This window comes from Lacrimispora sp., assembly GCF_031982545.1.
Lineage (GTDB): Bacteria > Bacillota > Clostridia > Lachnospirales > Lachnospiraceae > Lacrimispora.
Window position 1 is genome coordinate 1 of the sequence record NZ_DALYXB010000003.1, and the last position, 57,671, is coordinate 57,671.

The 57,671-nt window shown below is 43.0% G+C and carries 43 protein-coding genes and 1 tRNA gene; 9 read left to right on the plus strand and 35 right to left on the minus strand.

Going from position 1 to position 57,671, the window contains the following annotated elements; genetic code table 11:
• The 6 genes from ABS301_RS05985 to ABS301_RS06010 all read right to left on the minus strand — a co-directional run.
• Positions 1 to 1,457: hypothetical protein (locus ABS301_RS05985; protein ID WP_349671352.1), on the minus strand; the 1,457-nt coding region annotated here is incomplete at its 3' end.
• An 890-nt stretch (positions 1,458 to 2,347) separates the two neighbouring features.
• Positions 2,348 to 3,829 (minus strand): L-fucose/L-arabinose isomerase family protein, encoded by a 1,482-nt coding sequence (locus ABS301_RS05990; protein WP_349671353.1) that lies wholly within the window; start codon positions 3,827 to 3,829, stop codon positions 2,348 to 2,350.
• 60 nt (positions 3,830 to 3,889) lie between these two features.
• The gene (locus ABS301_RS05995) at positions 3,890 to 4,516 is read right to left on the minus strand and encodes a DUF4867 family protein (protein ID WP_349671354.1); all 627 of its coding nucleotides are present in this window, start codon (positions 4,514 to 4,516) and stop codon (positions 3,890 to 3,892) included.
• A gap of 20 nt (positions 4,517 to 4,536) precedes the next feature.
• Positions 4,537 to 5,190, minus strand: a complete 654-nt coding sequence (gene fsa / locus ABS301_RS06000) for a fructose-6-phosphate aldolase (RefSeq protein ID WP_349671355.1) — start codon at positions 5,188 to 5,190, stop codon at positions 4,537 to 4,539.
• Positions 5,191 to 5,228: 38 nt separating this feature from the next.
• Positions 5,229 to 6,752, minus strand: a complete 1,524-nt coding sequence (xylB, locus tag ABS301_RS06005; protein ID WP_349671356.1) for a xylulokinase — start codon at positions 6,750 to 6,752, stop codon at positions 5,229 to 5,231.
• A 101-nt stretch (positions 6,753 to 6,853) separates the two neighbouring features.
• Positions 6,854 to 8,710: an ATP-dependent nuclease gene (locus ABS301_RS06010; protein ID WP_349671357.1), complete on the minus strand. Its 1,857-nt coding sequence runs from the start codon at positions 8,708 to 8,710 to the stop codon at positions 6,854 to 6,856.
• Positions 8,711 to 8,838: 128 nt separating this feature from the next.
• Here ABS301_RS06010 and ABS301_RS06015 point away from each other — a divergent pair, with 128 nt between their 5' ends.
• From ABS301_RS06015 to ABS301_RS06025, 3 genes are all read left to right on the plus strand, one after another.
• Entirely contained in the window at positions 8,839 to 10,209 is a 1,371-nt protein-coding gene (locus tag ABS301_RS06015) for a citrate transporter (RefSeq protein WP_349671358.1), read from the plus strand.
• 26 nt (positions 10,210 to 10,235) lie between these two features.
• Positions 10,236 to 12,086, plus strand: a complete 1,851-nt coding sequence (asnB, locus tag ABS301_RS06020) for an asparagine synthase (glutamine-hydrolyzing) (protein WP_349671359.1) — start codon at positions 10,236 to 10,238, stop codon at positions 12,084 to 12,086.
• A 108-nt stretch (positions 12,087 to 12,194) separates the two neighbouring features.
• A complete protein-coding gene (locus ABS301_RS06025; RefSeq protein WP_349671360.1) occupies positions 12,195 to 12,989 on the plus strand; it encodes a MerR family transcriptional regulator in 795 nt (264 codons plus the stop codon).
• Positions 12,990 to 13,012: 23 nt separating this feature from the next.
• On the opposite strand, the gene ABS301_RS06030 is transcribed toward ABS301_RS06025, so the two are convergent.
• The 5 genes from ABS301_RS06030 to ABS301_RS06050 form a co-directional block, all read right to left on the minus strand.
• Positions 13,013 to 14,905, minus strand: coding sequence for a sialate O-acetylesterase (locus ABS301_RS06030; RefSeq protein ID WP_349671361.1), 1,893 nt, complete (start codon positions 14,903 to 14,905; stop codon positions 13,013 to 13,015).
• A 6-nt stretch (positions 14,906 to 14,911) separates the two neighbouring features.
• On the minus strand, positions 14,912 to 15,787 hold the full coding sequence (locus ABS301_RS06035; protein WP_349671362.1) for a carbohydrate ABC transporter permease: 876 nt from the start codon (positions 15,785 to 15,787) through the stop codon (positions 14,912 to 14,914).
• 11 nt (positions 15,788 to 15,798) lie between these two features.
• Positions 15,799 to 16,671, minus strand: a complete 873-nt coding sequence (locus ABS301_RS06040; RefSeq protein WP_349671363.1) for a carbohydrate ABC transporter permease — start codon at positions 16,669 to 16,671, stop codon at positions 15,799 to 15,801.
• Between the two features lie 80 nt (positions 16,672 to 16,751).
• The gene (locus ABS301_RS06045) at positions 16,752 to 18,101 is read right to left on the minus strand and encodes an ABC transporter substrate-binding protein (protein WP_349671364.1); all 1,350 of its coding nucleotides are present in this window, start codon (positions 18,099 to 18,101) and stop codon (positions 16,752 to 16,754) included.
• A 58-nt stretch (positions 18,102 to 18,159) separates the two neighbouring features.
• Entirely contained in the window at positions 18,160 to 20,121 is a 1,962-nt protein-coding gene (locus tag ABS301_RS06050; RefSeq protein ID WP_349671365.1) for a glycoside hydrolase family 20 zincin-like fold domain-containing protein, read from the minus strand.
• A gap of 299 nt (positions 20,122 to 20,420) precedes the next feature.
• On the opposite strand from ABS301_RS06050, the gene ABS301_RS06055 reads away from it, so the two are divergent.
• Positions 20,421 to 21,224, plus strand: coding sequence for an AraC family transcriptional regulator (locus ABS301_RS06055; RefSeq protein ID WP_349671366.1), 804 nt, complete (start codon positions 20,421 to 20,423; stop codon positions 21,222 to 21,224).
• 292 nt (positions 21,225 to 21,516) lie between these two features.
• Here ABS301_RS06055 and ABS301_RS06060 read toward each other — a convergent pair whose 3' ends face one another.
• The 3 genes from ABS301_RS06060 to ABS301_RS06070 form a co-directional block, all read right to left on the minus strand.
• Positions 21,517 to 23,079 (minus strand): hypothetical protein, encoded by a 1,563-nt coding sequence (locus ABS301_RS06060; protein WP_349671367.1) that lies wholly within the window; start codon positions 23,077 to 23,079, stop codon positions 21,517 to 21,519.
• A gap of 194 nt (positions 23,080 to 23,273) precedes the next feature.
• Complete coding sequence (locus ABS301_RS06065) at positions 23,274 to 27,023, minus strand: phosphoribosylformylglycinamidine synthase (RefSeq protein WP_349671368.1); 3,750 nt, start codon at positions 27,021 to 27,023, stop codon at positions 23,274 to 23,276.
• 173 nt (positions 27,024 to 27,196) lie between these two features.
• Positions 27,197 to 28,444: a 6-phosphofructokinase gene (locus tag ABS301_RS06070; protein ID WP_349671369.1), complete on the minus strand. Its 1,248-nt coding sequence runs from the start codon at positions 28,442 to 28,444 to the stop codon at positions 27,197 to 27,199.
• A 275-nt stretch (positions 28,445 to 28,719) separates the two neighbouring features.
• Between ABS301_RS06070 and ABS301_RS06075 the strand changes: the two genes are divergently transcribed.
• Complete coding sequence (locus ABS301_RS06075) at positions 28,720 to 29,037, plus strand: hypothetical protein (RefSeq protein WP_349671370.1); 318 nt, start codon at positions 28,720 to 28,722, stop codon at positions 29,035 to 29,037.
• 47 nt (positions 29,038 to 29,084) lie between these two features.
• On the opposite strand, the gene ABS301_RS06080 is transcribed toward ABS301_RS06075, so the two are convergent.
• Positions 29,085 to 29,702 carry a histidine phosphatase family protein gene (locus ABS301_RS06080; protein ID WP_349671371.1) on the minus strand — a complete coding sequence of 206 codons (618 nt, stop codon included), beginning with the start codon at positions 29,700 to 29,702 and terminating at the stop codon, positions 29,085 to 29,087.
• Between the two features lie 15 nt (positions 29,703 to 29,717).
• On the minus strand, positions 29,718 to 30,317 hold the full coding sequence (locus ABS301_RS06085) for a sigma-70 domain-containing protein (protein WP_349671372.1): 600 nt from the start codon (positions 30,315 to 30,317) through the stop codon (positions 29,718 to 29,720).
• Positions 30,318 to 30,455: 138 nt separating this feature from the next.
• Here ABS301_RS06085 and ABS301_RS06090 point away from each other — a divergent pair, with 138 nt between their 5' ends.
• Positions 30,456 to 31,331: a LysR family transcriptional regulator gene (locus ABS301_RS06090; protein ID WP_349671656.1), complete on the plus strand. Its 876-nt coding sequence runs from the start codon at positions 30,456 to 30,458 to the stop codon at positions 31,329 to 31,331.
• A gap of 50 nt (positions 31,332 to 31,381) precedes the next feature.
• Here the strand turns inward: ABS301_RS06090 and ABS301_RS06095 are convergent, their stop codons facing one another.
• The 3 genes from ABS301_RS06095 to ABS301_RS06105 all read right to left on the minus strand — a co-directional run bounded on the left by ABS301_RS06095 (position 31,382) and on the right by ABS301_RS06105 (position 34,616).
• Positions 31,382 to 31,891: a GNAT family N-acetyltransferase gene (locus ABS301_RS06095; protein ID WP_349671373.1), complete on the minus strand. Its 510-nt coding sequence runs from the start codon at positions 31,889 to 31,891 to the stop codon at positions 31,382 to 31,384.
• Positions 31,875 to 34,271, minus strand: a complete 2,397-nt coding sequence (locus ABS301_RS06100) for an ATP-dependent DNA helicase (protein ID WP_349671374.1) — start codon at positions 34,269 to 34,271, stop codon at positions 31,875 to 31,877. Before ABS301_RS06100 ends, ABS301_RS06095 begins: the two co-directional genes overlap by 17 nt.
• Positions 34,272 to 34,373: 102 nt before the next feature.
• Positions 34,374 to 34,616, minus strand: a complete 243-nt coding sequence (locus tag ABS301_RS06105) for an HPr family phosphocarrier protein (protein ID WP_349671375.1) — start codon at positions 34,614 to 34,616, stop codon at positions 34,374 to 34,376.
• A 439-nt stretch (positions 34,617 to 35,055) separates the two neighbouring features.
• Here ABS301_RS06105 and ABS301_RS06110 point away from each other — a divergent pair.
• A tRNA-Trp gene (locus ABS301_RS06110) sits at positions 35,056 to 35,126 on the plus strand.
• Between the two features lie 38 nt (positions 35,127 to 35,164).
• Here ABS301_RS06110 and ABS301_RS06115 read toward each other — a convergent pair.
• Positions 35,165 to 36,514 carry an MATE family efflux transporter gene (locus ABS301_RS06115; RefSeq protein WP_349671376.1) on the minus strand — a complete coding sequence of 450 codons (1,350 nt, stop codon included), beginning with the start codon at positions 36,512 to 36,514 and terminating at the stop codon, positions 35,165 to 35,167.
• Positions 36,515 to 36,813: 299 nt separating this feature from the next.
• On the opposite strand from ABS301_RS06115, the gene ABS301_RS06120 reads away from it, so the two are divergent.
• Both ABS301_RS06120 and ABS301_RS06125 read left to right on the plus strand, forming a co-directional pair.
• Positions 36,814 to 38,622, plus strand: a complete 1,809-nt coding sequence (locus ABS301_RS06120) for a sensor histidine kinase (RefSeq protein WP_349671377.1) — start codon at positions 36,814 to 36,816, stop codon at positions 38,620 to 38,622.
• A 2-nt stretch (positions 38,623 to 38,624) separates the two neighbouring features.
• Positions 38,625 to 40,187, plus strand: a complete 1,563-nt coding sequence (locus ABS301_RS06125; RefSeq protein WP_349671378.1) for a response regulator — start codon at positions 38,625 to 38,627, stop codon at positions 40,185 to 40,187.
• A 24-nt stretch (positions 40,188 to 40,211) separates the two neighbouring features.
• Here the strand turns inward: ABS301_RS06125 and ABS301_RS06130 are convergent, their stop codons facing one another.
• The 15 genes from ABS301_RS06130 to ABS301_RS06200 form a co-directional block, all read right to left on the minus strand.
• Positions 40,212 to 41,969: an extracellular solute-binding protein gene (locus ABS301_RS06130; RefSeq protein WP_349671379.1), complete on the minus strand. Its 1,758-nt coding sequence runs from the start codon at positions 41,967 to 41,969 to the stop codon at positions 40,212 to 40,214.
• A 14-nt stretch (positions 41,970 to 41,983) separates the two neighbouring features.
• Positions 41,984 to 42,871, minus strand: a complete 888-nt coding sequence (locus ABS301_RS06135) for a carbohydrate ABC transporter permease (RefSeq protein WP_349671380.1) — start codon at positions 42,869 to 42,871, stop codon at positions 41,984 to 41,986.
• Positions 42,872 to 42,886: 15 nt separating this feature from the next.
• Positions 42,887 to 43,819 carry an ABC transporter permease subunit gene (locus tag ABS301_RS06140; RefSeq protein ID WP_349671381.1) on the minus strand — a complete coding sequence of 311 codons (933 nt, stop codon included), beginning with the start codon at positions 43,817 to 43,819 and terminating at the stop codon, positions 42,887 to 42,889.
• A 192-nt stretch (positions 43,820 to 44,011) separates the two neighbouring features.
• Entirely contained in the window at positions 44,012 to 45,133 is a 1,122-nt protein-coding gene (locus ABS301_RS06145; RefSeq protein WP_349671382.1) for a glucuronyl esterase domain-containing protein, read from the minus strand.
• A gap of 17 nt (positions 45,134 to 45,150) precedes the next feature.
• Positions 45,151 to 45,924 (minus strand): response regulator transcription factor, encoded by a 774-nt coding sequence (locus tag ABS301_RS06150; RefSeq protein ID WP_349671383.1) that lies wholly within the window; start codon positions 45,922 to 45,924, stop codon positions 45,151 to 45,153.
• A gap of 19 nt (positions 45,925 to 45,943) precedes the next feature.
• Positions 45,944 to 47,680 carry a sensor histidine kinase gene (locus ABS301_RS06155; protein WP_349671384.1) on the minus strand — a complete coding sequence of 579 codons (1,737 nt, stop codon included), beginning with the start codon at positions 47,678 to 47,680 and terminating at the stop codon, positions 45,944 to 45,946.
• A gap of 78 nt (positions 47,681 to 47,758) precedes the next feature.
• Complete coding sequence (locus tag ABS301_RS06160) at positions 47,759 to 48,583, minus strand: carbohydrate ABC transporter permease (RefSeq protein ID WP_349671385.1); 825 nt, start codon at positions 48,581 to 48,583, stop codon at positions 47,759 to 47,761.
• Positions 48,583 to 49,437 (minus strand): carbohydrate ABC transporter permease, encoded by an 855-nt coding sequence (locus ABS301_RS06165; protein ID WP_349671386.1) that lies wholly within the window; start codon positions 49,435 to 49,437, stop codon positions 48,583 to 48,585. Before ABS301_RS06165 ends, ABS301_RS06160 begins: the two co-directional genes overlap by 1 nt.
• A 97-nt stretch (positions 49,438 to 49,534) precedes the next feature.
• Positions 49,535 to 50,893, minus strand: coding sequence for an ABC transporter substrate-binding protein (locus tag ABS301_RS06170; RefSeq protein WP_349671387.1), 1,359 nt, complete (start codon positions 50,891 to 50,893; stop codon positions 49,535 to 49,537).
• A gap of 197 nt (positions 50,894 to 51,090) precedes the next feature.
• Positions 51,091 to 52,482, minus strand: a complete 1,392-nt coding sequence (radA, locus tag ABS301_RS06175) for a DNA repair protein RadA (RefSeq protein ID WP_349671388.1) — start codon at positions 52,480 to 52,482, stop codon at positions 51,091 to 51,093.
• A 77-nt stretch (positions 52,483 to 52,559) separates the two neighbouring features.
• Positions 52,560 to 52,973, minus strand: coding sequence for an endosialidase (locus ABS301_RS06180; RefSeq protein ID WP_349671389.1), 414 nt, complete (start codon positions 52,971 to 52,973; stop codon positions 52,560 to 52,562).
• Positions 52,974 to 53,069: 96 nt separating this feature from the next.
• Positions 53,070 to 55,523: an ATP-dependent Clp protease ATP-binding subunit gene (locus ABS301_RS06185; RefSeq protein WP_349671390.1), complete on the minus strand. Its 2,454-nt coding sequence runs from the start codon at positions 55,521 to 55,523 to the stop codon at positions 53,070 to 53,072.
• A gap of 16 nt (positions 55,524 to 55,539) precedes the next feature.
• Positions 55,540 to 56,574, minus strand: a complete 1,035-nt coding sequence (locus ABS301_RS06190) for an ATP--guanido phosphotransferase (protein WP_502877953.1) — start codon at positions 56,572 to 56,574, stop codon at positions 55,540 to 55,542.
• Positions 56,567 to 57,127 (minus strand): UvrB/UvrC motif-containing protein, encoded by a 561-nt coding sequence (locus tag ABS301_RS06195; RefSeq protein WP_349671392.1) that lies wholly within the window; start codon positions 57,125 to 57,127, stop codon positions 56,567 to 56,569. Before ABS301_RS06195 ends, ABS301_RS06190 begins: the two co-directional genes overlap by 8 nt.
• A gap of 28 nt (positions 57,128 to 57,155) precedes the next feature.
• On the minus strand, positions 57,156 to 57,536 hold the full coding sequence (locus ABS301_RS06200) for a GntR family transcriptional regulator (protein WP_349671393.1): 381 nt from the start codon (positions 57,534 to 57,536) through the stop codon (positions 57,156 to 57,158).
• Positions 57,537 to 57,671 lie beyond the last annotated feature (135 nt).

Genomic DNA, 57,671 nt, shown 5'->3' on the forward strand with positions numbered 1-57,671 from the left:
GTTGGGCCGGTATCTCCCGTCGGGCCTGTTGGACCAGTATCTCCCGTTGGGCCGGTATCTCCCGTCGGGCCTGTTGGACCTGTTGGGCCGGTATCTCCTGTTGGGCCGGTATCTCCCGTTGGACCGGTGGCTCCTGTAGGACCGGTATCTCCTGTTGGACCGGTATCTCCCGTCGGGCCGGTATCTCCTGTTGGACCGGTATCTCCGGTTGGGCCGGTGGCTCCCGTTGGACCGGTATCTCCTGTCGGGCCGGTATCTCCCGTTGGACCGGTGGCTCCCGTTGGACCAGTATCTCCTGTTGGACCGGTATCTCCGGTTGGGCCGGTGGCTCCGGTTGGACCGGTATCTCCCGTTGGGCCGGTGTCACCTGTTGGACCAGTATCTCCTGTCGGGCCGGTATCTCCCGTTGGGCCTGTCGCTCCCGTTGGACCGGTATCTCCCGTTGGGCCTGTGTCACCTGTCGGACCAGTATCTCCCGTTGGACCAGTATCTCCCGTTGGACCAGTATCTCCCGTTGGACCAGTATCTCCCGTTGGGCCTGTGTCGCCTGTAGGACCAGTATCTCCTGTCGGGCCGTTATCTCCGGTTGGGCCTGTCGCTCCCGTTGGACCGGTATCTCCGGTTGGGCCGGTATCTCCGGTTGGGCCCGTGTCTCCTGTAGGACCGGTATCTCCCGTTGGGCCTGTGTCACCTGTCGGACCGGTATCTCCGGTTGGGCCTGTGTCTCCTGTCGGTCCAGTATCTCCCGTTGGACCAGTATCTCCTGTCGTACCGGTATCTCCGGTTGGACCGGTATCTCCTGTCGGACCTGTGTCACCTGTCGGGCCGGTATCTCCGGTTGGACCGGTATCTCCTGTCGGGCCGGTATCTCCTGTCGGGCCTGTCGCTCCTGTCGGACCCGTATCTCCGGTTGGGCCGGTATCTCCTGTCGGGCCTGTTGCTCCTGTCGGGCCTGTTGCTCCAGTCGGACCAGTATCCCCCGTAGGGCCGGTTGCTCCCGTCGGACCTGTTGCTCCAGTTGGGCCCGTATCTCCCGTTGGACCAGTTCCGCTTAAATCATCCTGAACCACTACCAGGGTACCTTTTAACGGAACTATCTGTGAAAAGAATACGGTAGCATTGCTGTTATTCACGAGAGAAACCGTAACAGGGGCAACGGCTACTTCAATAATACTAACACCTACTACCTCCCCCGTTTTTATAGGAGAAGCTCCTTCTAAAACATCTCCCTGAGAAGAGGTTAAGGCAAAGGATGTCCCATTTGTTGATTGGGATGATTGTGTTGCCAGCCACCAATCAAACACATATCTTCCAGCTTCAAGGAATGTAATGATTCCCGTAGCCGGATTGTAAGTGATATTGCCAGATAAATAAACAATTGTATCAAAAAGTACATTTGCACCGGAAGCTACGCTTATCGCTGCATTTAATTCTATCTGAAGAGCATTGTTAGCCATATAGAATCCTCCAATCGTATCAATAAGGCGTCCTTAGAAATACGCCTATTAATAATGTATGTTGCTTAAATGAATTTCGATACTATGGGCTTTGATCCTCCAAAAACAGAAATAGCAGGTAAGTTCTATCCAAAACGGAGGACTTTCCAACTGCATTTTATATTATGTATGGCACCAAATAGATTCTGTCCGAATAATAGAATAAACTTTTTTTTGTCTTGTGACGCAATCTATATAAGATTGGATTATTTATTATATATTTTTTATCTAGAAACCGTTGTTTTAAAGATTTTATATATCCAAGTGCAACAATCTCTTTAGAAAAACGGACAAAATAAATAAGAAAAAACAAACCCGTTTCATAGATGTAATTCTTAAGGCCCCCTGAAGGTGTCATACCACCTGGGAAGTAGCAGCGAGCGTATAATTTATGCTTCCGAACTTGTAACCATTGCGTATATACCCAGGGGCAAAGTAATCAATATGACTGTCACGTCACGCTCCTCCGGGGTTGTCCCAGTCCATGCAAGTGCAATCACTGCAAAAGAGATAAGTATCAGGGCAAGCCCTAAAAGTCGTTGTATTGTCGTTTTTATTGTCCCTCCTCTTTAGTGCGTCATCATAGAGGACGCCTGATCAATGAGCTTGAATGTAATCGTCCCTGTCACGTTCCTCCATAATACGTAATACATTGGAGAGGATGCGGTGTAGATAATGTTATAAGACCCATTTTTGCACTCAAAAAAAATGATTCAATTCAACTCAACCCTTGACCGTACTATAACAGAGGACACTATAACAATCAAAAACAGGAGGAAAGTCCTATCCGAAACGGATAGCTTTCCTCCTGCCTCTTTATACTATATTATAACAAAATCTTTTCCGTCTGATTATAAAGAAAACGGGTTTTCAGTCTTGTAAAGCATTCCCTTAGGCTGGTTAAATCCAATCTCTTCCACACCAAGGTATTTAAATATTTCAAATAAAGCCTTACCATAATGCCCGAACGCAACCGCACCATGATGAGGATAATTCTTCTCGATCAGCACATGGCGGTAGAATCTTCCCATCTCTGGAATGGCAAAAATTCCAATGGAACCGAAGGAGCGGGTTGCTACAGGAAGTACTTCACCCTGGGCAACATAAGCGCGAAGAATATTATCTGCAGTGCTCTGTAAACGGAAGAATGTGATATCTCCTGGAAGAATATCTCCCTCCAATGTTCCCTGAGTCACCTCTTCTGGAAGGGTTCTTGCCATAATCATCTGATATTTCATAGAGCATGAGGAAAGCTTTCTGGAGCAGGTATTTCCGCAGTGGAATCCCATAAAAGTATCCTGGTGTGTATAGTTGTGCTTTCCTTTGATATCGCCTTCATACATATCATCCGGAACCGTATTGTTAATATCAAGAAGGGTTACAGCATCTAAGCTCACACAGGTGCCGATAAACTCACTGAGCGCTCCGTAGATATCAACTTCACAGGATACAGGAATCCCCATTCCGGTTAAACGGCTGTTTACATAGCAGGGAACAAATCCAAACTGAGTCTGGAATGCAGGCCAGCATTTTCCGGCAATGGCAACATACTTACGATATCCTCTGTGCTGCTCTACCCAGTCTAATAAAGTAAGCTCATACTGAGCAAGCTTTGGAAGAATATCCGGTTTTTTATTTCCCCCTCCTAATTCTGCTTCCATATCTTTTACTACATCAGGAATTCTGGGATCTCCTGCATGCTTATTAAACGCTTCAAATAAATCAAGTTCTGAGTTTTCCTCAATCTCAACGCCCAGATTATAAAGCTGCTTGATTGGAGCATTGCAAGCCAGGAAGTTTAATGGGCGCGGTCCAAAGCTGATGATCTTTAAGCTGGAAAGACCTACTAAAGATCTGGCGATTGGAAGGAATTCTTCTATCATATCTGCACATTCTGCGGCAGTTCCAACCGGATATTCCGGGATATATGCTTTAATATTTCTCAGCTTTAAATTATAGCTTGCGTTTAACATTCCACAGTAAGCATCTCCTCTGCCCTGGGTTAAACTGTCTCCGCTTTCCTCTGCAGCTGCAATAAACATAACCGGTCCGTCAAAATGCTTGGCAAGAAGGGTTTCGGAAATCTCCGGTCCAAAGTTACCAAGATAAACAACCAGTGCATTACAGCCTGCGTTTTTAACATCTTCCAATGCCTGTACCATATGTATTTCGCTTTCTACGATACATACTGGACACTCATAAATATTGGCTGCATCATACTTTGTTCCATAAGCTTCAACCAGAGCTTTCCTTCTGTTTACAGACAATGTTTCCGGGAAACAATCTCTGCTGACTGCAACGATACCTACTTTTAATTCCGGGATATTATTCATATTATGACTCCTCCTGTTATCTTAAGGCTTTCTTATAAGCCCATCCTTTTTTATCATTCTTTAAATAGTAAGATTTTCTCCTGTGATACCAATATAGGCTTCTTTAGGAAGACCGCCCTCTTCATGTCCGATCAGCCATTTGTTCTTTGCAAACAACAGCGTATCCTCTTTGTTTACTGTCTTATCAAGAGGTGATAAATCAGTATTGGTTCCCTTGGGAAGAATTACCACACAACGGAAACCGCCTTCCTCTGTATGGCAGGGTGCATAATGAAGCGTAGTCGCATAAACCTCCACTACCGTTCCCTTTGGAATAAGAAATGCTTCCATATTACCTGAATCATAGGTGTATTCCGGTGTAATATCCTGCTGTTTTCCAAGAATCAGCACCAGATCAGTGGCAGCAATGTTAATCTCGGAATTCCTGTGATACTCCGCAGCATTTAATTTCTTATTGTGACCGTTGCAAAACCCAACCTGTATCGGCATCTGTCCGTATAAATTCTTCTCCATCTCTTTGCAGACAGAAAGTGCTTCCAGTTCCTGTACGGAGGCAACGTATGTCACATCATCCGGAAGGGGAGTATGCTCCATCTTCTCCAGAAGATCACCAATTTCATAACCCGTTACAACCTTTCCATAAGCACGAAAGGCCGGATCCGTTACTGGTTTTATGTCTAAGCCCATAATAATCCCTCTCTTTTCATTTATTCTCCGAAAACTGCCAGATAATCCTTCTTAAACTTCTCAATTCCCTGATCTGTTAACGGATGACCGGTCATCTGCAGAAGTACCTTATAAGGAACTGTAGCAATGTCCGCTCCAGCCTTTGCACAGTCTATGACATGAATGGGGTTGCGCACACTGGCCGCGATAATCTCGGTCTCAATTCCATGAATCTGAAAAATCTCCATAATATCACTGATCAAATCAATTCCAGGCATGGAAATATCATCAAGACGGCCTAAAAATGGTGATACATAAGTAGCACCTGCTCTTGCAGCAAGTAGAGCCTGGGCGCAGGAAAATACAAGAGTAACATTGGTTTTGATTCCTTCGGAATGAAGAACCTTAACGGCCTTTAAACCTTCCGGAGTCATGGGAATCTTCACTACCATATTGGGATGGATTGCCGCAATATCCCTTCCTTCTTCAATCATGCCCTTTGCATCCGTAGTTGTCGCTTTCACTTCCCCACTGATGGGACCGTCTACGATAGAAGCAATTTCTCCGATTACTTCTTTAAAAATACGTCCTTCCTTTGCGATCAGAGATGGATTGGTGGTTACTCCGCATATAATTCCCATCTCATCTGCCATTCTGATTTCTTCCACATTTGCCGTATCAATAAAAAAACGCATATTTTAGTCCTCCTGCTTTCTGTTGGTAAACCTGTGATTTATAAACCTGCCAGTATCTTATAACTGCCTTTTAAATCCTCATAAAGCTTCTTGTAAAGCTGGTGATAATTTTTATATATCTCTGCTTTTTCTGCATCAGGCTCCGTTGACTTGTCTTCACAGATCAGCGCTTCACAGGCAGATTCCACACTCTCATATATGCCGCAGCCCACTCCTGCAAGAATCGCCACCCCTAAGGCTGGTCCTTCTGTCTGAGCCACTGTTTTTACACTGCACTCATACATATCTGCAAGCATCTGACGCCATACCGGACTTTTACCTCCGCCTCCGCACGCCATCATCTGCTCCACATCAATTCCCATCTCTTTTAAAATGTCATTGCAGTCGCTTAAGGAATAGGAAACTCCCTCCATAACGGCACGCAGCATATTCGCTCTTGTGTGTATGGCGGAAAGACCGAAAAATACGCCTCTGCAGTCCGGATCAAGATGGGGTGTCCTCTCTCCCATCAGATAAGGGAGATATAAGAGCCGCCCACTGCCGGCTTCCACCTGTGCAACTTCTTTATTGATAATGTCATAGACATCAATCTTCTCTTTCTCAGCTTCCTTCACATAATCACCGCAGAACTGATCCTTAAACCACTTCAAAGAAAGACCTGCTCCCTGGGTAACCCCCATCACATGCCAGGCACCTGGTACGGCGCAGCAACAGGTATGAACTCTTCCCTTGGGATCAATGGTAACCTGGCTGCTGTGGGCAAATACTACACCAGAGGTTCCGATTGTCGTAAAGGCAGTTCCATCCTTAACTACTCCGGTACCCACTGCCGCTGCAGCATTATCTCCAGCTCCGCCGACTACCTTGGTTTCCTCAGATAAACCTGTCTTCTCTGCAATCTCAGGAAGAACCGTGCCAGTCACTTCACAGGATTCATATACCTTACCCAAAAGTGCCGGATCAATATCCAGCTTTTCAAGCACTTCTTCTGACCAGCATCTGCCCGGTACATCAAGAAGCTGCATACCGCTGGCATCAGACACCTCTGTAGCGTAGTCTCCAGTGAGTACAAACCTTATGTAATCCTTGGGCAGAAGAATGTGTCTGCACCGGCTGTAATTCTCCGGCTCATTCTTCTTAACCCATAAGATCTTGGCTGCTGTCCAGCCGGTTAACGGCGGGTTTGCCGTAATCTCAATCCACCGTTCTCTGGGCATAATGGAACGCATATCTTCTACCTCCGCACCAGTTCTCTGGTCGCACCAGATAATGGAGGGGCGAATCACTTCATTCTTCTCATCAAGCATGACAAGGCCATGCATCTGACCGGATAAACCAATTCCCTTAATATCCTCTTTTGAAACTTTGGATTCCTTTACTACCTGGGAAATCGTCTCCAGAACTGCATCCCGCCAATCCTCCGGCTTCTGCTCCGCCCAGCCATTCTCCGGCTGGTAAAGCGGATACTCTCTGGAGGCTGAAACCACTACCTGTCCTTTCTCATCAAACAGAACGGTCTTTGTTGCCGATGTTCCCACATCGATCCCTATCAGATAATTCATCCTCTTACCTCCTGGTAAAATCTCTTACCCTGATTATAATATAAATGACGTAAAAAAGCGTGCTTTTATTTGTCCAAGTAATAGCACTTTCTTGCCTTTTTTTATTTTTCCATTTTTCTGCTTTCAAAATATACGAACCGGTCCGTAGCATCCAGTATATCTTTAAAATCCTCTCTCGGAGCCAGATCAATATATCTTCTTAAAATCTCTCCTTCCTGCTTCTTATAGGGTCCGTAGAAGATGTCAAACAGATTGTGTCCACGCATATATAGTTTGAATTCCTCCATATGCTCCTTTAATTCTTCCGGACTTTCCATGTTCTTTCCCACTGCCTCCAAAAACTGTTTTCCGCTTTTTAGCCGGTGAAGATACTCGTTCCATTTTTCAAATAATATCCGGTAAAATGCCTCCTCACTCTCCACGATTCCCAGCTGTTCCATGATCTTTGGATTAAAGAAATAGTTTTCAAAGGAATAATATTTTAATATAAGCACATTCCTTCTGGTTACCTTAGGGAGCCGGTCTATCTCGTCCCTGCCCCTCTCATCGTAATACCGGCACAGCTCCCCCGCAAGCTCCTCCGGATCTTTTCCATCCCCATCCCGGATCATTAAAAACTGATCCCTTAAATAAACCTGATTCATATATTTTAAATTGGCATAGGTTTTGATATTGGTACAGCTGTTGGTGGTGATGATGGAAATTCTGGACAGATTTCCTTCTTTGTCATAGATCTCCGAATAGTACTTCTCAAGTAATAGGGGAAGTCTGCTCTTGTCCTGCTTTCCTTCCACTATAAATACAAAGCTTACACCTAAAAGATCAATGGCACCGTACCCCAGATCATCTAAAATCACATCAATATCCGTTTTCTCCTTTACCACCGAGTATCCTCCCCTGTCAAGAACCACCTGCCGGATCTGCCGTCTGGTGAAATTAAACAGCATATTGGGTGAATGAGTGGTGAAAATCACCTGGTTCTTTTTGGACAAACGGTACAGGATCTCACTGGAAGCCTTCTGAAGCTGTGGGTGAAGAAAAATTTCAGGATCCTCTACAATGATAATATTGGGAATTCTCTTTCCATCCTCTGTATATGCTTCCAGAAGGGACAACATGTATAAACTTCTCATGCCGTTGCTTAAATTGCTGATGGGACTTGTTTTCTCCCGTTCCTCATGATAGGTCTCTGCCGTCACCTTAAACATCTCATTGGGATCGCAGACCAGGGAAAAACGGATTTCTTCATACCCACCGTTCTTTCTGTAATTCTCATTGACTCTGGCAGCAAAATCATTTAAATTCAGCTGGTACATCTTATACTCCAAAAGCTTGGCTGTTTCATACACTGCCAGTTCTTCCGGCTTCTTCTGATTAATCAGTCCGATACACTGAAAACACTGGCTGCATGCTCTGGCACTGTCAAAGATACAGACATGATTTCTTAGCCTGGACAGCTGGTCATCTTCCTGAAAAAGCAGAAGATCATTCTGAAACTGATTCAGCTCTCTCTGGGAATCAATGTAGTACAGTCTGGGGATGACCTCTTTGATATACCGGTTGTTTTTATGATAACCGTCAAAGAACCTGGTCTCTCCGTTCCAGCTAGCCTGAAAGGTAAAGGATAACTTCCCCTCCTCATAAGAAGGAAGCTTTGTCATAAAATCGTGGAGCCAGGTATCAAACCGCTTATACTGACTGACAATTCCCGCGCGGTGAAATAATTCTAAATCCTCCTGGGTGATTGCCAGAGTCATAATAATCTCGATTTTCTGTTTTTTCTCGTTAAAATCCTCTTTTGTTACATCATACCCATTGGCTGCAGCCCTTATGGCATCCAGGATTCCTGTTTTTCCGGTATTGTTCTTTCCCACCAGGATCAGGGCATTTTCTATGTCCGTAATCTCCATGTCCTCAATTGACTTAAAATTCTTAATATGAACCGAAATAATCTGCATAAGATATCTCCTTTATAGAATCCAGTATAAAAGCCTGAACTGAAAAATTCAAGTTCCTCTTAAAAAATCACACTGGCCGTTCCCTTACTTCATACAATAGATTATATTATTTCCCAGGAGTGATTCCTATGATTGATACCAATCTGGTGCTTACGCCCTTGCATTACCTTTACCTGGCAGGCGTTCTTACAATACTCACAGTGATGATTTTACGGCGGGATACTCCTTTGGTCTGCATCGCCTTTTTATTCCTGATTGGCGTCGTAGGGCTCGGAACCATAACCGGCGGTATTATGACCGTATTTAAAGCCATTGTATTTGCAGCAAAGGAATTTACGGAGATTATTGCAACCATTGCTTTAATTACCGCTTTGTCAAAATGCTTAAAGGATTTAGGCAGTGACTACATCATGATGATTCCCATGTCTAAGGTGATGAAATCGCCTTCGGTTACCTGGTGGATTCTGGGCTTTACCATGTTTCTTTTTTCCCTGTTTCTCTGGCCCTCTCCTTCTGTGGCATTAATCGGCGCTATTATGCTTCCTTTTGCCTTAAAAGCCGGACTGGACCCACTGGCAGCCGCCATGGCAATGAATTTATTCGGACACGGTTTTGCCTTAAGCTATGACCTGGTCATTCAGGGTGCTCCTTCCATTTCCGCAGGAGCTGCTTCGATCTCCGCTTCTGATATTTTAACAAAAGGCCGCCCCCTTTTCCTGGTAATGGGCATTGTCACCGCAGTCAGCGCATATCTGTTAAACAGGAAACAAATCTCCGCCTGCTGCAGCCAGGTAAGCATACAGGATACACAAACCCACCACAAGCCGGGACTTTCCGGCATTATCATGGCATTTGTCACCCCCCTGCTCTTTGCTGCCGATATCATTCTGATGCTTGTCTTTGATTTAAAGGGAGGCGATGCTACCAGTCTGGTTTCAGGAACTGCAGTCCTTATTATGTGCATCGGCGCTTTCTCAGGTTTTGGAAGTCATGCGCTGGAAAAGGTCACCCTCTATGTAACCGACGGTTTTCTTTTCGCAATACGGATATTTGCTCCCGTTATTATCATCGGGGCATTTTTCTTTTTAGGAGGAGACGGAATTTCTCATATTCTGGGTGATCAGTTCCAAAGGGGCATATTAAATGACTGGGCGATCTGGCTGGCCCGCAATACGCCTCTTAATAAATATATGGCCGCAGTCCTGCAGATGGCCGTTGGAAGTCTGACCGGTCTTGACGGATCCGGCTTTTCCGGTCTTCCCTTAACCGGCGCTCTTGCAGGAACCCTGGGCTCTGCTGTTAATGCCTCTGTACCCATTTTAGCCTCTTTGGGACAGATCACCGCAATTTATGTTGGAGGCGGCACCATCGTTCCCTGGGGACTGATACCGGTCGCAGCCATATGCAGCGTCAATCCTCTGGAACTTGCCAGAAAAAATCTGCTGCCCGTTTTCATCGGATTTGCCGCGACGTTCCTTGTAGCCTGTTTTCTCTTATAAACGATTCACCCAAAGGAGGAATCATTATGTGTGGAATTTCCGGATTCTATAACCCAAACCGGGATTACTTAAAAGATAAATCCTATTACACCCACGTGCTGGAGGATATGGCTGCCATTCAAAGGCACCGGGGGCCGGATGCGTCCGGCACCTGGCTGTTTGAGCATGGAGGACTGTCCCATGCCCGTTTATCCATCATTGACTTGACAAACGGCAGCCAGCCTATGAAAAAAACGGAAGCAGGGAAAACGTTTTGCATTGTATATAACGGAGAAATCTATAATACAGAAGAGCTTCGCAATGATTTAATCGAAAAAGGCCACTCTTTTGACACTACCTGCGACACGGAAGTCATCCTTACCGGCTACATGGAATATGGTCCTGATTTTGCCAGACAGCTAAATGGGATCTTCGCATACGCCATACAGGATCCATACCGGGAATGCCTCTGCTTATGCAGGGATCGTGCCGGTGTAAAGCCCTTGTTTTATACTGTGCGGGATGATGAAATTATCTTTGCCTCCGAACTGAAGGGGATTTTTGCCTATCCCGGTATCCGTCCTTACCTGGATAAAAAGGGATTAAACGAAGTATTTTCCATCGGACCTGCCCGCACTCCTGGCTGCGGAGTTTTCAAAGACATGAAGGAACTGCTGCCAGGGCATATGCTTCTTTGCTCTCAGCAAGGCTTCCATTTAAAATCCTATTGGAAACTGGAAAGCCATCCCCACGAGGACAGCTATGAGGAAACCATTGAAAAAACTTCGTTTTTAGTCACAGACTCTATTAAACGGCAGATGGTTTCTGACGTGCCCATTTGCACCTTCTTGTCCGGAGGCGTGGATTCCAGCATTGTCTCCGCAGTCTGTGCCGCAGAGCTGAAAAAACAGGGCAGAAGGCTTAATACCTTTTCCTTTGATTTTGTAAATAACGATCAGTATTTTAAAGCCAGTGCTTTTCAGCCCTCACAGGACCGGCCTTTTGTGGATCTGATGGTTAAGTTTCTGGATTCTGATCATCACTATCTGGAGTGTGACAATCTGACCCAGGCAGACCGGCTTTACGATTCCGTTATGGCCCACGATTTGCCTGCTATGGGAGATATTGATTCCTCCATGCTTCATTTCTGCTCCATGGTGAAACCTCATAATAAAGTGACTTTAACAGGAGAATGCGCCGATGAAATCTTTGGCGGTTATCCATGGTTTCACAGAGAAGACTGTTTCAAAGCCCATGCGTTCCCCTGGACCATGGATTTGCAGCCCCGTAAGTCCTTGCTCAATGACGAATTTTTAAATTATTTAAATATGGATGAATATGTAATGGAAACCTATGAAAAATCAGTTGCTGAGACACCCTTACTGTCAGAAGACAGTCCCACAGAAGCCAGAAGGCGGGAGATTTCCTATCTGAACCTGCGCTGGTTTATGCAGACACTGTTAAATCGTATGGACCGGGACAGCATGTATTCCGGGCTGGAAGCCAGAGTTCCCTTTGCAGACCACAGGATTATTGAATACGTATGGAACGTTCCCTGGGATATGAAGACAAGAGACGGGGTGGTGAAGAACCTCCTCCGTCAGGCAGGCAAGGGACTTCTACCAGATGAAATTCTTTTCCGCAGAAAATCTCCTTACCCCAAAACCTATGATACCAATTACGAAGCGCTTCTCATAACCAGAGTGCGGGAAATGATGTCTGACAGCAAAGCGCCGGTTATGGAATTCCTTGATAAGAATAAGCTGGAGCATTTTCTGGCAAAGCCTTCCGATTATGGAAAGCCCTGGTATGGACAGCTAATGGCAGGACCTCAGATGCTTGCCTACCTTCTCCAGATTAATTACTGGCTGGAGATCTACTCCATTGGAATTGTATAGATTCTGTTAGTATTTTGTAAGCATAGAAAGAAAACCGTAAGGGAAATTTGTCACAATTTGTGATAGAATAACAGTGGCAATAAAACAGACTGAACGCGAGGAAATAGCATGAAGAAGTACAGCATTGGAGAAGTCTCCCTTCGGTTAGGTTTAAGCCGCGATACCCTTCGCTTTTATGAAAGAAAGGGTATCATACAGCCGAAAAAAGAGGAAAATGGTTACCGAAGCTATACCTATGATGACATCAGCAGGCTGTTAAGCATTATGTATTACCGAAGACTTAATTTCAGCCTGGAAGACATTGAGCGGATTCTTTATAAAAGTTCCATTCATTCAAGCCGCTCCATGATTCAGAAAAAAATTACAGAAGAAAAACAACAGCTGGAACTTCACCGGCAGTCGCTGGTGCATTTAAATCTGTTGAGAATCACTTACGATAACGTGAAGCAGGGTCTGGACCAATACCAAACCAAACCGCTTCTCACCCATTACAGGATCAAGGACTGCGAAGAGATCAACCGTCTTGGAATCCCTGACTTATGTGCTCCATTCCAGGAATACATAATTAAGGATAAACACGCGAAACTCCGGGACGAATTTTTTCTTCTATCAGAAGGAACTTCCTCAGTGATGAGGATGAATCCTGATTTAAAACGCTTTCCTGTCCTGAAATGGGAAACCTGTGTTTACACCGTTCTTGCGTCCGACTCTCTTGTTCCTGATGAAGGGAAGATGCTAAAGGCAGCTGAGTGGGCTAAAGAACAGGGTTATTCTCTCACAGGAACTGCTTACTGCGGCCCTGTCATGGGCTGCGCGCCAGAACAGCAAAAAGAAGAGGAAACAGAAGGGGATTCAGATAAAACCATTCATTATCTGGAACTGTATCTTCCTGTTTCCAAGTAATTCATACAAAAAGTCCCGTTTGGCTATTGGCCGGACCGGGACTTTCTGTATGATAACGTTGAAATTTCAAAAGGAGAAACAGGCAGACCCGCTTCATTGTATAAAAGGCCTTTCTTTGGAGCATTGGACCAGCAGTACCGGAAGAATACCGGCTGCTTTACCTCACTGCTGCAGATACGAACCTGATTTTCTTTTATTTCTCCTGTCACAGAATAATAGACTCCGTCTGCACCTGCGATCTCAAACTCTTCCAGTCCTGTTCCTCCGCGGATAACAAGACCTTTTTTGTCTTCTGTCTCAAAAATAAGAGTAATCCATTGCTCTGACACATCGAAATCCGAGAGCCATGGCCCCCGAAAGATCACACGCTCCCCGTATATCATGGCCCTTACTGCCAACGACATACGATAAGCTACCTCTCGTTTGTTAAGCGGGTGAAGGTCGTTATCTTCCCCTAAATCCAGATTTACCGTAACTGCCACATTCTTTAATCCGCCCGCTTTTCTCTGTGCTTCCCTGATCCTTGGCCAGGCATCTTTCTTGTCATCCAAATCAATGGAGAAATTCGGAAGCTGGGCAATTACAAAGGGCAGACTCTCTTCCTTCCACATCTTTCTCCAAAGAAGAATCATCTGTTTCAGCCGTTCCTCATAGGAATCCGATCTCTCATCATTGCTCTCTCCCTGATACCACAAAACGCCTTTTACCAGATAGGGAAAACAGGGTGCCAGCATCCCGTTATAAAGCCCGGTTGGTTTCTGGGACATTAAGTCCACTCTGGGCGCAGATTCACCCACCGCCCTGCTTTGGTATTCCCATCCGCCATCTAAGACAATGACTTCTTGCTCTGCAAATAAGGCGTAAATCTTATCAGGAGTCACTCTTCCTGCCCCATTCTCACACACCAGGCAGATGCGGATCTCATTTTCCCCCGCTTTTAGCACGCCTTCCGGAATGTTGTATTTCCTGGGCGGATACTGGTATCCGGTCTCTCCCACCAGAACGCCGTTTACATAGGTTCTATCGCTGTCTACCATGGTTCCCAGCCAGAGTCCTGCCTTTTTTCCTTCCAGATGACCGGGCAGCATAATCCGTTTGCGAAACCAGATAACTCCATTAAAATGATCCAGTCCGAAATCCTTCAAAAAGGCCGGAAGAGTCACTTCCTTCCAGCTGTCATCGTTCCAGTCCATGCTTTTTTCCAGGTCTCTTATGGTTTTATACCAGTCCTCATGAGCCTTTGTCTGCCCTGCCATTTTTTCCCCTAAAAGCTTCTGATTCTGGCATAGCTCCAGCTCTTTCTTCATATCGGAATACTGACTGACCTCTTCTTCTCCCATCCAGGCTTCTACAGAAGACCCACCAAGGCTTACATTAATAAGCCCAATGGGTACATTTCTATTCTCCCGCATAAATTTTCCGAAGAAATAAGAGACAGCGGAAAATTCTCCCATGGTATCAGGAGAACATTCCTTCCACGAAGCTTCCACGTGATCCTTTAAAGACTCCTGAAATTCAAAATTTTCTTTTACTTTATACAGCCGGAATCTGGCATCCCCCTGTTTTTCAAACTCGATGGGATACCGGTCCTTTACCCGGTTCATGGGCAGTTCCATATTGGACTGGCCGCTGCAGATGAATACCTCCCCCAGATAAACATCTGTCACCCGAATTGTCTCACCGGATTCCCCGGACAATTCCATGATAAAGGGTCCTCCTGGCTGTAAGTGATTAAAGTAAGCTTCCCAGTTTCCGTCTCCATCTGCCTTGCAGCTGATTTCCTGGTCTGAGAGCCGCAAAGAGACACCTTCTCCCGGAGCCGCAAGACCCCAGATTCTTGTTCTCTCTCCAGTCTGCAGGACACAGCCGTGGCTGATCAGTTTGGGAAGCATAAGCCGTTTTTCCTTATTTTGCATAGACACCTATCCTTTCGCACCGGTAGAAGTGATTCCTTCCACAAAATACTTCTGAGCTGCAAAAAACAGGATCAGAGCAGGAAGCAGGGCAAGAAATGACATGGCAAGAATCTGATTCCATTCCACAATTCCGCTGCTTTGATCGATCGACATCTTTAGAGCCAGCGCAACCGGATATTTGGATAAGCTGGTAACGTAAATAAGGGGCCCGAGAAAATCGTTAAAACTCCAGATAAACTGGAAAATGGTACAGCTGACGATTGCCGGTTTTAAGGCAGGCAGCAGAATGCGAATCAGGATCTCAAAGGAATTGCATCCATCCACAGTAGCCGCCTCATCAAGATAGGTGGGAATGGACCGGAGAAACTGAATCAGCATGAAAACAAAGAATGGTTCATTGGCAAATATAGTAGGTGCAATTAATGGAACATAGGTATCTAAAAGTCCAAGATTCTTCCAAAGCAGATAAAGAGGTATTCTTGTTACCACTGCCGGGAGAAACATGGTTGCCATAAGTAAAGAAAAGAAAAATTTCTTAAATGGAAACTGAAATCTGGCAAACCCATAAGCAACCAGGGTGCTGGATATCAGGCAGAACAGAATCTTTGGTATTACGTACTGAAACGTATTGAGAAAGAAGGTTGTAAATGTAAACTGGGTTCTTGTCTTCCAGCCTTCTATGTACGGAGTAAAGTCTATTCTTTTGGGAATAAAATTGACCGTCGTAAATATTTCATTATTGGTTTTAAAAGTTGCTCCTACCAGCCAGAGAATGGGATAGATCATGACAAGAGCTACTGCTGTTAATATCCCATAACGTATGAATGCACTGACTAAATTCCTGCGGCGCCTGCGTCTTTCTAACTTACTTAACCCGTTCATGTGTCCCCTCCTTAGTTCCCTTCGTCAGAATAAAATACCCATTTGTTCTGTGTGGCGAAGAGAATTGCTGTTACAGCCATGATAATGATAAATAAGAGCCAGCTGGCCGCGCTTGCATACCCCATGTTAAAAAACTTAAAGGCATTGTCATAAATATACATGGAGGTCAGATAAGTCGCATTTAGCGGACCTCTTCCGGTTACCAGATAGGGACCGTTAAATTCCTGGAAGGCATTTACCATCTGCATGACCAGATTAAAGAAAATGGTGGGTGTGATAAGCGGAATGGTAATCCGGAAAAAAGAATAAAGCCGGGTAGATCCATCCACACTTGCCGCCTCATACAGTTCCTGGGGCACATCTTTTAATGCCGCCAGAAAGATCAGCATGGAAGACCCAAACTGCCAGACTTTCAATAAAATAATGACAGACATTGCTCCATTTGGTGAAGACAACCATTGTATGGGAGCTGCTCCGAAAATACCAATAAAGCGGTTGATAAAACCATCTTGTTGAAATAAAAACCGCCAAAGCACGGCTACTGCAACATTTCCTCCCAGCAAAGACGGAATATAATAAGCAGTACGATAAAAATTAATGCCCTTCAGCTGAAAGTTCAAGATATAGGCAATAAACAAAGCAAAGGAAAGCTGAAGTGGTACCGTAAATATTGTATACTTTATAGTGGCGGTCAGGGTTGACCGAAAATCAGCATTCCGGAACAGATCTATATAATTTTGAAATCCTACAAAGTTGGGTTGACCTACAAGATTATAATCAGTAAAGCTGATAACAAGTGCATTCACAAAAGGATATAATGTTAAAAATATTATACCTGCCAGCCATGGAAGAATATATAACAATCCGATTTTACTATGTTTCAAAAAGCTCCCTCCTTCGATTCAGTCACGCAGAAGAATCCCATTCCTCTGCGTGACGACTTAACCAGCAGTTTTTTCTGCTATTATTTGTATTGCTGTTTCAGCTTGGCATTTTCCTCGCTGATGGCATCAAAGATTGCTTTCGCAGCATCATCTGCACTGCTCTGTCCAAATTCGAATTTCTCGTAATTTTTGTCATATGCGTCTGTAAATTTGGCATTCTCAAAAATCGGAGAGTTATTGATTACTTTTGCATTCGCAGTAAAGTCATAAGCATCTTTTACAACACCGGTAATCTGACCATCTGCTTCCAGGGAGGCTTTTGCTGCCTTAGAAGCAACCATTCCTCTGGTGGAGCCCATTAATTTTGTTCCTTCCGGATCATTTAAGATGTACTGTAAGAATTCTGCGGCAGCCTTTGGATTCTTGGAATCCTTGGAAATTGCAAAGGTTAAAGATGGCTTTGCCATAGTTCCCTCAAATTTTGCACCATCAATTACTGGAAGCGGTGCAATCGCCAGCTGATCACCTTTATCCGATAAGGTCTTGGCATTGGAAGCAATTCCGCCGGTCCATTCTAAGACGCCGGCATAACCTCCGTTGATAAACTTAGCATTCTGAGCAATGCTTACAGGCTCATTGCCTACATTTTCAATATAATCTTTTCTGGAGCAGAATACATGGGCATCTGCCAGATCTTTATACCAGATCAGAGCATCTTTATAGTCTTCCTGTGTATAATTCATGCTTAAATCGTCGGCAAACTCTCCCTTGCCTGTCTTCTGCTGCAGATAGTAGATGGCAGCAAAACGAAATGTGGGGCTGACAATTAAATAAGAGTTGGGATCTGCTTTTGTAAATGCTTCTGCCGCTTTCTTATATTCGTCAAAGGTCTTTGGCAGCTCCTTGATTCCTGCTCTTTCAAATGCAGACTTGTTCAAATAAAATCCCAGGGTATTCTGACCATATGGAATAGCCTGCATCTTACCTGCTCTCTGACCAAATTTTAAAAACTCCGGATCATACTGGCTGAAATCAAAGATGTCCTTTACCTGATCCAGATCATAAAAGCCATTGCCATCAGGGCTGTACTGAAGAACCCATGGATAGTTTACTGTCATGACGTCCGCTGCAGTCCCTCCTGCGTAACGGGTGGCAAATGTCTCTTCCAGATTGCCAAAGCCTGATGGCTCTCCTGTTACTTTGATCTTTCCTGCATGAGCGGTATTAAACGCATCAATTGCTTTCTGGGTTGCCTGATGACGGTCATCATTTCCCCACCAGGAAAAGCTTAAAGCTACCTCTCCCCCTGCATCTTTTCCTGCTGTTTCACCTTTGGCCGGCTCTGCAGTCTTGCTGCTGCATCCTGTTGCCAGCATACTGGCCGCAAGTATCGCAGCACACATCATACCTGTTGTTTTCCTCATACCCATTTCTAAACTCCTCCTTCTCATTAATCATTGATTTATTATGAATAAACTAAGATGACTGCTAATTGTAGATCGTTCTTCCTGCTTCATCCCCAATACCGGATTTCCGGAAGAAGTAAGTATTGACCTGATCCCGCCACTCCACTGCATTTTTAAGCTGCAGATTCAGACGGTCTCTCACATTTTTATAACTGTCTTCATCAAGCTCATCTCGGATGCTCTCCCACTTGGCCTGGTATTCTTTTACCTTCTCCACACCATCAAAATGGGTATCGTAGATATGCTGAATCACCGTTTTCCCCGACTGAAGCACATGGGTATAAGGTACATGATGGAAAAACAGCAATAACTGGTCAGGACATGTATGAATATCTTCATACTCTTTAAATTTAAGAGGTGAATACTGCTTTGTATAACCAGTTCCTGTTGCTGCAGTCCGGTCTCTTCCCACTCCGTCTCTGTCGGCGTAATGATAAGTCCCCCAGCAGTCGTATTCATAGCCATCGATATCACATCCATAATGAATTCCCGGCTTACACATAAATCCTACAGCCAGAGGGCAGGTATAATCCTCATACGTATCTCTGGAGGTAATGAGAATGGACAATGCTTTTTTCATTGCATCTTCCGTTAAATCAAAGCTTAAATGAAGCCACTCCCGGGCAATTTCCTCTGAAGTCAGATCATTGTCCCAGGCAAGCCGTCCATATCCATACCAGTTGGCCTGTGCCATCTTATTTCCGGTCCAGTTCCGGTCCATTCCCACATTTCCTACTGCACAGATCCCGGAAAGCTTTTGATTGGGAGAATACTCTCTGACCGCTTTTTTAACCAGACTTAACGCTCCATGTCTGGTGTCAAAATCCAGCACTTCCTTCCACATGGGAACCAGATAGCAGATATCTTTCTGGTGTCCGGTGTACTCCTGGGTAATCTGGAACTCCAGTATCTGATTGGTCTCTTTCAGGGTGCCAAACAAAGGAGACACCGGTTCCCTGATCTGGAAATCAATGGGTCCGTTTTTAATCTGCAAAATAACATTCTCATCAAAACTGCCGTCTAATTCATGAAAGAGATCGTAAGCGGCCCGTGCCCGGTCAAGACTTCGGTCTCTCCAGTCCTGGGTACAGTCATAGACAAAGCTTCTCCAGACGATAATTCCTCCAAAAGGCCGGATTGCTTTTGCCAGCATATTGGCTCCATCCCCGTGACTTCTTCCATAGGTAAACGGACCTGGTTCATGTTCTGAATCGGCCTTTACAACAAATCCGCCAAAATCCGGGATTATGCTGTATAGTTCCTCTACCGCATGTCTCCACCAGGACGCTACCTCCGGGCACAAAGGATCTGCCGTAGAAAGCTTCCCTACTGAGATTGGTGCTGCAAAATCAATGGCAAGAAATATCCTGATTCCATATGCAGTAAAGATATCTCCTATTTTTTTTATTTCCTTTAAGTACTCCCCAGTGATGAAAGAGCGTTCGTATTTCCTAACGTTAACGTTGTTAATGGAAACTGCATTAATCCCTACTGATGCCAGCAGCCTTGCATATTGACGGATCAGATCCATATCACCGCGAAACTTATTATGATCAAAAAAAATCGAGTTTCCAGAATACCCACGTTCAATGGTTCCGTCAAAATTATCCCAGTGATTAATCATCCGGTAATTTTGATCGGGAATACTGATGTAAGGGAAACTTCCATTCTTCCCCACCAGCAGACGATGCAGACCGAAGATTCCGTAAAGAAGACTTTTTTGTGTCCTTCCTCTGATCTCATATCCCGATTCTGTTTTATCTATGGAATATCCCTCATCTCCCAGGCTGGCTTCCTCTGTAAGGCTTAATACAATTGAGGCATCTTCCTTTTGTGATCGTGAAATTCCACCAAACAGAAGGGGCATCTCCCGTTCAATTGTCCGGGCTGTCACTGACGGGGCCCTGTCTTCCATAAACCAGGTTACAATTTGTTTTTTGCTTACCGGCTTGAGCAACCAGCATAAATCTCGTTTTTCAAACATCCCTATTCCTTCCTGTACTCAGTCCGACAATTATCATTTTTTACCATGTAAAACATTACAAACAAAGCTTCGTCCGGTAGGTGTATCATAGCAAATTGCACAAAATATTAGAATGGAATGATTTAAGATTTTTGTAATTATTAAAGATTATTTTTTGTTAAAATAGACTTGTATTGTGATTATCAATGCCATATAATACGATTAAGCGCATAAATCGACAATTTTTTAAAAATATTTACTTGTATTAATTTAATAATTATTTTAAATAGGATTTTTCCATAGAAAAAGGAGTGTTCCATATGACCGAGGAACTGGATTTTAACAATCTGATACCGGAACTTCATTACTACATTCACAGAAAACCTACTCCCGGCTGGAAGATTGAACCCTGCATTACATCTTTTATTGATATCACCTATGTAATGGACGGGAAAGCCGAATATACCATTAATGATCAGACCTATATTGTGAATAAAGGCGATTTAATCTGCATTCCTCAAAACAGCTACCGGGCAGCCACCAGTATCCCCGATGATCTGATTGAGTGCTATGCCACCAACTTTCGTCTCAGAAACCAGACCGGTGAGTATGTTTCGCTGCCTTTGCCGTTTATCAGCCACATCGGAAGCAATCCACAGCTGATCGCGCTGTATAATGAGATGCACAGTGAGTGGCTGCAGCAGAATTTCGGTTATATGCTAAAGGTAAGAGCCATTCTGTGCATGATACTTCACCTGATTTTAGACCAGCTCTTAAACAAGAATCATGCCAGTCAGGATGACCCCCGCATCAAAAGCAGCATCCACTATATGAGTGCTCATTACTGGGAGAACTTGACCACGGAAGAGATGGCAAAAAGATATCATCTTCACCCGGCATACTACGGGAATCTCTTTCAAAAAGTCACTGGAATGACATTTAAGCAGTATCTCATTTCCATACGCTTAAACTATGCGGAAAACTTATTAAAAAGCGGGGAATACAGTGTGGGGGAAGTGGCTCTGCAATGTGGATTTTCTGATATTTTTTATTTCAGCAAGCTGTTTAAGGCGAAAAAGGGAATTCCTCCCTCTGCCTGCTTTCATGAAGTTAAAAAGTTATAAAAATCGGCCGGGACTGCGGCAGTACTCCGCAACCCGGCTCAGGCTCTGTTATCTTATTATATCGTTCTGTTGATTCGTCTTATGGTTTCTATTATTACATATGGATTATCGGAATTGTAACAACATATCGAGTAATATATTCTCCTTCTCGTCCTGATTTCTCTACTGTATCTACATAAAATCTAATCATGTAATTCGTGTATTAACTCTGCCAATAAACTATTATAGATTTTGCTATGACATATCCCTATTCTCCTGAAAATTTTTATTCCTATGAATCCTTTATACCATATTATTTATCCTTATATTTAGATAATTTATTTAGCAAAGAGCTATATACATTTCTATAATTCTTTTCAGCCTTTAAGCAATCTCCTTCATTCATAAGATCCTCATGGTCAATACCAATTTTTTTCTTTAATTTCTTACCTTGCTGTGTAATTTCCAACATATTTGTCTTGTTATTTTCATAAAAATAATTAAAATTATATACTTCATCATATATTTCATAAACAAATTTAATTTCTTCATCATTTAAAAATGTACAGTTAGAAACCATATCTTGCCATTTATCAGAGTACCTAAGATTTACAGATATATCATAACTAAAGTAATTTTCAATGCTCTTTAAATCATAATACAAATTAGAAGCTGCATTTTTTTCTGATTCTTGTTTTTGCTTTTTTATAGCCCTTTCAGTACTAAACCATGTAATAAATCCCCCTATAAGTGCTCCAATTATAGCTCCCACTAAACCATCAGTCATACTCTTCCCCATCACTTTTTCATCATTATTTTGCTCAGCCTCAATAGCTTGATTTTCTTTGTTTGTTTTCCCCTCTTTAAAAATATTTTTAGAATATATTGTTTCAACATTAATTTTTGATATTATTTTTTGACGATTTTTATCAATTTTTCTATTTCCGTCTTCTTTATATAAGTAAGCAATGATATAATTATCTTTATCTTCAAATAAAACTGCATATTCCTTAAATGATTTGTTATTATATGTAAAGAAATAAGGACTATGAATATTTTCTATATCCTTAATATCCACTTGTTCATAAATTAATTTATAATCCGTTTTTTGATTTCCTGATCGTATTCCAATTCCAAAAATATAGACACCTTCAATTAGTAGAATTATAAAAAATCCAATTATCCAATTTAATATATCATTATTTACTTTTATTTTTTTTATATCTTGTATGTTTTCTTCATCTGTATTACTTAATTTTTTATTTTTACCTTTCTTGTATAAAATACTATTTGCAATTGTAGAATATATTCCACCTGTATTAATGACTAGAATAAGAAAAAAACTCTTTATTATTAATTTTAAGTATTCCATTTCTTGATTAAGAAATAACATTTCTTTTATTACTAATGTTATTTGTATATTACTCGATTCTAATACTATTCCTAAAAGACAAATTGTTTGGGCGACACAAAATGAAAGTAAAAATATAATCTTTTTTCTAATCAACAAAACATATACAAAATAGTTTGATACAATTAATAAAGTTGCAATACCCATATACCCAATGATCTCATACAGGGAACTCATTGTATTTACTTCAATATAAATTTCATTCACACCAATTGCTTTATAAAAACCTAATTTGTAAAAATACCAAAACCCTCTTATTAAGAATACGGCAGTTGTTTCCAGCATAGTCAATATTGCTATTAATTTTAATGATTCTTTATACCAAACATTTTTTTTAATATTCTTTATATCTATCATATGCCCCCCGATAAAACCATTCCCTATAATTATTAGATAACTTCTGTTTTTGATATAATTATAATATATTCCATTATTTTCTACAACCAAAAAGAGACCTTTGATCATGAAAGCCCCTATTTTAAAGCATAGTCAATAGCTAGTTATAGCGTGCTTAAACTTGTTTTTGTATACAGGTACTTCAATATTCCTTCCAAAAACAATTTTCTGTTCACTCACACATTCTTTTACAAGGTTTTCTTCATTGAAAAAGACCTCATACAAAGAATAAATTTCTCTGCACAAGGTCCGTAAAATTTCTTTTATTTAAAATAATTTACTCCAGATTCAAATACCTTCATATCCTGTTCCCCATAGATATTCATTGCAACGCCGTCTCCCCGCCGCTCGGAATGAGCCATTTTACCAAGGATTCTTCCGTCAGGGCTTGTAATTCCTTCAATCGCCATATAAGAGCCGTTTGGATTCCAGTCCTCAATCATGGTCGGGCAGCCAGATGCATCCACATATTGTGTTGCCACCTGTCCGTTTTGAATCAATTTCTCCAACCATTCCTCATTGGCAACAAACCTTCCCTCGCCATGAGAAGCGGGATTGCAGTAAACACCGCCTAATTGTGCGCCGGAAAGCCATGGAGACTTGTTGGAAACCACTTTTGTATAAACCATCTTGGAAATATGGCGTCCGATAGTATTCATGGCAAGAGTGGGGGAATCCTCTCTTTGCTTTGTAACAGCGCCTTCCGGTACCAGCCCCAGCTTAATCAGCGCCTGGAAACCGTTGCAGATGCCTAACATCAGTCCATCTCTTTCTTCCATAAGCTTAGTGATTTCTTCTTTGATTGCCTCATTTCTAAACACTGCAGCAAAGAATTTGGCAGAACCGTCGGGCTCATCACCTGCGGAAAACCCACCTGGGAACATCACGATCTGGGATTTGCTGATCTGTGATTTATAGCACTCGATTGATTCCCGGATGTCACTGGCAGTTAAGTTTCTAAATACACGGGTAACCACGCTGGCACCTGCTTTTTCAAAGGCTTTTGTGCTGTCGTATTCGCAGTTGGTTCCCGGAAATACCGGAATAAATACGGTCGGCTTTGCAACCTTGTTCTTGCAGACATAGACATTTGATGTCTCATATAATTTCTCAGCTGCCGTTTCCTCTTTTGCACCGGAATTGGTAGGGAATACCTCCTCAAGAGTCTTTGTCCATGCGTGAATTGCCTCCTCTACAGAGATTGCAACTGTTCCATATTCAAATACTCCCTGATCAGTTACTGTACCGATTATGGTATGAGGAATGAAAAGTTCCGGGATCTTACCAGCTGGAATTTCACAAACCAGATTTCCCCAGCCGGCCTCAAAAAGCTGTTCTGGTTTCACAGTATCTTCCAGCTTAACACCAAGCTTGTTTCCAAATGCCATCTTGCTCACTGCCTCGCAGATACCATTGCTTTCCACTGCATAGGCCGAAATTACGCGCTTCGCCTTAATATCTTCAAATAATTTTCCGTAAAGATCCATCACCTGTTCATATACCGGAAGATCATATTCGTCCTTTTGTATTTCAATCAGCACAAGACTGCTTCCCGGCTGTTTCAGTTCAGGTGTAATAATGTGCTTATGGCTGGCAATATCCACTGCAAAAGAAACAAGGGTTGGAGGAACATCCACATCCTGGAATGTACCCGACATACTGTCCTTTCCACCAATAGACGGCAGACCAAAGCCCATCTGGGCATGGTAAGCGCCTAAGAGAGCTGCAAATGGCTGACTCCAGCGTGCAGGATCTTCTGACATGCGGCGGAAATATTCCTGGAAGGTGAAACGGATCTTTTTATAATCACCGCCTGCTGCCACGATTTTAGCTACTGATGACAAAACTGCATAGATTGCACCGTGATAAGGACTCCAGCTGGATAAATAGGGATCAAAGCCATAGCTCATCATGGTGACCGTATCGGTGGTTCCCTGTTCCAGAGGAAGTTTGGCTACCATGGACTGTGTCTCAGTCAGCTGATATCTGCCTCCATAAGGCATAAAGACACTACCTGCACCAATGGAACCGTCAAACATCTCCACCAGTCCCTTCTGGGAACATACATTTAAACCGGAAAGCAGATTAAGCCAGGTACTCTTAACATCTCCAACTTCCTTCTTACCAAATGCACTGCCTTCTTTTGACGGAACTTCCACGATAACCGATGCTTCCTGATGAGCCCCGTTGGTATCTAAAAAGCCACGGCTGATATCAACAATGGTTTTCCCTCTCCAGCTCATCACCAGCCTTGGTTCTTCCGTTACAACCGCAACTTCAACCGCCTCTAAATTCTCCTCTGCTGCATAGGAAAGGAACTGATCCACTTCTTTTGGATCAATCACCACTGCCATACGCTCCTGGGACTCAGAAATAGCGATTTCTGTGCCGTCAAGTCCGGCATACTTTTTGGGGACCTTGTCCAGATCAATTTTAAGTCCCTCTGCCAGTTCTCCGATTGCGACAGAAACGCCACCGGCACCAAAATCGTTGCATTTTTTAATGATACGGCTGACTTCTGCCCTGCGAAATAATCTCTGAATCTTTCTTTCTGTTGGAGCATTTCCCTTCTGAACTTCTGCACCGCAGGTTTCAATGGAATCCTCTGTATGAACCTTGGAGGAACCGGTCGCACCACCGCAGCCGTCACGTCCCGTTCTTCCACCAAGAAGGATAATAATATCTCCCGGATCGGAAGTTTCCCGGATTACATTTTTTCTGGGAGCTGCGCCCATAACCGCTCCGATTTCCATTCTCTTTGCCACGTAATTGGGGTGATATATTTCCTTTACATAACCGGTTGCAAGACCGATCTGATTTCCATAAGAACTGTATCCCCTTGCTGCTCCAGTCACGATCTTTCTCTGCGGCAGCTTTCCCTTTAATGTTTCCTTTAATGATCTTGTAGGATCAGCAGCGCCGGTTACGCGCATGGCCTGATACACGTAGGTACGTCCGGAAAGGGGATCCCTGATGGCACCGCCAAGACAGGTTGCCGCTCCTCCGAAGGGCTCGATTTCAGTGGGATGGTTGTGAGTCTCATTTTTAAAGTTTACCAGCCACTCTTCTTCTTTTCCATCAATCTCCACCGGAACTACAATGCTGCATGCATTGATTTCATCCGATACTTCCAGATCCTCAAGCTTTCCTTCCAGACGCAGCTTTTTCATAGCCATCAAAGCCAGATCCATGAGACAGACAAACTTTCCGCTCTTTCCCTTTAATACTTCCTCCCGGTCTGAAAGATAGCGCTGGTAGGTTGCTTCCATTGGCTTTTTATAGTCCCCAGCCGTAAATTCCACGTCCTTTAACTCGGTCTGAAACGTGGTATGGCGGCAATGATCTGACCAGTAAGTATCAAGTACCCTGATTTCCGTCATGGTCGGATCTCTGTGCTCTTCATCCCTGTAATAGTTCTGAATGTGGAGGAAATCCTGAAATGTCATGGCAAGGTTTAACGATTGATATAATTCCTTCAGCTTCGACTCTTCCAGCTTTTTAAATCCGTCAAAAACAATAACATCCTCTGGTATGTCAAATACAGTAACCAGCGTCTGTGGTTTTGTCTCTTCTGCCTGCCTGGAATCCACTGGATTAATACAAAAGGATTTCACTTCCTCGGTCTGAGCGTTAGTAAGATCGCCGGAAATGACATAAGTAACAGCCGATTTAATTACCGGCTCCTCATCTTCTTTGAGAATTTTCACACACTGCTCTGCAGAATCCGCTCTCTGGTCAAACTGTCCGGGAAGATATTCTACCGTAAAAACGGTATCTCCTTCCTTAACCGGAACTTCCTCTTCATAAACCAGGTCAAGCGCAGGTTCTGAAAAAACAGTAGTGAGAGCCAGTTTATAGGTCTCCTCCGAAATATTTTCCACATCATACCGAATCAGAACCCGCACATCTGTTACTGTACCAATTCCCAGATAATTTGCGATTTCCTCTTTCAGTTCTCCTGCTTTTACGGCATAAGCTGGTTTTTTCTCAACGTATACTCTTCTTACACTCATAATTTCCTCCTTGTAAAGAATCCTTATGATCTATCAGGTCAGACTTCCCTGTTATTATCGTACAAATATCATACCATAAAACATATCGATTAGAGAAATTAATATATCTTATGTCATTGATCACTTTTATTAATAAAACGGTGCCGAAATCATCTGGTTTCGGCACCGCTTCTTTATTGATTCTTATTATTTTTGCAATACAGATGCCTTGGCAGGCCATCGGTCATGATAGGAGTCAGCTCTGCCTGAATCAGAGGCCGGAGATAGTTTAAAAATTCTTCTGTCACATAATCACCTGCTTCATTGATCCACTCTCTTGGAACCTTTTTCTCAATGTTTGCAACCTTATGGACATCGTAAATATCGGTCACACAGATATAAGGATCATCCGAGATCCGTTTTAAAATTACCATTTTACCTGTCTCACCCTCAAATGCCGCTTTCACAGCTGCTCCTCCTACCTGATAGGCCTCTGTAATATCCACTCTGGATACCATATGGGAAGCACATCGCTGCAGAGAACTGAATTCAATGGCTCTGGTCTTACAGCCGGTTTCTCTTGCAATACGGCTTGCAAGATATCTGGCTGTACCGGTAAGCTGCCGGTGTCCAAACGCATCTACATAATCCACGTTATCTGTGAGTTCACAGACATATCTGCCGTCTTCCACCCGGATCCCTTCCGAAATGGCAACTACCACTGATTTTTTCTGTTTGTGAAGTCCGGCTATCTTTTTCATAAAATCTTCGATATCAAACGGAATCTCCGGAAGAAAGATCATATCTGGTCCTTCACAGTCCTCGCACTTAGCCAGCGCTGCTGCACCGGTAAGCCATCCTGCATTCCGCCCCATAATTTCAATCAGAGTCACATTCTGCTGGTCATACACCAGACCATCCCGGATTACTTCCTTTGTAATGGAACCGATATACTTTGCAGCGCTTCCATACCCAGGCGTATGATCGGTGGCTGCCAAATCATTGTCAATGGTTTTTGGAACTCCCATAAAACGGATCCGGCTTCCGTTTAAAATAGAGTAATCAGACAGCTTCTTAATGGTATCCATGGAATCATTGCCGCCTATGTAGAAGAAATATTCAATCTCCATGTCATCAAGAATGTGAAATATCTTCTTGTAAATCTCCTGATCTTCATGGATCTCCGGCAGTTTAAATCTGCAGGAGCCAAGATAAGAGGAGGGCGTCCGCTTTAACAATTCAATATCCAGATCACTTTTTATATGTTGGGACAGGTCTACTACCCGGTCTTCAAGCAATCCCTGGATTCCATGAAGCATTCCATATACAATCTTTGCCCCTCTGTCCTTAGCCGTTTTATAGACACCCACAAGGCTGGAATTAATCACTGCGGTGGGTCCTCCCGACTGACCGACAATTACATTACCCCTGATTTCCTTCATTATTAACTGATTCCTCCCTGATACTCTTTTTTGTAAGTACTTACATTTTTCTCATAATCATATCATAATATAGAGGCATGATTAAATCAACCTAAGATAAATGATTCACAATTTTTCATTGTCTTACAACAGGAACAAAATCTTCCATATCCTTTTGCAGAATTACAAAACGACATATTTCGACAATTATTGTCATTTTTCATAATACCGCTTGAAAAAAAACAGTTTTTACAATATAGTAGTAAAGGATTTTTTTACGAAGGAGCGTTAATTGAATGGAACTTGATCAGCAGTTAAAAGATTTATCTCAGAAATACTTATTTGAAAGCACTCAGTATCAGACCGACGGACAAAGCCCTAATCTGGAAGTTTGCCTACAGCTTAGTGAAAACCACATTGATACCTTTATTCAGAAGGCTGGACAGCTTAATTCCATTGTGGAATCCTGCGCCAATATGGTTGGTATCTTTGATACCGCCGCGGCGAAAGAGGAAATGCTCAAGACGTCCATCCGCTGCAGCGGACGTGATAAGCTTTTTATCCGTACTACCCCTTCCATGATGAAAATTCTGGTTGAAACATTGTTTGATTAAAGATCAGGGAAAGCTTTAAAAGGCTTCCCCTTTTTTTATAGGCAGCTTTATAATGACGTTAAATGGGATACATCATTCTTTTCCAGCACAGTAAAAATTTCAGTAAGAGGACTATAATGAACGGTGGTGATGCTGGCATTCTCCACTATAATGCTCTCATCTTCTTCATCCGGCCCCAGCATGACAGAAACCAGACAGGCAAGAGTCGCTCCATGGGAAACCACTGCAATATCTTCTCTTCCACCGGTTTGTCTGATAATTTCGCTGACTGCAGTCTTACATCGCCGGGAGATCTCTTTCTGGCTTTCTCCTCCGGGGGGTGCAGCGTGAGAAGGATCCATGACCCAGTGTCTGTATTCGCCTGGATAACTTTCCTCAATCTCTTTCCATGTCAGGCCTTCCCATACACCAAACTCCACTTCCATAAGCCGGGGCATGGGGATAATTTCTGCCTCCTGTCTGCCAGCAAGAGCCTCTGCCGTTGCCATAGCACGTTTCAGTGTACTGGAAAATATTTTTTTTACCGGTCTGGATTCCATACCTGCCGCCAGTAACTTTGCCTGCATCAGTCCTGTTTCATTGAGAGGGATGTCATGGCTTCCCTGAATCTTCCCCTGTATATTCCAATCTGTCTGCCCATGGCGTATCAGATATATCCTCATCATTTTTCTCCTGGTATCTTAAACTTCGTAGTCGTAGTCTTCTGAGTCGGTAATTTCCATCTCACTCACCTCTGCCAATGCCTCTAAATCCGCATTCTCCGCATTCAGACTCACTGCATCGATTGCCATCTTCATGATTCCACGAATCTCATCCACGCTCATCTTCATCTTGTCCGCCAGTTCCTCTACCGTTGCCTCACGTCCAAGCTCTGCTGCAAGAGTCTGGGCGATTTGCTGAAGTACATTGACTCTGGCCGCCAGTTCCTCTCCAGTCTGGTCTGCAGATACTTCCTCTTCGACAGCCAGTTCCAGTGCCTTCTTTATCTTTTCTGCCACATAGCTGTCAAATCCGTTCTCTCCGCCCGCTTTTGCATATTCTTCCACTGCCATTAAAAGTGCCATATTGGCTTCCTGTACAAGATCTGATAACAGCACGCCTTTTCCGTCATACTCCTTGGCATACTCCAGAGCGGTTCTTAAATTTCCTTCTATCAGTCTCTTTTTCGCTTCCTGATTTCCTTCTCTTAAATCCGAAATCAGCTTTAACTGTTCTTCTCCGGTACAGGGAGTGATCTCTCCCATCTCGTCTAAATACATCTGGTAAAAATTATCATGCATATTTTTTCACTCCTTTATTTATCATCACTTAAATCCTGTGCCCGTTACTATACCGCAGTCCAATTAATTTGTCAATTTCCTTTACAAATCATTCAATATTGTGATAGAATATCCTTATATTTATAAGGAGGGCTAATGATGGATATTAATTATGAACTGTACAAGGTTTTTTATCATGTTGCCGCTACACTTAGCTTTTCTGAGGCCTCCAAACAGCTCTTTATTTCCCAGTCTGCAGTCAGCCAGTCAGTCAAGGTACTGGAGAAGAAATTAAACCAGACACTCTTTATCAGAAGCACCAAGAAGGTTCAGCTCACTCCCGAAGGGGAGATTCTTTTAAAGCATATCGAACCTGCTATTAATCTGATACAAAAGGGAGAAAATCAGCTATTGGAAGCCAATACCTTAAACGGAGGCCAGCTGCGCATCGGAGCCAGTGATACCATCTGCCGCTACTTTCTGGTTCCCTATTTAAACAGATTCCACAAAGCTTACCCCAATGTGCACATTAAGGTTACCAACCAGACATCCATTGAATGCGCTCATCTGCTGGCCAATGGTCAGGTAGATTTCATCATCACCAATTATCCCAACTCCGGTCTTCTCAGTTCCCAGAAGTTCCGGGTGATCAATGAATTTTCAGATGTATTTGTGGCAAATCAGGAATACTTTCCATTAAAAGGAGAGACGGTTAATCTTCAGAAGCTTCAGACCTATCCCATTCTTATGCTGGACCGAAAAAGCACCACAAGTGAATTTCTCCACCATATGTTCCAGAAGGAGCAGCTGGATTTAGTTCCTGAAATTGAATTAAGCAGCAACGATCTTTTAATTGATCTGGCTCGGATCGGACTTGGAATCGCTTTCGTTCCTGATTTCTGCATTCCTAATAATGACAGGGACTTATTTCAGGTAAGGCTGACAGAAAAACTGCCCACACGCCAGATGGTCGTGGCCTATAATGAAAATATACCCGTTTCTCAGGCTTCCAGACAATTTATGGACATGCTCTGATACAAAACCCGGCTGCCGACTGATCCTTCCGGCAGCTTTTTATTTTCATTTCATCTATCATAAACCATCAGGTAGATCCCCCACTTTTCCTCTTCATAGGCAAAATCTTCTTTTTTAAACTGCTCTTCGTGAAATCCCACTTTCTCATAGCACCGTTTTGCTCCCGGATTGCAGTCAAATACATTTAGCGTGATTCGTTCCATTCCCAGGAATTCCTTCGCATAACCCACTGCAAGAGAAACCATCTGTCCTCCCAGTCCCTGCCCCCGCAGACTCTGGTCAATTACGATGAAACCAAGGTGAACGCTCTTCTTTTCATAATCCACTCTGGACATACGGAAACTCCCCACCGGAATTCCCTTTTCATTTAACGCGGTAAAACCAAAGGAACGGGAATCCTTCTCCAGTTCATTGTGATACCGCTCCAGCTGATCAGCTGACAGTGGAAATGAAAAATGATCTCTGCACCACATACCAAGCATACGGCGGTCTGTGAGCCAGTTTAGCAGATACGTTCCATCTTCTTTTTTATACGGTCTTAATCTAAGTGTGTTTTTCATTCTCTTTCTCCTCCACTAACCGGCTGTCCCAGAACTGACTGGCAACCTCTTTTGCACTCTTTAATTTCACTTCATAAAAGCTGTCCCATTCCCGGGGAAACAACGCCTGATATTCAGGCCGGGTAAAACGTTCGTCTAAAAGGGCAATGATCCCCTCATCCCTGGCTGTACGGATCACTCTTCCGGCAGCCTGCATGACCTTGTTCATGCCAGGATACTGATAAGCATAATCAAAACCTTTCGATGACTTTTCTTCAAAGTAATTTTTCAAAATCTCCTGTTCCGTACAGACCATAGGGAGTCCGGTTCCCACGATGATCACCCCAATCAGTCTCTCCTCCTTTAAATCAATTCCTTCGGAGAAGACACCTCCCATCACACAAAGGCCTACAAAGGAATCGTCCCGCTCTCTGGAAAATTCCATTAAGAACGCCTCTCTTTCCTGCTCATTCATATGAGATGCCTGTGCATAACAGGTAACAGAGTCCCCATCGCAGATCCGTTCCGGCAAAATAGTCTCTATTTCTTTTAAATACTGATAAGATGGAAGAAAAACCATATAATTTCCTTTTCTCGCAGATACAATCTTACTGATGTAATCTGCCACCTTCCGGTATTCATTGCGGTTTCTTCTTGTGTAACGGCTGCTCACATCGGTTCCTACCATCAAGAGACGATTATCCTGATCAAAGGGTGAATGGGAATAGACCGCATATTCCTCCTGATCTCCGCTTAGCAGTTCCTTATAATAGGAAACCGGAAGAAGGGTTGCTGAAAAAAACACGGTGCTGTTTCCCTTTTTCAGACACTCCTGAAGATTCTTAGACGGGTTTACGCAAAAAAACCTTAGCATAAAGCGCCCGTCGGACATGAGTTCCGTATAGATTCTGTAATTCTCATCAAGCCGGTCATAAATGTTAAGAAGCTTCCTCAAATCAAAGAAGAAATCCAGTACCAGATCCCGGTCTCCAAATTCGGAAGTTTTCTCCATAAACAGTTCCATTTCCCCAAATAAACTCATGACACTGGTGATGAAGAAACGGACGTCTTCCAGAATGTGATACCCCTCACACTGGCGTTTCATTTCCAGCAGTTCTTTGTTGCACCGGTCAAGCAAACGGCCTATTTTTTCGTTCATGGGCTTTATAATCTTTTTAATAAGAAGAAAGTCCTCTTTCCAGATGGCCGCACTGTACATTTCCCTGGCTCTTGGCACCAGATTATGCGCCTCATCCACCAAAAATAGATACTCTCCGGTAACCCCTTCTGAGAAATATCGTTTCAACCGGACATCAGGGTCAAAAACATAATTATAATCACAGATCACCCCATCCACCCAGTTACTGATATCCAGGCACAATTCAAAAGGACAGACCCGAAATTCTGTGGCATAACGCAATATTACATCTCTGGTAATACCAAATTCATTGTGAATGATATCATAGACACAATCACCTACACGGTCAAAATGTCCCTTGGCATAGGGACAGGCATCGGGATTGCAGTCCGGCTTATCCAGAAAGCAGAGTTTTTCTTTGGCTGTAAGGGTGACGGTACTGAAATAAAGGCCTTTTTTTCTTAGAATATCAAAGGATTCTTCCGCAACTCCCCTTGTAATGGTTTTTGCGGTCAAATAAAAGAGCTTATTCCCCAGTCCCTCTCCAATGGACTTTACAGCCGGAAAAACGGTGGAAAGCGTCTTCCCGATTCCGGTGGGAGCCTGAATGAACAAATTCCGTTTTCTTTGGATGCTGCGAAATACCGATACCGCCAACTCCCGCTGTCCCTGGCGGTAGGGATAAGGAAACTCCAGTTCCCGGATTGACTCATCTCTCCTGATTCCATGACTGTATAAATACCTGGCCCATTTCACATATTCATGGATCAGTCCCAAAAACCAGGCTTCCAGCTCTTCAAAGGACTTCTCTGTCTGAAAGCGGCGGATCTCTTCTGTCTCTATATTGCAGTAGGTCACCTGCATGACTGCCCCGTCCCTCTGCTTATCAAAACAGTAAAAGTATCCGTAACACATGACCTGGGCCAGATGAACAGGAAAGGGCTCCTCCAGATAAGACAAATCCATATAGATTCCTTTGATTTCATCTATGATCAGCTCATCCGGCTTATCAATGATCCCATCCGCTCTTCCTTCCACCAGAATCTGAAACTGATCTTCCTCTACCACATGTTTTAATGTTACCTCGGCTTTATAATCCGCTCCCATACGGCGCTGAATCTTTCTGTGAATCCGGCTGCCTTCCTGCATGGCATTCTTCTCCGCAGCAAAATTATGGCGGTTATCCAGATCTCCGGAACGCAGCACAAATTCCACCAGATTCCTGACGGATATGCTTAAGACCTTTTTTTCTTCCTGCTCCATTCCGGTTCCTCCTTCTTACAATCGATATAACACGTCCACCGATGAAAAAAGGGAACTGCATACCATATGGCTGCAATTCCCTCTTTCTCGTTGCTTTATCGTTTATGCTGCTGAGCTGTTTTCCGGAGTTAATTTTTTTAAGTATTTTTCAAATTCTGCATCTGCTCCGTTTAACTGGACAGTAAGAATCTGGGATAAATCCAAGCTTAAAACACCTAATATAGACTTTGCGTCAATAATCACTCGATTGTAAAATACGTCTATGTCGAAATTACACCTGGAAGCAGCAGCAACAAACATTTTGGCCTCAGCAACTGTTGGCAATATAATCTTAAACTGTTTCATGAGCAGACTCCCTTTTCTATAATAGCTATGAAGTACTTATAACATGTTTGACGTCATTTGTCAAATTCTGTTTCATATAAGATTATATTGCATGTTTTTGTGCATTACTTGTAATTCCCACAATAAAAACCTGTGAGAATTAAGCATCTTTTTACTAAGACAAATTATTTAGAAGGAATTTTCTTTGCATCGCCCTTTTTTCATAATTCAATTTCACTATTTTTATGATATATTTTTATCAAAATCGCCAAACAAACCACCTGTAATTTAAGCGGATTTATAGATTCATTTTACCACAAACTATTATTTATGAACAGCAGAATAAAATTTTATTTTGCTGACTATCAAATTTTTTATTTTTTTCAAAAAACTGTTGCAATATAAAATGTTCTATGCTATACTTTCAAAGTGCTCGGGTGAGCAGGTAATTTAACCATATAGGGGAATAGTTCAATGGTAGAGCAACGGTCTCCAAAACCGTAAATGGGGGTTCGAGCCCCTCTTCCCCTGCTACTTTTAAGGAGTGTTGCAAAGTGATGTTGAAATCTTTATGATTTCACTTCAGGAGCAACACTCCTGTTTTTTTTAATAAAAATGCAAATCAAACATATTAATAAAGTCAGAAACTCTGCAATGGGAATCGACAGGAACACTTTCTCATCCATAAATATAGAATTCAATATCAAAATGAACAGTATGGGGAATAATAATGACCGTAGCGCGGAGAAGATAAATGATAATCCTGGTTTTAAGGTACTTGTAAAATACCCCGTAATCACTATATTCAATCCACTGACTAAGAAAGCAGGCCATAACAGCCCAATATATGTAACTGCAAGCTCACTGATATGAGCCGCTTTGTTCTTTAAAAAAATACTGACCCATAAATCATCGAAGAAATATAATGCAGCAGCAATTAACGCCCCCATAATCAGATTGAACAAAATAGAAACTTTTAGGAACCCATTTACTCTTTTTGAATTTCTGGCACCAAAGTTAATACTAATGGGACCATTCATGGAAGCTACTACTCCATAACTGACAAGGCAGCCGCTATACAAAAAAAAGTTAATCGTGGTAAAAGCCGCTACCCCATCCACGCCGGACTGGCTCATAAGAACATGATTGAATACAAATGCAACAATTCCACTTGAAGTTTCATTTAAGAATTCTGAAATACCATTAAAAACTGAGAACAAAATATCCTTTGTGAATTTAACGGGTTTTACCAGCTTAAGAGCACTGTTTTTATTAAAAAATGTAGGTAACAGAATAAAAAATGTCATGGATTGTGATAAACCAGTAGCAAATGCAGCGCCTCTTATTCCAAGACCTAATAAAACCACAAATATAAAATCAAGAAACACATTCATTCCTGCACTTAACAGCAATGCAAAGGAAGTTAAGCCGGGTCTGCCATTGACTCTTGAAAAAAAACTGAGCCCGATCCCCATGAGCTGAAATGGTAAAAAATAAGTATAATTTATTAAATATGTAACAGTATTTTCAGCAACACTGCTATCTGCACCAAGCAGATAAGCGATATGATACGGGAACAGTAAAACGAGTATCCAGGGGATCAGTATCAATAGTAACATGATCTGAATAAATTTTGAAAATGTTCTGGAGGCATCTTCAGATTTTTTCTCACCCATAAGTTTGCCGCAAAGAACGCACCCCCCAGATCCCAGCATAGTTATAACACCTAATAGCAAAGATACATATGGAACAATTAAATTAATAACAGCCAATGCATTAGAACCAATAAAGCGTCCTACAAATATACCATCTACGATGGATGCGGATGAAATTGCCACCATTCCAAGTATTGTAGGTATGGCATATTTAATAAATATCTTTATGATACTACCTGATGTCACATCTAAATCGTTTTCCACCTTGATTTTCCTCCAACTTATCAATATCTGTATTTTAAATAAACTTTATCTCTTATATCTTACAGTCTTAAATCTGTTATTTTTATCACTTTCACTATCGTACTACCTATTACTAAAATGTAAAGCGTTTTTAGATCGCAATATTCGACTCTTATCATTAATATTCCATATAAGAAATCTCAGTCTGTTTGCTGTTGTAATAAATTTGCTATTTTAGTCGTAATTCTTTCCTTTCCATTCAGTGGGCGGTATGATATAAATAATAGAGACAAGGGGCAATGGTTAAAGGGTGGGTATGTATGAGTAAGAAACGGTTCATGGATATTTTTACAAAAATCCGGGTGCAGAAGCAATTGTACCTGTTCTTTTTTATTGCCATTTTTATTCCCATAACAACGGTAGGCAGTTATCTCATCTATCTTACCCGAACCCAATTGTTTGACCACTATTCCAAACAGACTTATTCCGATAATCTCCGGGTAAAATCCCTGATTCTGGATTTAACAGAAAACATCTACAACAAATCCCAGATCCTGGTCTCTGACCAGAATTTAATTACACTTTTAACCACCAGATACTCTGCCGACAGCGAAAGCAAATCAGCCATAAGCACTTATAAAGGGATTGATACACTTCTTTCCGGTGATGCCTCTCTCCATGGCATTTCTGTGTATACCTTTAATTCCACCATTGCAGACAGCCCCCACATCCATCCCATTACGGACAATCTCCAGAACCAGCCCTGGTATAAACGCGCTTCCTCGTCCGTCACCCCTTTCTGGACAGTGGAGTTGGAGAAAAGTGAACGATACAACACCGAAGTGCAAAATCTCTGCCTTTATACCCGCATCTTCCTGCCCCAGGTTCACAGCTATGCCATCTTAAAGCTTACCGTCAGCAATAACCACATCCGAAGCCGCATTGAAAACAGCTCCATGCATACAGTCATATGGCTCAATGACAGCAGCATATTTTATACCAGTGACAGGCAGGTGAGAACCCCCGGATTGGAACGATACGCGGGTGGAGGCGGAAGCAGCTGTACAGGCACTTATCAAGGAAAAATAGCGTTAGAAAACGGAACCGTTATCGGTTGTGTCTCCTCCCTCTCTCCCGCCTACTGCGAAGACAGCTTTTACATGGCCTCCCTAAGCTATGACGGATACCCATATTTAAACCGGATCAGCAGTACTTATCTGGCCATCCTGGCATTGGTGCTGATTATCACCAGCATGTTTATCTGCGTATTTTCCCATTACTTCAGTCTTCGTATCATTACTCTTCGGGAATGCATGCACAGGGCCAGTCAGGGTAATTATGAAATTGCGGACAACTTTCACGGCGAAGATGAAATTTCTGATGTATTTTCTGATTTAAAGCTGATGATCCATGAGATTCTGGAGAAAGAAACTTCCGTCTATCAGGCACAGCTTAAAACCCGGGACTTAATCAATAAGCAACAACAGATGGAATTTAAGATGCTTTCCAGTCAGATCAATCCTCATTTTCTCTACAATACACTGGAGACCATACGTATGCGTTCATTAAAAGCTGGCAACTTAGAAGTGGCTAATGCAATAAAGCTCTTAGGCAAATCCATGCGCTATGTACTGGAAAACACTTCCACTTCAGCAACCTCCCTTTCCCGGGAACTGGACTATATTGAAACCTACTTAAGTATTCAAAAGCTGAGATTTCACGATCGCGTCAATTATTCCCTGAAAATAAGCCCTCAGTTAGATCCTGAGGATTACCAGATTATGCCCCTGCTTTTACAGCCCATTGTTGAAAATGCGCTCCTCCACGGACTGGAGGAGGTAGAACAAAACGGTAAAATCATCCTGAAAATCCTCCTGATAAACGAAACACTCTGCATCTATATATATGATAATGGCTGCGGTATGACGCCTGAGGAGCTGAAGCTGTTAAACCAGTCAATTCACCGTCCCCCCAATAACTCCTCCCACGGAATCGGACTTTATAATATCAACCAGAGAATCCAGCTATACTATGGATTTGAATACGGTCTTACTATCAAATGTAAAAAATCAATGGGAACCCTGGTAACCATGGTGATTCCTGTACAAAACCATACAGGAGGTAATTAAACATGAAACTCTTAATTGCTGATGATGAAATAGATGTTAGAGAAGGCATCCGATATCTGTTAAACTGGTCTTCTCTTGACTATACCATCTGCGGAGAATGTAAAAACGGTCAGGATACTCTGGACCAAATCATAAGATTACAGCCTGACGTTGTGCTGATTGATCTGCGTATGCCCCACTTAAACGGACTGGAGGTAGTAAAACTTGCCAGAGAGAATGGCTTTACCGGTGTATTTATTATAATCAGCGGTCTTTCTGATTTTTCTTTTGCACAGGAAGCCATGCGTTTTGGAGTTACCTGCTATCTCACAAAGCCGATTGATGAGCAGGAACTGGAAAAAGCGGTCCTGGATGCCAGACACCTGCTTTTAGAAGAACAGGAAAAACAAAAAAGGATGAACCAGTACCGGGATCGGGCAAGGGAATCGATTCTATATGATATTCTTCTCAATCAAGCCGGTTATTCCTTGCTGGACTGCCATGATCTGCAGTTAGATGCCGAAGTTTATCAGGTTGTACTTTATACCAGCTACAATCAGGAGTCTTTTCAGGCAACCTGGGATTTTGCCGGAATCCTGCGTCTGGCGAACCACAACCACAATTCCCTGGACCATATCCGGATCGGAAACCACAACGTTATTATTTTAAAAGGCGATTTTGCTATTAAACGCTTTGAAGAGCTTGCGGACCATTATATAAGCCAGCCACAAAAAGGTTCCCCTCTGGACGGATTATTTCTTACTTACGGTGGCCCGGTCTGTTCCATTGAACAGATTCATAAATCATACAACGATGCACAGAGGCTTATGAAACGACGCTTCTTTTGCAGTTTTAACCAGCATGTGCTGTGTTATAAAGATATGCCGGTGGGATTTCAGCCACAGGGAACGGATTTCGTCATGGAAAATACATATTCCCAGCAACTGTCGGATTATATTCAGTCTGGAAACCGTCATATGATTGTTGATCTTTTGGAAAAGCTTCGCCAGGCACTCTACTGTTCCAGTCTGGAGATTTCAAAAATCAGACATTACCTGGCAGATATCATGATCCAGGTAAAATCCAGTATTATTTACGGTTATGGCAATCTTGATACTCTGTTTCCCAATAATGCAGCTATTATTTATACAATAGAAGAGAAATATTATCTCTACGAAATTCTGGACTTTTTCAATCTTCAGTTTGAGATGTGTATGAATGCCATCGGCTCTCCCACCCGTACCAGCGTATTGGATAATATCCTTCAGTATATCCGTCACAATTATCAGGAAGATTTAAAGCTGGGTACCATTGCGGAGCTGTTTGGCTATAACAGCTCCTATCTGGGAAAAGTTTTCACCAAAACTACAGGAAGGAATTTCAATGTCTACTTAGATGAAGTGCGGATTGAAAACTCCAGGCGTCTCTTAATAAACGATCATTATAAAGTCTATGAAATCGCGCAAATGGTGGGATATGGAAATGTGGACTATTTTCATAAAAAATTCAGGAAATATACCGGTATCAGCCCAGCAGAATATCGGAGATCCCACGCCGAAGCGGACATGAAAATGTCCGCTCCGTGAGCCATACTGCTCTTTGCAATTATCTTATTTGCTGCGGCGGGCATACTCATCCATTGCCGTTTTTCTGGCTGCAGCGCGCTCTTTTGCATTCTTTAAATCCACTTCCAGCACCCGGTCATAGCCAAGACCGTGCACAGTATCCTGCATATGCTGCAATGACGAATCAAACTCAGCCTCATCTGCTGCAAAAACCATTTTCCAGGAGTCATCCACAATGACTGCTTTACACTGACCCCGTAGCGTTGTGATATCGGAGTCTTCCTTCGGCTGAATATAGGAAGTACCTGGTGCTACCGAAAGAGCCCCTTTCTTTTCCAGTAATTCGATGGTTGTTTTCGCTCCCTGTGCATACTTCTGCCAGTCAGTATCCAGCGGTGTATGATTCATCTCAAGCACAGAACTCCACATCGTGGTTAAATAAGGCTCATTCGTTATAGGGTCCGTATCCACCATTGCTAACGGTTTATAATTCAAAGCGCTTATCCCATCCTTCCAGCTGCCGCCGCCCCACTCCTCCGGTACTGGCACATCATTGTTGGGAAGAGCCTTCCAGCCATAATCCGTATAAACTGCCTTTTCGCCTTTCATCTCCCAGGTCAGTCCCATAGGACCCGCTGCACCATTGGCCTGACTTACCAGTTCCATTCCTTCCGGAGAATACATCCAGTCGATAAAAGCGGCAAGACGCTGCGGTTCTTTTGCCTGACTGCCAATGGCAATAACGGCCTTACCGTTTCCCATGGAATAACAGCCATCGGTATAGGGTGCCATATCTTCAATGAAAGCAGGCATGATGCCTTTTCCTTCTTCCTTTCGTTCCCGTGTATTATAGTAGCTTTGCCCCTGCCAGGACCATAAGGATGTAAGCACCTGTCCATCACGGTATTTATCCGATAAAATATCATAGTTCTGAGTTGTGGATTCCGGATCGATCAGCCCTTCCTGATTGGCATTAAAGAGAAAATGCAGCGCTTTTACATAATAACTGTCTGAATCAACAATATTCTGGAAATCACTTCCATCGTATTTTTCCATTACAAAACCAATTTCCTGATAACCATATAAGGAAGCATAATTCTTGGCAATCATCATCATGCTATCATCCCAATCCTTAAACAGAGAAAGGGCATAAGTCTTTTTACCGGAATCACTCTTAGGGATCTGCTCCTGCAGCTGCTTCATCACAGGGATCATATCTTCCAGTGTTTTCATTTCAGGATAACCGATTGCCTTGTATCCGTCCCAGCGAAGATAGGGTGCTACCAGCGGCTCGATTCCATCTGCAGATACGTTGGGAGATTGACTGGAAATCTCACTGGGAATGGCATAAACGCCCTCCTTCACCAATCCCTTATTCATATTTAAAATCGCATCTTCATAATTTTTATATACATTTTTATCTTTTAAAAGCGGAGCCATATCCATTAAAAGTCCGGCTTTTACCATATTTTCAAAACGGCCGCTCTCGGTTTTTGTAATTATTAAATCTCCTAAATTACCAGCTGCAGAACGTGTCTGGAACAACGTATCTCCACCGCCTGCCACATTGGGAGCAATGATATTTAATTCCATATTGAATTTATCTTTTACAACTTTTGCAAACCATCCGCTCTGAATTCCCTGATAATTAGCCAGCGTATCAAATACATCCACTGTAATTAATTTATCATAGCTGCTGTTGCCTGTCGTATTTTCTACAGACGCTTCTTTTTTGCACCCGGCTATAACAGCGGTGACAGCCAGGACTGCGCACAGGATCACACTGATCTGTTTCTTTCTCATCTTACCTTTCCTCCTTAACCTTTTATAGAACCAATCATGATTCCTTTTACAAAAAACCTCTGGAATATGGGATAAATAAATAAAATCGGAAGCACTACAATCACCGAAACCGTCATTCGTATGGAGGATGGTGTCTGCCTGCTGGCAAGAACTGCCCCGCTGATTGCACCTGTCCCTCCGCTTCTCACCATTGCCGCCAGAGAGCTGGCCTGATTAATGTATGTATATAACAGATACTGCAGAGAATACAGTCTTTGATCCGTTACATAGATTAGCGTATCCTGAAACGAATTCCATTGGGTAACCGCTGCAAAAATGGCGACAGTCGCCATAATCGGCTGAGCTGCTGGCAGAATGATCCTTGCAAATACAGTAAGAATACCAGCCCCGTCAATTTCTGCTGCTTCCTGCAGTGATTTTGGAATTGACTCAATATAAGTTTTTACCAGTATAATATAAAACGGCTGTATGATGGTGGGGATCACATACACCCAGAATGAATTGGTCAGATGCAGTGTCTTCATGGTAATGAACAAGGGAATCAGACCTGCATTAAAGTACATGGTAACCACAAAAAAACGATACCAGAATTTCCGGTGCCACATTTTCTCCTGTGTAAACAGAAAGCCTAAATAAGCCGAGGCAAACACGGTACATGCCGTTCCTAAAATCGTCCTGGCAATAGAAATCCCGGCAGCTGCAGAAAGCCCACGAAGCCTCATCACCTGTTTGTAGTTTTCCAGATGGAATCCTTTTGGCATGAAATTAATAAATCCGTTGGCACTTAAATCATTGGCGCTGATGGTATTGATAATCATGTAATAAAACGGATATGCACAAATCAGTGTGATGATTCCGAACATCAGATAATTGACAATGTGAAAGATTTTTTCTCTTACCATTCCTGTTTTTCCCTCCTAAATAATGGCTTCACCTCTGGTCTTTTTTGATACTGAATTTACGATCAGCAACAGGGTGACACTGACCAGACTCTTAAGCATACTGATGGCAGTTGCCAGTGATAAGCTGCTACCTGTCATACCTACGTTATATACGTAAAGATCCAGTACCTGGATATGCGCCTTATTAAAAGAATTCTGGAATACGTAATACTGATCCATACCGTTATTTAAAAAATTGGCGATTGACAGCATTAACAATACAAAGAACGTGGGAAGCAGACATGGAATCGTAATGCGTCTCATCAGCTGGAACCGATTGGCACCATCTACACGGGCCGCATCGTAAAGCTCGAGATCAATCCCAGCTATTGCAGCCAGATACATAATGGCTCCCCAGCCAAGGCCTTTCCAAAGATTCCACATCGTCATCCACAGATACGTATGGGTATCACTGTCAAGAAATTTAACCGGTGCCTGAATCAAACCGTGACTAAACAAAAAATTATTGACCATTCCGCTATCGGTAAACAGGCAAAACGCCACCGAGTATACCAGCACCCAGCTGATGAAATTCGGCAGTGTCGTCAGTGTCTGCACCAGATTTTTAAACCACTTGCATTGTATTTCGTTTAAAAAAACAGCAAATCCCATGGGCAGAATAGAAGTCGCAATGCCAAGAAGACTCATTGCAAAGGTATTCTTCATAACCTGGATCATCTGTCCAATCTGTGTCTTGTTAGCAAACAGTGTTTTGAACCATTTCCAGCCGACAAAGTCACATTGTGACAGCTTTAACGGAGGCTTGTAGTCAAAAAATGCGTAAATCCACCCATAAAGCGGGAAATAAGAAAATAGAAAACATAGAATGATAAATGGCAGAATGCAATAGAACAACCTGCGGCTCTGGACCGTGCTTCTTGGAGTTTTTCCAGCTGATAATGATCTCATAGTCCATATTTCCTCCTGCTTCTTACTTTAATAATACTATTATAGTAGAAGGAAGTCTTGGGGTTAACCATCATAATCAGAGTAAAACTGCCCCACATATTAGAGATTTGATCATAAATATTTTAATAATCAAAAAAACAGAGCGAAAATCCATTGAATCAGATTTCCACTCTGTATTTTATTTGCTGCTTATTAAAGATGAATATCCGCATAATTTAAATAACAATTCCAGTCATATTCATCCATATCGTGATTTCCTGTCTTATAATGATGCCCGATCCTTCCCTGATAAAGCGGCTGCTCCGGCAAAGGCTTTTTATTGGTCTCCAGTCCCTCAATTCCAAACAGGCCATAAACTGGGTCTGCCTGTACCAGAGACTCAAACTGTCCCTCCGGGTCTGCCCATTTATCAAAGGTCTTGGAAGAGGTATAGATCAGCCTTGGCGCGATTAACCCCAGCAGCATATGCTGGTCAAAGGGAAGTGTTTCTTCCTTATCTATATACCTTTGATAATTTTTGCAGAACCAGTATGGAAAACGGGTTAAAATATCTTTAATTCTCTCGCCCTTCGCTCCTCTGGACAGCGCATCTCCGCTGTTTCCTGCACAGCTGCTGACAGCCATGGCAAAGCGTTCATCCTGGGCAGCACCCCAAAGAGCCGTTTTTCCGCCCCTGGAGTGTCCCACTAATGCCACTCTTCTCTCATCGATCAAAGGCTCTGTCTCAAAGTAATCCATGATCCGGCTTGCCGCCCAGGACCAGGCGGTAATTGCTCCCCATGCATCGTCAGGCCTGTTGGTTGCATACTCAGGAAACAGCCTTGAAAATCCAGTTGTAAAGCCTTCTTCATAATCAGGGGATACCTCCTGGGTACGGAAGGCAGCACAGGCATATCCCCTGGAAATTATGGTCTCAACCGGATAAAAGGGGCTTAAAAAATGCCTTGCAGGGTCGCTGTCCTTGATCCCGCGATTGCATACGGTCACAAAAGCAGGCACTGGCTTTATGGCACCTGTAGGAATGAATACAACGAAACAGAAGCTAAAATGAATTCCCTTGCGGACAGCTAAAACCTCAACGGTTTTTCTCACCGCCCTGCCCTGAAGAATCTCCTCAGACTGCCTGGAGTCAGCAACCAGGATATGAAGTTCCATATCGCTTAAATCCGGCAAATGACCGTATTCCTCTTTCTTAAACAGCTCAAGCAGCTCTGGTCTGCGTTTTGTCATCCATATTTCCCAATCTGTCACCTCTGTTCCATCCAAACAAGTCAGAACAGAGGGTATGTTTCTTTTATTTTCAGGCATTTTCATTGGCATCTCCTTCTTTCTCACTTATTGTAAAGTTTGATATCACTTGGTGCATAACCGAATTGTTTCTTAAACACCTGAAAAAAATAGGAGTAATCACGGTATCCCAGCATATGTGCCACCTCATTTACCCGGTTCTGGGGGTTCTTAAGAAGAATTCTGGCATTTTCCATTTTTACCATGGTGACGTAATTAACAAATCCAACCCCGGTCTCTTTCTTAAAACACTTGCTGAAATAAGAGGTGGATATTAACAGCTCCCGGCAAATATTTCCCAGAGAAATATTATGATTAATATGCTTATCAACGTAATCCAGTGCCTCTGAAACTGCAGTGGAATACTCCTGGCTTTTCTGCCTGATAAAGCGGATCCGTTCTTCCAGAGTATCCGGCGTTTTTTCTGCTGCAAACCGTTCTTTCTTCATAAGTGCCCCCACTGCCTTTTCAAGCGCCTGTTCCATCTCTTCCGTCATCACTGGTTTTAAGAGAAAATCGCTGGCTCCATACCGGATCGCCCGCTGCGCATACTCAAACTGATTGTATCCGGATATAATAATAAACTGCATGTCCTGTCTTTGCTGCTTGATCTTTTCTATAATATCCAGCCCGTTAAATCCCGGCATCTGTATGTCGATGATTACAATATCCGGATTCTTTTTATGAATCAGCTCCAGACCTGCAATCCCGTCATAAGCCACTCCTGTCACCTGGCAATGAAACGATTCCCAATTGGTGGCTTTCACAATAGCTGTTACTGCTATTTTATTATCATCTATCACTACTACCGAGTACATAACGTTCCCCCTCCCCTTACTATACCAAAGGAAACTCCAGTCTGACTTCTGTATAATGAAGATACTCTGATTCGATCCATACACCGTAATCAGGCCCATACATCAGCTGAATGCGATCCTTTACATTCTTAATTCCGATCCGTTTTTTGGCTTCATTGCTCTCAAACAGAGTTGAAAGCTTTTCCCCAGGAATGCCAAGACCATTATCCCATACTTTTATAACGAGCCTTTCTTCCTCACTATAAACGGAAATACGGATTGTACAAAGTCCAATCTTGGGCTCCATCCCATGAACAAGTGAATTTTCTACAATTGGCTGTAAAATACAACTGGGCACCATCATATCAAGAAGTAAATCATCTACCTCCCACTCCACTTCCAGCCTGTCCGGATAAATATTCTTATAAAGCTCCGTATAATTTTTTATGTATTCCATCTCTGCATTTAACGTGCAGGTATTCTTGCTTCGTTCTATGTTTCTCCTGAAAAATCTCGCCAGCAGACCGATCAGCCTGCTTACCTGCTTATCTCCGTTAATTTGCGCGATTCCATGAATGGACTGAAGTATATTAAACAGGAAATGAGGATTGATCTGAGCCTGCAGCTCATGATATTGAAACTCCAGCAGTTTATATTCATTCTGCTGCTGTATCTCCTTTGCACTGCTGATCTGATCCATCAAAGACTGTATGTTGCCAGCCATCTGACTGATATGTTCAGAGATGAGATCCATCTGATCGCCTTTTGAAAACGATGTGGACTCCAGTTTAAAGTCCCCTCTGGATACCCGCGTAATGTTGCTCAGCAGAATCCGGAGATTGCCTGCCATATTACCAAACATCAGCCACAAAAAGATGATAATCAATACAAAGATAAAGAGTCCGATGAACGATACAAAATAAAGCAAATCGGAAAACCGGCTGTTCTTTGCCTTTAGATCTACCTCGTGGGCAATCTTAATTCTTCCCCGGCTGACCTGATATTCGGCATATAAATAATTGTCCTTTTTTTCTCTGTGGACTACTGCTTTTAGATGATCTCTTTCATTGGTGGTAAATAAAAGATTTCCGTTAATATCATAAAGTGCAAAATTTCCTACTTTACTGCAGTCTATATCCTGAAAGATCTCTTTTAAAACGGTGTTTTTCAGCTCTGCAATCACACAGCCGCTGAATCTCATGGTAGTCTCATCGAATAAATAACGCATCAGGACAATTCCATCATCACTGGCACTCCTGGTCCAGATAGTATTGCCCGGGCGATGAGACACATCCTCTTTGTTATCATAAAACAGCTTCAGAACTGATTCTTCACTGGGTCTTCCCTCCCGGGGTCTGCCGTCCCTGCATGCCAGATAAACGGTATCGGAACGATCAATTACAGACACCCAGTTGATGTCATAATTGGTGCTAAGCATTTCTTCCAGCTGTTTTCTCAATCTGGGCTTTAAAAACGGGTCATCTGCTTTATCCGGTCCTGTAACCGTCCGAAGCATGGGAGTCAGGCGCTGATTCGTTGCCGTTAAAGGAATGGTACCCTCCATCAGTTCCGTTAAAGAGATGTCAACATTCCTGCAAATCTGTTCCGTTAATGTGTCGGACTGATAGGTCAGTTCTGTCTTAAACCATTTGCATGTCACGTGGTAAATACAAATGAGAGCAACCAGAAATGTAAGTCCCAGCAGCGCCGTCACTGCAATCATTTTAAAATAAAGCGTCTTCCCAAACCGGATGCGTTCTTTGGCAGATTCCATCATATAACCCCCTCGTCTTTTCCCACTATAGCAACTTGGCAAAAGAATGTCAACGCCCGATCAGGGGCAGATTTTCCCAGCTCAGCCTTTCACCGCACCCTGAGTAATGCCCCCGATAATATATTTTTGCAGCGTTAAATATAACGCTAATATAGGTATGACCGAAAGAATAAAGAGTGCAAATGCCAGCCCCAGTTCAATACTGTTCTCACCAAAGAAGAAATACTGGGTCAGGGGGATGTTGCGCACCTGTTTCTGCTGAAGTAATGTCAAAGACATCTGAAAATCATTCCATACATTCAGTGCGTTTAATACAATGGATGTTAAAACAATGGGCTTCATCAGAGGAAATACAATCTGAAAGAAGACTGCATACATGCCTGCACCGTCAATGGAAGCAGCTTCCTCTAATTCCTTTGGAATACTTTTAACAAAACCTGATACCAGCAGTACCGTAAATGCAATCTGAAAACCGATCTTTGCAAAAATAAAGCCGTGAAGCGTATTTAGCAGCTTCCATCTGGTCATATCAATGTAGAGCGGGGTCATAATTGACTGAAACGGAATAATCATGGCACCTACGAAAAGATAATAGATCAGATTATAAAAACGGTTGTTTTTTCTGGCAATGATATAAGAAGCCATGGTGCAGATCAGTGTTATAAATAGTACTGCCAGTACAGTCGTAACCAGACTGTTTTTCAGTGCCATTCCAAAATTAGATGTTTCAATGGCTCTGGTAAAATTGTCCCAGTGGATGGTTTTTGGAAATGCCAGGCGGTCTGTCACCATCTCCTGCTTGGATTTTGCAGAATAGATCAACGCTATATAAAATGGGCTGATCACAAGCAGTGTCATAGCCAGTTTTACAATGACCGACAAAAAATTCAATTGTTTTTTATTCATCAGATCTCCACCTCCCTGGCTCTTAAAGTTTTTGAAACCAGCGTACTGACTACAAAAATGGATATGGTAAATACCACCGCAATTGCCTGGCCGTAGCCTGCTTTAAAGTATGTAAACAAGTTGTTGTAAATTAACATTGCCACGGTTTCCGACGCTCTCCCGGGGCCGCCAGCCGTGGCTGCCATGGGATAATCAAATACCTTCATTCCCCATGCAAGTAAAAGAGTAAAATTAGCTGTGACTGCCGGAGCAATCATGGGGAAAGTAATTGCTTTGAATTTCTGCCAGGATGTGGCTCCCTCTAACTCTGCCGCCTCATAATAATCTTTCGATACTCCCTGAATTGCTGCGATGTAAACCACCATGCAGTATCCTGCATCCCGCCATACAGATATCATTGCAAGACCAATCATAACCCACGTTGTGCTTCCAAGAGGGCTGGCTATTCCAAATTTGTCATAAAACACATCACTGTACACATACCGCCAGATATAAGAGGAAAGCACAAGACTGAGGCAGTAAGGCAGAAAGATACAGGTTCTCAAAACATGATTCAGTTTTGATTTCTTTGATATCATCAGGGCAAACAGCAGACCGAGCAAATTGGAAAAAACCATTGTAACGGCCGTAAACAGCAATGTATTCTTAACGGCATTCATTACATTTGCATCTTTAAAAATTCTGATGTAATTTTTAAGTCCCACATATGCCTTGTTTGGACTCATTCCATCCCATTTGGTAAAAGAGATGGGAAACCCCTGCAGGAACGGATACGCTACAAAGATTGCAAACATAACCAGGGCTGGCATAATAAAAGTAAACTCCTGAAGCTGTTTTTTCATTTTTCGGTTCATACTGCCTCCAACTTGGATATAGAAAAGTCAGGGAGTCATATAGCTCCCGCTACACTGCCACCCTGACTTACTGATTTTATGTCATCACTTCAAAAAACTATTGTCGAATGGATGCGATCTCATAATCAATGTCCTGGAGTAACTTGGTAACATCACGCTTGCTGTCATCTAATGTGACAAATTCCTGAAGTTTGGTGCGGAACGCGGTGCTGTACTCAGATGTATAATCCGGAACCTGACTCTTAGATACTATCATATCGTTATCGATATAAGATTTGATTTCCTTAATGAATTCATCGGAATCATCCGTTGACACATTTACATTGCTTGTCATAAGCTTTGCTGTTTCCATCCAGATCTTGGAAGACTGCTCATTGGCAAAGAAGCTTAGTAACGCCATTACTTCTTCCTTATGCTCGGTCTGGGAAGATACAACAAATACATCGTCAATACCAACCCAGAGTTTATTATCCTCCGGTTTATCGGACCATGGGGTTGGGAACATACCGAATTCTCCGTCAGGGCTAGCAGCCATTACATCGCCCATAAGCCATCCGCCGTTCATGTACATGGGTCTCTGACCTGCTGCGAAGTTCTGAATTCCCTGTGTCTGGTCAACAGCAGTATCTCCCGCATCTTTATAGGATGCAAACTTGGAGAACATCTCCATTGCGTCTTTCACAACTGCATTATCAGATAATTCTCTGGTTCCCTCCTGGGAATCACTCCAGACTGTCTTATTATCAGTCCCAACAGCCATAGAAGTAAAGAAGGAATCTAACTCATGGAATACTCCATGAATGAAATTGTATGGATGAATAAAGGGGTTAATTCCTTTTTCTTTAAAAGTATCAGCAACTTTAAAGAATTCTTCTCTGGTCTTTGGAACCTCAACACCCGCTTCTTTAAACATCTTTTTATTATAGAAGCATGCCTTTACCTGAGCATCCAGAGGGAATCCATAAACGCCTCCGTTTACAGTACATTCATCTTTTAACATAGGAAGTACATTTTTCATACACTCTTCATTGGAAAGGTCCATGAAATATCCACCATCTACGAATTCTTTCATGGTCTGGGGTTTTCCAAACATGATGTCAGGAGCTTCTCCTGCTGCTATGTAGTTTTTATAAGTTGCAACATAGGAAGAGGAGGCTACTACCTCTACTTCAACGTTGATGCTGGGGTATTCTGCTTTAAATGCTTCCAGCATGGCATCCAGTGCATCTCGTTTGGACTGCTCTCCCATATAATGCACCAGTCGCAGTGTTACAGCATCCCCTCCCGCGGTCTGCTTGCTCTGGCCTTCTGTTTCCTTTACCTCCGCTTTTGCGGTCTGCTCCGCTGCAGCCACGGTGGTCTCATCCTTGCTGCCTTTTGAACATCCGGTGGCAGTTGCAGCCATCAGACCAGCGAGTAATAGAGCAGAAAACCGCTTCAAATACATTTTTCTCATAATACATCCTCCTTGTAGACTATCATTTTGATGTTGCATGATAGTTATATTTTAGCAGACCAAAGCGTCTGGTTATATAGGAATATTTGGCTGTATTATTATATTTTTTGTCATTTTCTGTTATTATGTGACAAAAAAGGGCAGATTTTAGTAACTGCAATGCAGATACAAACGCTGCCCTTAACGCCTTTTTCTCTTTAATTGGAAATTCCAGCAATCGCTTCTCTTACATTATCTACACCTATCAGCTTAATCCCATCAATAGCCCCCATCTTATCCAGGGAAATCCTTGGCAGGATACAGGTATGAAATCCCAGTTTCTTCGCTTCATTTACCCTCTGCTGTGCCATGGAAACGGCCCTCACTTCTCCGGATAATCCCACCTCACCAAATATGATGGTTTTGGAATCAATGGCCCGGTCCTTCATACTGGAGACAATCGCCATAAGAATTGCCAGATCCAGCGCAGGCTCATTCATTCGGAGTCCGCCGGTGATATTGACATAAGCATCAAAATGAGACAGATCATAATGTCCTCTCTTTTCCAGAACTGCCATCAGAAGATTCACCCGGTTATAATCTGTGCCGGCAGCCGTTCGTCTTGGCATACCGAAGGCTGTTGGGGTAATCAGCGCCTGTACCTCAATCATAATTGGCCTGGTTCCCTCCATGGAACAGGCCACCACTGCTCCCGAAGCATCCTCCGGTCTTCCGCTTAACATGAATTCAGAGGGATTTTTTACTTCCGCCAGTCCGCTTTCTATCATTTCAAACACACCGATTTCATTGGTAGAGCCGAACCGGTTTTTTACTCCCCGGATGATCCGGTAGGATGCACTTCTCTCTCCTTCAAAATAAAGAACGGTATCCACCATGTGTTCCAGCACTCTTGGACCTGCAACAACCCCTTCTTTTGTTACATGTCCCACGATAAATATGGCGATTCCTTTTCCCTTGGCGATCTGCATCAGCAGATTGGTGGATTCCCTTACCTGGCTTACACTGCCTGGAGCGGATGATATTTCTTCCCGGAACATGGTCTGAATGGAGTCAATAATCACCACATCCGGTTGTTCCTCCTGTATGGCAGCTTCTATAAGGTCTAAATTCGTCTCACATAAAAACAGCAGATCCCCCTTTACTTCCCCGATGCGGTTTGCCCGCAGTTTAATCTGTTTTAAGGATTCTTCTCCTGATATGTATAAAACCTTCTTCTCTGCTAATGCCAGATTTCTGCATACCTGCAAAAGAAGAGTGGATTTTCCGATACCCGGGTCTCCTCCAACTAAAACCAGGGACCCTCTTACCACGCCGCCGCCCAATACCCGGTCCAGCTCCTCGTATCCCGTTTTCATACGGTCCTGTTCGTCAAGCTGGATTTCAGACAGTCTTGCAGGTTTTATTTTTACGCCTGTCACTCCGCCAGACCCAGTGCTTGAAATTCCCCGTTTTCCGGAAGCCTCCGTTTTAGCCACAGGTTCCTCCACAAATGAATTCCATTCCCGGCAGCCCGGACACTGGCCAAGCCATTTTGCTGATTCAAAACCACATTCCTTGCAAAAAAATGCTGTTGTTTTCCCTTTTGCCATAGGTTCCTCCTGGTCAGACAAAAAATCCGGATCCGAATCTCTTTTGAAAAAAGAGCCGGACCCGGATTTCAGTTACATTACTTTCTTCTGATCGTTACCTTCACTGGTGTTCCTTCATTCAGTTCTACACTGGCTGACAGCTTCCCGCTCATGTTAGTTCTCATGCCGCCTGCTGCTGCACCATTGACAAACACTTCATATTCGGTATCTTCTGCCAGCTGAACGGTCAGCTGGGCATCCTTATCGCCTTCTACTTCAAATTCCACGCCGTCATCAGATACTGCAAACATCTCCACTGCAGTTCCTGGTACAGATTCGTATACAAACATGCCGTTACGTTCAAGCTTGGTTATCTCATAAAATGTCTTTACTTTATATAAATCACCCTCGTGCTCAAAATCCTGTAATTTTGACTTTGTTTCTAATTTGTAATTACCAAAGCTAATTGTACCGTCCTGTTCTGTGCGGATTAATTCTTCAATTACCGGCATTGGTTTGCCCTCCTAGTATTTTCTTTACTTATCCCTGTTGGCGAAGAAAAAGATCCTTTCGCTTGTAGCTATTATACACGAATTGCTGAGAAATGGCTAGCTGTTTATCAGCTCTCTCACAGAAAATTTAAGTCCATCCTCACCAGCCGTGATCATAACCGTATCACCTGTTTTTACCGTTCCGGAAAGGATTTCTTCCGCAAGCTTATCCTCTAAGCTGCTTTGAATGGTACGCCGTAAGGGTCTCGCGCCGTATTTTTCATCGTAACCTTTCTGAATCAGATAGTCTTTCGCAGTCTCATCAATTTCAATTGTAATGCTCATCTGTTCGGAAGTACGTTTCATGATATCCTTCATCATAATCGTTACTATATCTTTCATATGAGTCTTGTTTAACGGATGGAACACAATAATTTCATCGATTCGGTTAATAAACTCCGGTTTGAACAGCTTCTTGACTTCCTCCATAACCCGGTCCTTCATAAGCTTGTAATCCGCCTTTTCATCGGCTACAGCACCAAAGCCCAGACGTTTCGGGGATATGATATTTTCTGCTCCTGCATTGGAAGTCATAATAATTACAGTATTTTTAAAGTCAATCTTTCTTCCCTGTGCATCCGTAATATGACCGTCATCAAGGACCTGAAGAAGAATATTGAATACATCGGGGTGAGCCTTCTCAATCTCGTCAAAGAGAATTACGGAGTAGGGGTTTCTTCTGACCTTTTCACTTAACTGACCGCCTTCATCATATCCTACGTATCCTGGCGGAGAGCCGATAATCTTGGAAACGCTGTGCTTCTCCATATATTCAGACATATCAACACGGATCAAAGCACTGTCCATGCCAAACATGGCTTCTGCAAGGGCTTTGGAAAGTTCTGTTTTTCCCACTCCGGTGGGTCCGAGGAACAGGAACGATCCAATGGGGCGTTTGGGATCTTTAAGCCCTACTCTGCCTCTTCTTATGGCTTTTGCCACCGCAGTTACAGCCTCTTCCTGACCAATTACCCGTTCATGAAGGATGGACTCTAAATTTCTCAGACGCTCACTTTCTCCCTCTTCCAGTTTCTTTACCGGAATCTTTGTCCAGGTTGATACAACATCTGCAATCTCCCCTTCATCAACAGTGGGAGTATTAGAGATTTTTTCCTTCTGCCATTTATCACGGATTTTATCAATCTTTTCCCGCTTTTTCTCCTGCTTTTTCTTAATTACGCCAGCCTTTTCATAGGCCTCTGACTTAATGGCAGCTTCCTTCTGATCCTCTAACAGTTCAATTTCTGCCTCCAGTTCCTTGATCTCAGAGGGTTCTGTGAAGGTAGCAAGGCGGACTTTGGAAGAGGCTTCATCAATTACATCAATGGCCTTATCCGGAAGAAAACGGTCATTGATATAGCGGGAAGACAATTTCACGGCTGCTTTGATGGCGTCATCTGTGATCATAACCTTATGATGATCCTCATATCTTCCTTTTAAGCCTCTTAAAATGCCCACTGCCGCTTCTTCGGAAGGCTCTTCCACCTTGACTGGCTGAAAACGTCGTTCCAGGGCGGAATCCTTTTCAATATATTTGCGGTATTCTTCAATGGTAGTCGCACCGATTAACTGTAATTCTCCTCTTGCCAGAGACGGCTTTAATATATTGGAGGCATCAATGGCTCCCTCTGCCCCTCCTGCTCCGATGATGGTATGAATCTCATCGATAAACAGAAGCACTTCGCCGTCTTCAATTACTTCTGCAATTACTTTTTTAATTCTTTCTTCAAATTCCCCGCGGTATTTCGAACCAGCCACCATACCGGATAAATCCAGAGTGAGAAGCCTTTTCCCTGCAATTGTCTCCGGCACTTCTCCAGATGTGATCATCTGGGCAAGTCCTTCCACGACTGCAGTCTTACCAACTCCTGGTTCTCCGATCAGACATGGATTGTTCTTGGTTCTGCGGCTTAATATCTGAATGAGACGTGTAATCTCGGATTCTCTTCCGATTACAGGATCTAATTTTCCTTTTACTGCAAGCTCTGTTAAGTCACGGCTATAGCTGTCCAGAGTCGGAGTACTTCCCTTTCCTTTGGGGGACTTCATAAGCTCTTCCTTATTGGCAGGTGCATCCTCTCCCATGGCAGCTAATACGTCAATGTACAGCTTCTGTACGCTGACACCGATGGTATTAAGCAGTCTGGAAGCAACGCAGTCATTGTCCCGGATAATTGAAATAAGAAGATGCTCCGTTCCGATTAAATTGGCTTTAAAACGGACTGCTTCCCGGTAGCTGTTTTCCAGAACTCTTCTGGCTCCTGGCGTATAGCCACCGTCTTCCCTTACTCTCACTGCCTGGTCCGGTGCAATCAGCTGGCTGATCAGACCAAGAACCTTATCTTCTCTGACACCGTTTTCAATGAGTACTCTGGCTGCAACACCGCTGCCTTCTTCTAACAGTCCAAGAAGCAGATGCTCTGTTCCCACATAGCTGTGTCCCAACCGCTCTGCTGCCTGCTCTGCCAGATTAATGGCCGTTCTGGCCTTTGTCGTAAATCTGTCTATCATAAATGCAATCCTCCTGTCAATTTAATTCCGGCAGTTCCTCCCGGATGAATTCCGCCCTTGCCATATCAAGCTCTTCCTTATTCAGAGGACGGTCAGAACTCTTTTGTAAACCTGCCGGCCAGATGCCAAGCATCAGGCGATAAACGTTAAACTCTTCCTTTGTATGAATCAGATCATCCTCCAGTCCTGCCATCATCTGTGACAAAAATATCATGGCATCTCTGGAAGTAAGCCTTCTTGCATATTTTAACACACCATAAGACTTGTAGATCTCATCTTCCCGTTCCACTTTACGCCGCTGCAGGGATAACTTTCTTACCTGCATTTCCTGATTAGTCAGCTGAATGGCGGCCTTTGTAACTGTATCTATAATTTCCCGTTCTGTCTGTCCCAGTGTTTTCTGATTGGATACTTCATATAAAGCTCCGAAGTTATCGTCTCCTTCGCCATAAACGCCTCGGACAGCCGCTCCAAAACGGCCCATCTCTCCAATGAGACTGGAAAATTTGCGTCCCTGGGACAACATGGGAAGATGTACCACGACCGATGCTCTCATGCCTGTTCCCACATTGGTGGGAAACGCTGTCAGATAACCGTACCGGTCATCAAATGCATATGGAAAACGTTCATTCAGGTAATCATCAATGCTGCTTGCCTGTTCCCACAGCTCTTCCAGATGAAGACCTGTCTTTAAAGCCTGAATCCGGATATGATCATCTCCGTTAAAAATGATCCCTGTATCTTCATTTTCTGAAAGCAGGATACCTACCGGGGTCTTTTTGTCAGCAATGGAAGAATTAATTGCCCTTCTTTCTTTCAGTGCCACCCGGTCCAGTTCGTTTAAATCACCCAGCATGGAAAAAGTAAGGGGGCTTGGAAGTTCCTCTCCCAAATCCTTTAAACCGAATTCCAGGCGGTGAATCATCTCGCTGCTTTCCTTTTCGTCCAGTTTGGAAGGAAATTTATATTCCTTCCAGTTTCTGACCAGGCGGATCCGGCTGCTTATTACGCCAGATCTGCCGTTGTCAGTCTGCTCATACCATTTAAGCATTGCCTTCATTCCCTTTCCTCAGTTCTTTTATCCGGTCTCTGCAAACTGCTGCAGTCTCATAATCCTCAAACCGGAGCGCTTCTTTTAACCTGGTATCAAGTTCGTAGAGTTCGTTTCTGCTGCTGTCAGATCCGTCTTCATCCAAATCTTCATTCTGGCTTTCATGATCCATCCTTTGAAAAGCCGGTGTTTTTCCTGTATGCATCAGGCTGCCCTGCAGCTGTTTGATGCTATCCTCCATAAGCGGGCCAAAGACACTGTAACAGTCTGCACAACCAAAACGGCTGTCTTTTACAAACTCGCTGTAGCTTGTGCCGCAGGTAGGACAGGCGATCTGCTGTAGTTTATCCGGTCCTTTTTCGGTATCTTCAATTCCAAGAAGACCTGATAACAGCTTACCAAGAGGAAATTCCCCGTCAAAAATAGCTGCATACACACCAAAATCCATCTCTTTTGCACATTGGGCACAAAAATGGTGTTCTTTCTTCACACCATTGACTACTTCCGTATATTGAATATTTGCTTCGCGAATCTTACACTTCTCGCACAACATATAGAACCTCCAATCCAGGGAATCACTGTTATCTCTGGCTTTTTATAAATGACTGAAAAATTTCATCAACCAGCTGGTGAACCTCATCACACGAAATATTTTTACAGATGCCTCTTGCTAATACAACGCTTAAATCCCTGCGCATCTCATCAAGAACCTGTATTTTATCTACATCAAGGGAAACAACCGCTCCTTTCCGGCGGTCCAGTTTCACAAATCCCTCCTGTTTTAAAACAGAGTACGCCTTATTTACCGTATGCATATTAATGCCTATATTATCGGCCATCTGGCGAACGGAAGGCAAGGGGTCTCCTTCTCTTATACTTTCCGTGGCGATTCCTATGATTATCTGGTTCCGAAGCTGAATGTAAATGGCTTCCTCACTGTTAAAATCAATTTGCAATATCATCTTTTCACCATCTTTCGTTATATCTGTTATACACATAATAGCACACGATAATGCATTTTTCAATATATAATATGTGCCAGCATATAAAACTCTGTATTCATATGGCAAATTTTCTTTTCATCTCAGAAATTTATT

Coding starts and splice junctions, on each gene's coding strand:
- ABS301_RS05990 (WP_349671353.1), bottom strand. CDS start 3,829: ATGAATAATATCCCGGAATTAAAAGTAGGTATCGTTGCAGTCAGCAGA.
- ABS301_RS05995 (WP_349671354.1), bottom strand. CDS start 4,516: ATGGGCTTAGACATAAAACCAGTAACGGATCCGGCCTTTCGTGCTTAT.
- fsa (WP_349671355.1), bottom strand. CDS start 5,190: ATGCGTTTTTTTATTGATACGGCAAATGTGGAAGAAATCAGAATGGCA.
- xylB (WP_349671356.1), bottom strand. CDS start 6,752: ATGAATTATCTGATAGGGATCGATGTGGGAACATCGGCAACAAAGACC.
- ABS301_RS06010 (WP_349671357.1), bottom strand. CDS start 8,710: ATGCAGATTATTTCGGTTCATATTAAGAATTTTAAGTCAATTGAGGAC.
- ABS301_RS06015 (WP_349671358.1), top strand. CDS start 8,839: ATGATTGATACCAATCTGGTGCTTACGCCCTTGCATTACCTTTACCTG.
- asnB (WP_349671359.1), top strand. CDS start 10,236: ATGTGTGGAATTTCCGGATTCTATAACCCAAACCGGGATTACTTAAAA.
- ABS301_RS06025 (WP_349671360.1), top strand. CDS start 12,195: ATGAAGAAGTACAGCATTGGAGAAGTCTCCCTTCGGTTAGGTTTAAGC.
- ABS301_RS06030 (WP_349671361.1), bottom strand. CDS start 14,905: ATGCAAAATAAGGAAAAACGGCTTATGCTTCCCAAACTGATCAGCCAC.
- ABS301_RS06035 (WP_349671362.1), bottom strand. CDS start 15,787: ATGAACGGGTTAAGTAAGTTAGAAAGACGCAGGCGCCGCAGGAATTTA.
- ABS301_RS06045 (WP_349671364.1), bottom strand. CDS start 18,101: ATGGGTATGAGGAAAACAACAGGTATGATGTGTGCTGCGATACTTGCG.
- ABS301_RS06050 (WP_349671365.1), bottom strand. CDS start 20,121: ATGTTTGAAAAACGAGATTTATGCTGGTTGCTCAAGCCGGTAAGCAAA.
- ABS301_RS06055 (WP_349671366.1), top strand. CDS start 20,421: ATGACCGAGGAACTGGATTTTAACAATCTGATACCGGAACTTCATTAC.
- ABS301_RS06060 (WP_349671367.1), bottom strand. CDS start 23,079: ATGATCAAAGGTCTCTTTTTGGTTGTAGAAAATAATGGAATATATTAT.
- ABS301_RS06065 (WP_349671368.1), bottom strand. CDS start 27,023: ATGAGTGTAAGAAGAGTATACGTTGAGAAAAAACCAGCTTATGCCGTA.
- ABS301_RS06070 (WP_349671369.1), bottom strand. CDS start 28,444: ATGAAGGAAATCAGGGGTAATGTAATTGTCGGTCAGTCGGGAGGACCC.
- ABS301_RS06075 (WP_349671370.1), top strand. CDS start 28,720: ATGGAACTTGATCAGCAGTTAAAAGATTTATCTCAGAAATACTTATTT.
- ABS301_RS06080 (WP_349671371.1), bottom strand. CDS start 29,702: ATGATGAGGATATATCTGATACGCCATGGGCAGACAGATTGGAATATA.
- ABS301_RS06085 (WP_349671372.1), bottom strand. CDS start 30,317: ATGCATGATAATTTTTACCAGATGTATTTAGACGAGATGGGAGAGATC.
- ABS301_RS06090 (WP_349671656.1), top strand. CDS start 30,456: ATGGATATTAATTATGAACTGTACAAGGTTTTTTATCATGTTGCCGCT.
- ABS301_RS06095 (WP_349671373.1), bottom strand. CDS start 31,891: ATGAAAAACACACTTAGATTAAGACCGTATAAAAAAGAAGATGGAACG.
- ABS301_RS06100 (WP_349671374.1), bottom strand. CDS start 34,271: ATGGAGCAGGAAGAAAAAAAGGTCTTAAGCATATCCGTCAGGAATCTG.
- ABS301_RS06105 (WP_349671375.1), bottom strand. CDS start 34,616: ATGAAACAGTTTAAGATTATATTGCCAACAGTTGCTGAGGCCAAAATG.
- ABS301_RS06120 (WP_349671377.1), top strand. CDS start 36,814: ATGAGTAAGAAACGGTTCATGGATATTTTTACAAAAATCCGGGTGCAG.
- ABS301_RS06125 (WP_349671378.1), top strand. CDS start 38,625: ATGAAACTCTTAATTGCTGATGATGAAATAGATGTTAGAGAAGGCATC.
- ABS301_RS06130 (WP_349671379.1), bottom strand. CDS start 41,969: ATGAGAAAGAAACAGATCAGTGTGATCCTGTGCGCAGTCCTGGCTGTC.
- ABS301_RS06135 (WP_349671380.1), bottom strand. CDS start 42,871: ATGGTAAGAGAAAAAATCTTTCACATTGTCAATTATCTGATGTTCGGA.
- ABS301_RS06140 (WP_349671381.1), bottom strand. CDS start 43,819: ATGAGATCATTATCAGCTGGAAAAACTCCAAGAAGCACGGTCCAGAGC.
- ABS301_RS06145 (WP_349671382.1), bottom strand. CDS start 45,133: ATGAAAATGCCTGAAAATAAAAGAAACATACCCTCTGTTCTGACTTGT.
- ABS301_RS06150 (WP_349671383.1), bottom strand. CDS start 45,924: ATGTACTCGGTAGTAGTGATAGATGATAATAAAATAGCAGTAACAGCT.
- ABS301_RS06155 (WP_349671384.1), bottom strand. CDS start 47,680: ATGATGGAATCTGCCAAAGAACGCATCCGGTTTGGGAAGACGCTTTAT.
- ABS301_RS06160 (WP_349671385.1), bottom strand. CDS start 48,583: ATGAATAAAAAACAATTGAATTTTTTGTCGGTCATTGTAAAACTGGCT.
- ABS301_RS06165 (WP_349671386.1), bottom strand. CDS start 49,437: ATGAACCGAAAAATGAAAAAACAGCTTCAGGAGTTTACTTTTATTATG.
- ABS301_RS06170 (WP_349671387.1), bottom strand. CDS start 50,893: ATGAGAAAAATGTATTTGAAGCGGTTTTCTGCTCTATTACTCGCTGGT.
- radA (WP_349671388.1), bottom strand. CDS start 52,482: ATGGCAAAAGGGAAAACAACAGCATTTTTTTGCAAGGAATGTGGTTTT.
- ABS301_RS06180 (WP_349671389.1), bottom strand. CDS start 52,973: ATGCCGGTAATTGAAGAATTAATCCGCACAGAACAGGACGGTACAATT.
- ABS301_RS06185 (WP_349671390.1), bottom strand. CDS start 55,523: ATGATAGACAGATTTACGACAAAGGCCAGAACGGCCATTAATCTGGCA.
- ABS301_RS06190 (WP_502877953.1), bottom strand. CDS start 56,574: ATGCTTAAATGGTATGAGCAGACTGACAACGGCAGATCTGGCGTAATA.
- ABS301_RS06195 (WP_349671392.1), bottom strand. CDS start 57,127: ATGTTGTGCGAGAAGTGTAAGATTCGCGAAGCAAATATTCAATATACG.
- ABS301_RS06200 (WP_349671393.1), bottom strand. CDS start 57,536: ATGATATTGCAAATTGATTTTAACAGTGAGGAAGCCATTTACATTCAG.